This is a genomic window from bacterium (assembly GCA_013360195.1).
Lineage (GTDB): Bacteria > Electryoneota > RPQS01 > RPQS01 > RPQS01 > JABWCQ01.
Genome location: JABWCQ010000004.1, coordinates 115,343 through 173,013, shown reverse-complemented (window position 1 = coordinate 173,013; position 57,671 = coordinate 115,343). Strand labels below are relative to the sequence as shown.

The following is a 57,671-nucleotide window of genomic DNA, read 5'->3' as shown; positions in this document are numbered from 1 at the left end:
TCACAGTTTGGGTATCTTCCGGCATATCACGTCCCAAGGAGACAAATATGGCCTATCAGGCACTCGATTATTACAATTTAGATGAACTACTGACCGAAGAAGAGCGACTGACGCGGGACACCGTCCGCGAATTTGTGACAGACAATTTGATGCCGGTTATCGAACACTGCAACATGGAAGGCCGCTTCCCCAAAGAGCTGGTCAAGCCAGCGGCAGACCTTGGTTTGCTTGGTGCGCCTTATCCAGAAAAATATGGCTGCGCGAATCTCGGTCCTATCGCCTATGGATTGATTAACCAGGAGCTTGAGCGTGGAGACTCGGGGATTCGGTCTTTTGTATCGGTCCAAACCAGCTTAGTCATGTATCCGATATTTGCATTTGGAAGCGAGGCGCAGAAAGACTATTGGCTTCCGAAACTTTCTTCCGGTGAGAAAATCGGATGTTTCGGACTCACTGAGCCTGACTTCGGATCAAATCCGGGCGGCATGCTGACTCGTGCCGAAGACAAAGGCAGCTATTACCTGTTGAACGGCAGCAAGGCTTGGATTACCAACGGCACGATTTCGGACGTTGCGATCGTGTGGGCAAAGCTTGACGGAGTCGTGCGCGGCTTTATCGTAGAGACTGACCGAGCAGGATTCACCGCACCTGAAATAAAGAACAAATTCTCGCTCCGAGCCAGCGTGACTTCAGATCTCATTCTGCAAGATGTGCAAGTGCCGAAAGAGAACATACTGCCGGGAGTCACCGGCCTGAAGGGTCCTCTGTCCTGCCTGACTCAAGCGAGATACGGAATCGCATGGGGCGCCACGGGCGCCGCGATGGCCGTCTTTGATGAAGTCCTTAACTATTCAAAGTCGCGTATTCAATTTGACAAGCCGATTGCCAGTTTTCAGCTGGTTCAGAACAAGCTGGCGTGGATGGCGACAGAGATAACGAAGAGCCAGTTTCTCGTTTACCGACTTGGTCAGTTGAAAGCCTCAGGCAAACTGCGGCCGCAACACGTATCCATGGCAAAGCGAAACAACGTCGGCACGGCTCTGGAGATTGCCCGCGTCGGACGTGACATTCTCGGCGCCAACGGGATTTCAAATGAATACCAGACCTTCAGACACATGGCAAATCTCGAATCGGTTAACACGTATGAGGGAACATATGACATTCATACGTTAATTATCGGCGAGGACTTAACCGGAATTCCGGCGTACGCCTAATTCGAGATTGATTCACGGTCAAGGACTTTCATCACCTCAATGGCCATGTCGAACTTGTTGAACGGCGGCATGAGATAGCATCCTTGAACCATTTCCTTCGTGTCGAGAAGAAACTTCTGGGCGATTTCTACACCAACTTTGGCCCCCTCGGTACCGGCTGACTTCATGCGGTCGCGGATACCCTGGGGGACAAACATGTCAGGGATTTCGTTATGAATGAATTCAGCGTGCTTCGACGACCTCAGGGGCATAATGCCGACGAAGATCGGGATATTAGAGAACGCACTAATCCGGTTCAGAAACTCATCGAGAGTGTGCGGGTCAAAGAGCGGCTGAGTAAAGGCGAATTGCGCACCCGCATCGAGTTTTTGCTTGAATCTATCGTATTCGAGATCGAGATTCGGCGATGTCGGATTTACGGCAACGCCTAACAAAAAGTGAGTCGGCTCATCGAGGTCGCGGCCAGTCAGGTCGCGACCTTTGTTTAGTTGTGTCACCATTCGGGACAAGCCGATGGAATCCAATTCAAACACGCCTTTGGCGAACGGGTAGTCACCAACGCTTGTCGGATCGCCGGTCACAGCGAGTATGTTCAACACACCGAGAGTGTGTGCTCCCAGCAACTCGGACTGAAGGCCTATCGCGTTCCGGTCGCGGCAGGAGACATGAAGCAGCACATCCACACCGGCATCACGGCGAATCAGGTGCGCCATGGAAACGGCACTCATTCTTGCGCGTGCGAGAGGCGAATCAGCAACATTGATGAGGTCAACTCCCGCCGCTTTCAGCCGCTGTGCATGCCTGATAAAGGGGCCGGGGTCATAGCTTCGAGGAGGATCGATTTCAACCGAAATTTGAAACGTTTTACCGAGGTTCGCTCGAAACTCAGAAAACGGCAGTCCGCGGTGCGGCCCCTCCACCTTTCCGTCTTCATCGATATCAGCCCCGACGACAAACGGAGTTTTTCCCGGTTGACGTCCTTTCACAGCATCCGCAACGGCCTTGATGTGCTCCGGAGTAGTACCACAGCATCCTCCAATCAGTGCGACGCCTGCATCGGCGAACTTCACCGCGTACTCGGCGAAGTACTGCGGAGACGCAAGATATATGAAACGACCGCCGACAACACGGGCGTTTCCTGCGTTGGGCTGCGCACAAAGCGGAACCGTCGATCCGGACATGCGTTCGAGCACTTCGAGCATTGCTTGCGGCCCGACCGAACAGTTGGCCCCGACGACATCCGCGCCGTACTCAATCAGCGCGCGAACCACTTGCGCAGGCTTGTCACCAACGAGAGTTTTTCCGTCTTCCGTGAATGTCATCGTTGCGACAACGGGCAAATCGGAAAGTTCTCTCACGGCCGCAATGGCCTCGCGCATTTCGAGAAGGTTTGAAATCGTCTCGATGATGAAAAGATCAATACCGCCTTCAAGCAATCCTTCGACCTGCTCTTTGAAAGCAGATCTCGCTTGAGCGAGGGTTATGGGGCCGATGGGCTCCAAGACTCTGTCCAGCGGACCGATGGATCCTGCTACGTAAACGGAGTCGCCTGCCGCGCGGCGAGCATGCTCAGCTCCCAGCCTGTTCAGGAGTTTGGTTTTCTCGGCGAAACCGTGGTCGAGCAGGCGAAACGGATTGGCGCCAAAGGTATTTGTTTCGATTATCTGGGCGCCGGCAGCAATGTAGCTGCGATGCAGATCTTCGACTATTCGGGGATGAGTTTCATTCAGCTCGTCGAAACAGGTGCGATGAGAAAACCCTTGAGAATAGAGAGCGGTGCCGATGGCACCATCCACTATCATAACTTCCGATCGCAGACGATCCAGCACTTCCTGACTTCGACGTTGACTCAATCCTTGTCACCCTTAAACCAGCTTAAAAACTCTATCGAAAAAAACTTCTGTGAACACGAGTGTCAGACTACCATCCACCGCAACAATTGACTCGAAGCTCAGCGCAGCGTCAGGCCGCTGATTCCGGGCGCTCCTTTTCTTGAGATGCAAACATTATGGATACCGTCACTGCCGCAAGCGCGGCTCCTGCGAACGGACCAACCCAGTATACCCAGGCATTCATGTAATCACTTCCAAGTACTGCAGGTCCGAACCACCGCGCGGGATTCTGTGCAGCACCGCTCACCGGAGCGCCCATGAAGATGCCCATTGCGTAGGTCAGGCCAAGTGGTAAACCGACTCCGCCTGGACTGCGCGATTTAGATGCAGCGGCCAATGCGACAAGCACGAGAAAGAACGTAAGCACGGTTTCCGTTATCGCGGCCATTCCGGCAGTCGAGCTTTCACCGACGACAGGAATTCCGAAGTTGACAGATTCGAGCGCGAGAGGCGAATTTGCGGACATCATTAGTGATGAAGCAGCAACGGCACCGAGACATTGCGCCACAACATATCCGGCAAACTCAAACAACTTCATCTGACCCGATATCAAGAACCCAAAGCTAACAGCGGGGTTTAGATGTCCGCCACTCACTGGATGTGTAATTGTCGTCATAGCGGCAATCGCAAACCCGAAGGCTAACGCGATACCTGTAAGGCCGACGGCACCGTTCGTCAGGTGGTCGGAGACTATTGCGCCAACTCCGACAAAGACCACAGCGAAAGTTCCAACAAACTCAGCGAGAAGAGTTTTGTACTTCAAGAGGGTTCACCGGAGAATTCTGCAAGAGAGCCACGCTTGTCAATCACAATCCTGCCCTTGTCATCATACCTGACGGTCATCGCCTCGACATAGGGGTCATGTTCAAGTATGATAGTCCACGAACCACGGGCCGCCTTGTCCAGCCAGATTTGCTTGTCATTCAACGTTGTCAACGGGAATAGGTCATAACCCATGATGTACGCCTGTGGAACATGTGCGGCCATCGGAATCAAGTCCGAGGGAAAGAATACAGTGTTCCTTCCGTCAGTGATGCGAATCATCTGGAGCGCCGGAGTGTGTCCGGAAGTCGTGTCCAGAAAAAGCCCCGGAAACAGCTCAATATCGTTGTCAAGAAACTCAAGCAAGCCAGCTTCCCGCACAGGTTCATAGTTGGCGTCGATGTAACTTGCGCGATCACGGGGATTGCGAGTCAGACCATGCTGATACTGCACGCTCTGAACATAGTGACGCGCATTCGGAAACAGTGGCAGCGCAACACCGTCCTTGATAAAAGTTGACCCTCCAGCGTGGTCAAAATGCAGATGCGTATAAATCACGTGAGTGACTTGGGATGGCGACACTCCGTGAATCGAAAGCGCATCCACCAGGCTTCCGTGCGGAAACGTTATGTCAAAGATGTCTCTGAATTTTGCATCGTCCTTATCTCCGATGCCCGCATCAACAAGAACAACCCTTCCCATAGCTTTTATAAGCAACGCACGGCAGGTCATCTCAATCCGATTGCGTGAATCCGCAGGACACTGCTTCTCCCACAGCGGCTTAGGAACAACGCCGAACATTGCACCGCCGTCAAGTCGAAAGTCCCCGACGCGCAGCGGAATAATTTCGTAACCTGCTAACTTCATAATGATTTGAATTCAGGCCAAGGGTCGCCATTCCAAATTCTTCGAGGCGCGTCCAAGACCAATTGTTCCGCGACTGCGGAACCTACGATTGCGGACGCTTCCTGGCGTGCCGCGGCGAGGCAGAAGTTCTGCTTGTCATCGTCATGGGCGTCGCTTGTCAACACCTCAATGTGACCAGTCGCAAGCAACTCGCGAGCCTGCCGTTTCATCGGTAATCCGAACTGACCGGTCAAGGAGCCCGCATCCATCGTCAGTATGCAACCGATTTTTCTGAGCTCTGTCAGCTGTTCAGTGCTGCGGCATGCGAGAGGATAGCGCTCGTGGTGTGCAATGACCGGAGTGAATCCCCATCTGACGACTGACTTAGCAACATTTGCAATGATATCGTATGGAGTCTGTCTGGGGAATTCGATCAGAGTATACTTCCCTTTTCCGTTCAGGGTCGCAAATGGCTGCTTCAGGACCTCCAGCATATTCACACCAAACATGATTTCGGATCCTAAACCAAGCTCAACGGGCAAGTGTGACTTTGCTACTTCGCTGGTCAGCTCGTCCATTCTTGCCTGGAAAAGTGCGTTTGCCTGAGCATTCGATCGGTCGTTGGCATGCGGAGTACAAAGAACGTGGGTGATACCTTGACGAATCGCAGTCTCCAACATGCGAATGGACTGCCGCAGGCCCTTTGCTCCGTCGTCCACCTGCGGAAGCACATGGTTGTGAATATCGTACACGAGCTCTTACAAGTCCGTGTATTCTGGACCTCCGCCACCTTCCGGCGGTACCCATGTGATGATTTTGTACGGGTCCATGATGTCGCAGGTCTTGCAATGAACACAGTTGGAGGCGTTTATCTGCAATTTTACTCCTCCGCGCTCTTCGTCCGGAACCATTTCATACACGTTTGCCGGGCAGAAGAATTGGCAGGGATTCCCATACTCCTCACGACACCTGGTTCGGCAGATTTCCGTGTCCGCAACATGAAGGTGAACAGGTTGATCCTCTTCATGCAGAGTCTTGCTCAGGTAAACATCCGAAAGCTTGTCAAATGTCAGTACTCTGTCAAACTCCTTGGCGCGCAAGGCTAACACCTCGTCACGGTTCTTCAGGCCAAGTTCCTTGACCTTTTTCATGTGGGTGTGTGTCTCAGGCGAGAGCATTTTCGCCTTAAGTCCGCGACCGCCCGTGAAGAACTGAGCGCCGGCATGCACCATTCCAGTCAGCACCCCTGATTCAAAAGATTGATGGAAGTTGCGCACCTTCCAGAGCTCGTCTTTAATCCAACTCGCGTCAACCGCTTCCTTGTAGGTCTTCAGGACCGAGGCTGAGGTGTCGTCATTTTTCAAAGCGTGAAAGATGGTCCCGGCGGCCAGCATCCCCGATTTCATGGCGAGGTGAATTCCCTTCAACCTTTGAGCATTCAGAAACGCAGCGCTGTCGCCTGCGAGAAGCAGCCCGTCGGCGAACAGTTTGGGCATAGAAAACCAACCGCCCTCGGGAATCGTCTTTGCGCCGTAGCCCAAGAGTTTGCCGCCGCGCAGCATCTCTTTAATCCAAGGATGTTCTTTGAATTTCTGGAAATTGTAATGGGGATCTGTATACGGATTCTGATAGCCGAGATCCGTGACCAATCCTATCGAGATAAGATTTTCCCGCATCGAATAGATCCAACTGCCGCCGAAGAGATCGCCGAGCGGATAGCCAAGCGTATGATACACGATGCCGCGAGTTGACAACGACTTCGGCAGCTCCCAAATCTCCTTGACACCAAGCACGTAGGTTTGGGGCATTTCTCCATGGAGATTCAGGCGATTGCATACTTCCTTGGTAAGAGAGCCGCGCGTTCCTTCCGTCAAGACGGTCACCCTAGCTTCGATATTTGCGCCGGGTTCAAAAGAACGCTTTTGTTCGCCTTGCTTGTTCAGCCCCTTGTCACCGGTTTGTACGCCGACGACTCTTGTTCGGTCGTACAACATCTGCTGTCCGGGGGTCTCCGTCGCAATCAGGATTTCTTCTGATTCGCATTGCTCAGCAAGCCATTTCACGACGCGATTAATTGAGACAATCGGAAAACCATGATTATTCAGCGGAGGCGGAGTCCACGGGGCTTTGATCTTGCCGGTCTGAGTCAGATAGTAAACTGCTTCTTCTTCAACGAAACGCTCTACAGGAAAGCCACGCTCCCGCCAGTCGGGAAACAACTCCTGAATTGCTCGCGGGTCCATGACTGCGCCACTTAAGTTGTGTGCGCCAACTTCGCGAGACTTCTCAATGACCATGATTTCGACGTCGCCGGGACCGCCGCCTGAGGCGTTAGCGCGCTTTATCAACTGTTTCAAGTGATAAGCACACGACAGTCCGGCGGGACCTGCGCCGACAATCAAGACATCAACTGGAAGGGTTTCGCGAGTCATGGGGGTCAGATTTGCATTGCTAATTCAATCAATGTTTTCGTCGAGTTTCCGCTGGCAGTCATTTTTGGCGACAGCGACGTCGGGTATGCAGGGAAGGAGGTCGGAGCAATATCGAGGTGCGCCCAGGGAGTCTTGCCGACAAACTCCTTGAGGAACGCGGCCGCGAGCGAGGCCCCGCCCCAGCGATGTCCGGCGCTGTTCTTAAGCATCGCTGTGTCGCCTTTCATTTCATCAAGATACTCATCATAGAGCGGCATCGGCCACAAACGCTCAAAAGAACGCTCTGCAGCCTGCAAAACCTTTTGTTTTACCCGCTCGTCATTGGAGAACACGGCATCAGCGTGGTGTCCAAGCGCAACTTTGGCTGCACCTGTCAAAGTGGCGATATCCACCATCATATCTGGTTTGTATTTGTCTGCGATGTACGCGAGCGTATCCGCAAGCACCAAGCGGCCTTCGGCGTCCGTGTTGCCGATTTCGACGGTCTTGCCGTTGTAGGCCGTGTATATGTCTGAAGGACGATAGGCGTTACCGCTTATCGCGTTTTCACAAGTTCCAATGACTCCGAGAACGCGCTGCCTGGGTTTGAGGCGTGCAATACCGTGCATGGCCGCAAGCACCGAGGCTGCACCGCACATGTCGGATTTCATCTCCTCCATCATCGTGACTTTGATGTTCAGACCTCCGGAGTCGAAGACGAGGCCTTTGCCAACGAGAGCGAGTGATTTTTTTGCACCGCGCGGGTGATAGTCCATAATGATGACTCGAGGAGGCATTGTGCTCGCCTGGCCTACGGCAAGAATCAGATTCATGCCAAGACGCTTCAACTGCTCGCGCTCGAGGACAGTTACTTTGATACCGAAGCGAGTGAGTTTTTTTGCTTCCGATTTCAGGTAGTCCGTCGTCACGACGTTTGCCGGATGCGTTCCATACTCGCGTGCAAGCAACTGAGATTCGGCCAGTATTTGCGCAGCCGGAATAATCTTTTCGGCCGCATTCTTGCGGGACTGTGAATTGAAGTAAAGGCTTACGGTCAGGAGAGTATCCGTTGACCTGCTCTTCCTGGGCTTGTAGTGGTCGAAACTCCAGTTGCCAAGAATAATGCCATCAACAAGCGCCCGCGCAGTTGGGACGGCATCAAGGTCGTCATCGTACGCGGCAGTGCTGAATACAGCCAGCGATTTTACTCCACATGCTTTTGCAGCACGACTCACAGAACCGGCCGCCAGTCGCAGCCGATGCCAAGAGAATCCGGCCCGGGAACCCAGCCCTTGAAGAATCAAGAAAGGTGACTGACCGTTTTCTCCGTGGTGAACAAAGGTGTCCTTGTGCTTGCCTTCAAATCGAGCGGAGGCCAACAGGTGGATGATCAGGTTCGAAGTGCGCCGGTCGAGTCCGGCGAGCTTGGGCGATTTCAGTTCATCGTCAAAGAGACAGACTGCAATAGCGTCAGGCGATGCCTTCAGCGCGCCGGTTAGAGCTGAGAATTTCATTTTGGGCGCTCACTCTTATGTGAGATCAATTTCGTCACGCGATTTCTTCCATCCACCAAGACAACCTTGCAGCGATGTTTCGGCAGTTCTTCGTCAGAAATCTGGACGTAGGAGGCAATAATCACTTTGTCTCCGGCCTGACCAAGTCTTGCGGCTGCGCCATTCAATCCAATTTTGCCGGAACCGCGTTTCGCCGGTATCGCGTACGTATCGAGACGATTGCCATTGTTGATATTGTAGATGTGCACGCGTTCATACACAGCGATGCCTGCCGCGTCAAGCAAATCCCGATCGACGGCGCAGCTGCCTTCGTAATCGAGGCGAGTTTCCGTGAGAGTGGCGGAGTGAATCTTACCGCCCAGCATTTCGCGCAACATTTTGCTATCCTTGTTGACCTAAAACACGCAGACAAGCTGCGCGATACTCCTCAAGCAACCGACCGACCATTTCGGATACAGCCGGAATATCCCTGATCAATCCGGCACATGAGCCTGCTTCGAACTGACCTTCCTCCCAATTGCCCTCAAAGATTCCCATGCGTTCGCGTTTGGCGGCAAGCAACGTTCGAGTTTCCTCCTCAGTTGCTCCACGCTGTTCATACTCCACGCATTTGAGTGAGAAAGGCGACTTAATCATCCGTGTCGGTCCGACTTTTCGAAGCGAGAGCACAGTATCGGCTTCGCCAGCGTCTACGACCGCCTGCTTATAACGGTCATGCGATGATGACTCCATGGTGGCAGCGAAACGAGTCCCGATTTGAATGCCATCCGCTCCCAGCGCGAGCGCTGCGAGCATGCCGCGTCCGTCTGCTATTCCTCCAGCGGCAATAACAGGAATTTTCACAGCATCACGGACTTGCGGAATCAAGACAAAAGTGGTGATCTCGTCAATGCCGTTGTGTCCTCCAGCTTCCGTGCCTTCACAGACGACAATGTCAACGCCTCGTTCCTCGCACTTCTTCGCAAGTCGGGCAGTCGGCACGACGTGTGCAACGATGATTCCCGCAGATTTCAATGTTTCCGTGAAAAGAGACGGATTCCCTGCGGAAGTGAAGACGATCTTGACTTGCTCTTCGATGCAGACTTGCACAAGCGCCTGGGCATCACCTCTCATTAACGGGATGTTCACCGCGAACGGTGTTTTATCCTCAAGTGCATTTCGGCAGTCGGTGATATGCTCACGAAGCAAATCGGGTTTCATGGAGCCTGAACCAATCATTCCCAGACATCCCGACTTAGCAGCCGCGGCGCAAAGTTTCCAGCCCGACGTCCATACCATTCCTGCTTGAACAATCGGATACCTGACTCCAAAGAGAGTCTGCAATTTAGTCGACGGCCAGCGTAGTTCCTGACCCATTACTCAATTCCCGCCATAAGCACAAGCCGCACGGAACTGCTCCCGTACGGCTCGCCAAAGTTCCAGTTTATGAAGCGCGACACGCTTAGTGATGTTTTGCCTGTGCCAATAGATCTACGCGTGTGACTACCACCCCATCGAGTTCGCCGCGGAATTGTGAATGTGTTGTCAATGCCGAATCCTTGAGCAAATAGTCCCTGTCCAGATAAAACTCCGCACGACTATAACCGCCGAGATCTATGTAACCGGAATCCATGCGGATTGCGTCTTCCGGACAAGCTTCAACACAGAGCCCGCAGAAGCAGCAACGGAGCAAGTCGATTTCGAACGCTACCGGGTACTTTTCGATTCTGCCATCAAGCGCCTCGCCAGCGGTGATATAGATGCATTTGTCCGGGCAGGCGGTTTCGCACATCATACAGGCAACACAGCGAGGCGCTCCGTCCGGGCGCAACATCAGGCGATGCCGACCGCGCCAGCGAGGCGCAATCGGCCTGCGCTCTTCCGGATACTGGAATGTTACAAGCGGCCGCTTCACTTTTAGCCCGACGGCACGGCCTATGAAGCGCCCAAAGTTCTGGAAGAAGTGTTTTGACGTGATGAACATGCCGCGCCACAACTCCGGGTAGTACGTGTTTTGCCACGCACTCAATTTGACCTCACGGACTTGACGGACGGTAATCATATTACTTATTCAACCACAAGATTACTAGACCGGTAACAGCAATGTTAACGAGTGCGATCGGCATCATCTCTTTCCAAGATACGCGCATCAACTGATCATAGCGGAAACGCGGGAATGTCCAGCGAATCTGCATCTGAAGCCACATGAGAATGGCCAGCTTTGCACCAAAGGCAAGCATTCTGAGGATGACCACCGTCCATTCCCCCAGAGGGATGTACATTCCCCATGGGAAATGGAAGCCGGCCTGTCCAGCCTTTTCCACAGCATCAAATAGAAATGGAACATGGTAACCACCGAAGAACACGGCAGTCATGACACCCGCAAGGACAACGATTTCGGCAAACTCGCCGAGGAAGAACATCCCCCAGCGCATGCCGGAGTATTCCGTGGCAAAGCCGATAATTTCGGATTCACCTTCAGGCATGTCAAAGGGCGCTCGCTTGGTTTCGGCCATCGCGGCCGGAAGGAAGAGCAAAAAGGCGACAGGCTGAACAACAAGTCCCCATGTCGGAATCCAACCCCAAAGATATTGATTCTGCGCATTGACCATTGCCCCTGGCTCCATTGTACCAAAGGCAAGGATAGGACCAATCAATGACAATCCCAGAATAATCTCATATGAGATCATTTGAGCAGAAGCACGCATACCGCCGAGCAATGCATACTTGCTGTTTGAGGCCCAACCCGCCAACATGGCGCCATACACCGCGATCGACCCAAACGCAAGAATGTAAAGGATACCGATGTCAATATCCAAGATTTGCAACTTGAACTCACGGCCGAACATTTCGACGGGCGGACCGAAGGGAATCACGGCCATCGTCAGAAAGACCGGTCCCATGGCGAATATCGGTGCAAGAAAGTGCACAACTCGCAGACCTCGCGGCGGAACAAAGTCCTCTTTGAAAATCAGTTTTACAGCGTCAGCAAGCGAGTTTACGAGTCCGAGCAGTCTAATACCAAGTATAGATGCCCGATTGGCACCAATGCGGTCGGAGATGAGGGCACTCTGCTTGCGTTCGACCCACGTCAAGATGCCCGCACCGTTCAGAATGTTGACCAGCACGAAGGCAATTTTGCCGATGATAATACCCAGGTCTACAAGCATTGTGTCAGTAGGCTGTTAACGGAGTTGAAGTTTGAATACGCTTGTACGTCGGCTCCGGCGTGCCGTTAAGCATTCTTCCACCTGAACCGACAGACTCCCAATTGATTCCCTTGAAACTCTCAAAGTGCATGCCAATCGCATTAAACACGTCGCGAACGTCGGAAAAGTTCAATTCCACACCGGCGATTTCCCCGAACTTTTTCCAGACTTCCCATTCCGGAATTGCCAATCCGGCGGGATCGAAAGGTCTTGCAGTCTTCTGAACTCTACCTTGAAAGTTAGTGTAGGTCGCTTCGCGTTCCGCCCACATAGCTATGGGAACAACGTCATCCGCAACTTCAGTCAAACCGTTTTCGTGCGACGACAGATAAGCGATGTAACCTGTATTCCTTCTCAACTTGGCAAAGTCTTTTTCGGACATCGCCGTTGAAAGGTCATGACGGACGACAATAACTACTTCAAATTCTCCTTCGATCGCCGCCGCAATCAGGTCATCACCGCCCTGTCCTTCGCCGCCCCACGGTTTAACTTGAAGTTCGAGTGCGCCCCGACGATTGGGTGCCAAATCGGATTTCTTGAGGAGTTCATCCTCCTTGCCTTTGGCTTCGAATCCGAACGTTACATCGATGTTCTGGACTTTTAGTTTATCGATGAAAAGACGATTCAGGAGGAACAGATCTTCATTTGAGGAAGACGCCGAAGCAATAACGGCCACTGAGCCGGGACCTTGTTTCTCGATTGCGCTTTCAACACGCGCTGCGATTTTAGTGATGACTTCGTCCACAGAAAGCGCGTGCCCGTTCGACTGAGACTTTGTCTTTGGCGACAGCAACCGGTTCGCTTCATCCACGCTATGATAACCGTAGCGCCCTTGGTCGCACATCCACCACTCATTCACCAATCTGTTATAACGCGGCTTAAGTCGTTGAATTCGACGCTGCGGGTCCTTATACCGGCGGTCAGTTTCCCAGTCGACAAAGATATTGCATCCCCGCGAGCAGCCCGTGCAGATCGAGGCAGTTCGTTTCATGTACCAAACGCGTCGTTTGAACCTGAAGTCCTTGTCGGTCAAGGCGCCAACCGGGCAAACGTCCACTACATTGCCGGCATAGTCATTATCGAGGATTTTACCGGGAACATTCAAGAGTTCGGCATCCCTGCCATGGCCGAAAACGCCCAGTTCGCCGGTGCCAGTTATTTCTCGGCAGAAGCGAACACACCTCGTACAGAGCACACACCGTTCGCTGTCAAGCACGATGTTCGGCCCGACATCCATAACCTTGTGCTTGTGCTTCTTTTCCGCGAGGGGCATGCGGCTGTCATGAAGCCCGTGCTCCATGTAGTAATTCTGCAAATCGCACTCACCCGCATCGTCGCATATCGGGCAATCAAGCGGATGGTGCTGCAAATAGAACTCAAGAACGGACTGTCGCAGCTTGTGCACGACTTCGCTCCTGGTCGTTATCTTCATCCCGTCCGCGGCTTTGGTGTTGCAGGCAATTGCAATGCTCTTGCGCCCGCTGATCTCTACTTCTACCTGACACATACGACAAGAGCCTACCACGGTCAATCCGGCGTGGTAGCAATAGTGCGGAATCTCCACGTTGAGAAGCCGTGCAGCTTCTATCAGGTTCATTCCTGCCGGCGTTTCTACCGGCTTGCCGTCTATTTCAAGTAAAGGCACTTTGAATCAAGAATTAGTTTTTGCAGGCCGCTTCAAATTCGTGACGGAACTTCACGAGATAACTCTTGGTAGGCCAGGCAACCGCCGCGCCTAACGCGCAGATGGTTTTTCCGTCGATGTTGTCCGCCAATTCCCACATATCGTCGATGTCGCGTTTGCGAGCCGATCCATCCAAAAATCGCTTTGAGAGTCTCAGCAGCCAATCTGTTCCTTCGCGACAAGGCGTGCACTGACCGCAGCTTTCGTGTGCGTAGAAGCGCACCATCCAGTGCATCAATTTCGGAATGGAGACGGTTTCGTCTATCACCATGACCGCCGCCGATCCCAGCATCGAGCCGCGGGCGGCAACAGACTCGAAATCGAGCGGGAGATTTTCGCATTCTTCCGCAGTCAGAATGTGTGACGACGAACCACCGGGAATGACTGCCTTCAGTTTTCGCCCGTTCGGAATACCGCCGCCGTACTCATTGACCAAATCCATTAGCGGAGTACCCATTGGCAATTCATAAACGCCAGGTCTGCTAATATTTCCCGACAACGAATACAAGGCGGTGCCGCCATTCTTCGGCGAACCAAGTCCTGCGAATTTTTCAGCGCCAATCTCGAGAATTCGCGGCACAAAGGCCAGAGTCTCGACATTGTTCACAATGGTCGGTTGTCCCCATAATCCGATTGCCGCGGGATAAAACGGCGGCTTAAGTCGCGGCCAGCCTTTCTTTCCTTCAAGTGATTCAATCAGGCCGGTTTCCTCACCGCAAATGTACGCACCGGCTCCGTTGTGCATGTGGATTGAGCAGGACCATCCGCTATTGAGAATATTCTTTCCCGCAAAACCCTTTGCATAAGCCTGCTGGACAGCCTCGGCGACGACCCGCGTTGGATAGAAATACTCTCCCCGGATGTAAATATAAATCCGTTCGGCTTGCACCGCATACGCGCAAATCAGCGCGCCTTCGATTAAGAGATGCGGATCGCGTTCGAAAATGAGGCGATCCTTGCAGGTTCCCGGTTCGGATTCATCACCGTTAACGGTCACGTAACGCGGGAATTTGTCCTTAGGAATGAAGCCCCATTTCGTGCCCGCAGAAAATCCAGCTCCGCCATGACCGCGAAGACCGGATGCCTTCACGATTTCTGTCACTTCCTCCGGCTTCATCTTGACGGCGCGTTTCAACTGCTCGTAGGCACCGTGTTTCAATGCGACTTCAAGATTCGTCAGATTCTCAACATCGAAATTTCGCGACAGCAGGCGAGTTGACCCGTTTCCAATCATTTCGACTTCTCCCCTGCCACGTTCCCGAGCAGCGGCGTGGGATGATCCGGTTTCGGAGGATTGCCTGAACGCAAGCCTTCAATCACCTGTTCCACCCGCTCCGGAGTCAACCGGAAATACTGGTCTTCGTTGACGAGCATCATGGGTCCCCACGAGCAGCCACCGAGACACTCCACGCACTTCAGGGTGAACATGCCGTCCGAGGTCGTTTCACCCGGATGAATTCCGAGTTTCTTTTCAATCTGGTGCTGCAGTTGCTCGCCGCCCATCAAGCAACAAGAAATATTCTGACAGAATTGAATGATGTACTTGCCGGCGGGCTCGGCGCGCATCATCGAATAGAAGGTGATGACCTCGCGAACACGAACCTGCGTGACTCCAAGTGTATCCGCCACCCATTTCTCAGATTCGGGCGTAATCCATCCCAATTCGCGCTGCACTTCAAACAACAGCGGAATCAGAGCGGAGGCCCGCTTGTCTTCGGGATAGCGGAAGATTATCTCTTCGGCCTTCTTTTGCAAAGTCTCCGAAATCGGCATGTGCTTTATCTGTCCAACTCGCCGCCTATCATATTGACCGAACCGAATGTCGGTACAATATCGGCAATCATATAATTGTTAATAATCTCAGTCAGTCCCGCAACCATCGGGAAACATGGAGGCCGGCAACGCACTCGCCATGCGCGGTCATTGCATCCGTCCCTGGAATGCTCATCGGGGTGACTCACTATATAGTAACCCAACTCACCGTTGCCGCCTTCGACGGGGAAATACACCTCGCCTTCCGGGACTCGTATACCATGTCCGTACATGATCAGCTTGAAGTGATTCATCAAGCCTTCGATGTTGCCATAAGTGTCCTTCTTGTCCGGAAGAACGATGCGCTTGTTTTCGCAGTTTATTGGACCACCGGGAATCTTGGCCACGCACTGTTCAATAATCCTACAGCTCTGCTCCATCTCGGCCATGCGCACAAGATAGCGATCAAGATTGTCGCCCTTGCGTCCGACCGGCACTTCCCAATCCAACTGATCGTAAACCAGGTACGGAAAGTCCTTGCGCACATCGTAGGCAACACCGCTGCCGCGCAGACATGGTCCCGTCCAGCCCCAAGCAATTGCACGGTCAGCTGGCATGACGCCGACATTCTCCATTCTTTCGATAAAGATGCGATTGTTGGTCAAGAGAATATCGCACTCGCGGAGAATTTCCCGAATCTCTTTGACGACCCAGAGGCATTTGTCAAGCCATCCTTCTGGCAAGTCGTAAGGCATGCCGCCTACACGGGACGCCATTGTGGTCACGCGGGCACCGCAATACTCTTCAATAAGTTCCCACAGATACTCACGTCCCTTGATCATATAGAGGAACACGGTGAATCCACCCAGTTCCATTGCAGACGCGCCAACACAGGTCAGGTGGTCGCCGATGCGCGAAATTTCGGAAAGCAAGGTGCGAATATATTGACCGCGCGGCGGCAGCTCCACTCCCAGCAACTTTTCAACGGCCATGCAATAGCCGATGTTGTTGATTGCCGCGGATACGTAATTCAAGCGGTCAGTGTAAATAATCGCCTGATTCCACGTACTTTCTTCGCAAGACTTTTCAAAGGCGCGATGCAGATATCCGATTTCCACATCAGACTCGATAATCAACTCGCCTTCAAGCTTTGTCTGAATCCGGATAATCCCGTGCATGGCCGGATGCGCAGGACCGATATTCAGCAGCATCTCTTTCTGCTGAAACTCAGGCTCGTTTATAGGAACGGCCGTCTCAAGAGTTGGTAGTGTTTCGGTATGCGGCATGAACGCGATTAATTCTGTGGACCAATCAACGGCTGGCGTTTGGTCTTCGGATAGTCCTTGCGAAGAGGATGACCTTGAAACTCTTCATAGAGAAGAAGCCGCTTCATGTTGGAATGACCTTCAAACTTGATCCCGAACATGTCCCAGACTTCGCGTTCAAGCCAGTCAGCGATGGGATAAAGCTGAACTATGCTGGCAATATGGGGGTGAGATTCTTCGAGCTGCACCTTGACCCGCAAGCGAGCATGGCCGTCCACGTTTAACAGGTGATAGACAACTTCAAAGCGCGGGCGGCGCGGATGATAATCCACGGCAGTCAGGTCCACGAGCATATCGTAGCCGAAGGAGTCGCGCAGCAGTGTAATGATTTCGACTATCTGCTTGCTCTCGACGATCAACGTGCGGTCACCAAATCGGTCGTGCCAGTCGAGCACGGCGGTCGGGTGAGTTTTTTCAATCGCAATATGTTCGGGGAATTTACTCATTTCCACTCGTGCTTCTGATTCTGAATCAGGTCCTGCAGTTTGAGCAAGCCGTCGAGCACGGCTTCGGGACGTGGCGGGCAGCCGGCGATGTACACGTCCACCGGCACAATCGTGTCAATCCCTTGCACAGTGGCATAGTTGTCATACGGCCCGCCACAGCTCGCGCAAGCACCAAAACTCACCACCCACTTGGGGTCAGCTGTCTGATCATACACAGTGCGAAGGATCGGCGCAATCTTGTGACTGATGGTCCCGACGACCCAAATGACATCCGCCTGACGAGGCGAGAAGCGAGGAAATGCTGCGCCGAATCGGTCAATGTCGTAATGCGAACAGGCAGTGGACATGAATTCCATGCCGCAGCACGCCGTCACGAACGGATATTGGAATAGCGAATACTTTCGCGCCCAACCCAGCAATTTGTCGAACTTCGTTGTCATCACGTTTCCAGACAACGAACGCGACATATCCATCATGGGGCTTTGAATCAGTTCGCTCATCCTATTTCCACTCCAGCACGCGCTTTTTCACTGCATAGTAGAGGCCGACACCGAGAATGGCCAAGAATACATTCATTGAGATAAAGGCCACCATACCATTCTCCCTGAAGCTGACCGCCCAGGGATACAAAAAGGCCACCTCGATGTCGAAAACGACAAATAAGATGGCCACGAGGTAGTACTTAATGGGGAACGGTTGGGTGGCATCGGTCTTGGAAAGCCAGCCCGATTCAAAAGGCGCATTCTTAGTTTCGTTCGGACGTTTCGGTCCGAAAGCCACAGTCAGCCACACGAACAGCCCAACGACCGCCGCGACAGCGGCAAGTAAAACTAAGAAAACTACAAGGTTATTATTATGGAGGGCGTCCGGCATTGACAGTGCGGGAGGTGGCCGATGCTTGCTACGATTTTCACGAAGTTTGCCGAGATTACGTCAATCAGCCATTTAGTCCAATCAAAATAATCTAAAACTCTTAATTTCAGATACTTACAAAAAGTATCGGAAATCGTTTATCCTGTCTAATCGTGTGGTAAACTACGGAAAACTTTTGGCTTTGTCAACCGGATTTTTTGTGACCGAAGTAACGGGGTCTACTTAGTTCGCTCTAACACCAAGAGTCTGTTCTTGGGTGAGACAAGTTCTTCAAAGGATTTGCGAATTGTCGCATACTCGTCTACGGGAACGATGTCACTTTTGTAGCGGATACGTTGAGTCCATTCAATTCTGTCTTCGAGCTTTTTGGGGACCAGACCGAGTTCAAGATACGGATTGTCCACTAGAACTGCTGATGGCAGGTAGGAAACGGAATAACCTTTCGGTAGAGTCATTACGACAGTGGTTTCAGTTAGTCCTTCAATCGGAAGTTCCACTGGATAGGTGACCTCCGGCAGCGACGGATAGAATCCTGACACGGTGAATGTAAACGGAGTTACCGGCAAGTCTACGAGCATTAGGTCACCTTGCTTGACAGCAAATCCTTCACATGAGAAGTCCAAGCTCACGTGGATGGGCTGCGTGAGTAGGCCGGGGTCGGAAATGTCAGTTTGGATGACTTCACATCCCTGTCCAATGCGTGAGGCGGCGTGCTGAAAGTAGATTTCTTTCTCAAGCTGCTTCTGGTCACTAAACGTACTGCGGGCGATATTGGCGTAGTCGGCCACAGCTTCGGCATCCGCCCTGCCGTTCAGCGTACCGGTGGTATCCAGTGTAACTGACATCCTTGTACTTGCCCGCCGTTCGATATGTACCAGCTCTTTCGCCGGTTCAATGATAGGAGCCCCATGAATCAACTGACAAGACATACCTTGAGTCCGGTTGTAGCCGATTTCGTAGGGTGCCGAGAAACGGGGAATCGGGTCAAAGAATACTGTATCTTCCTGAAACGGAACAGCGAGGATCATATGATTAAACTGATCGAGAACCGGAAGTGAACTGAATGGTGCGTTGCTCGATTGCATCAGCACGGGATATGACTCGATACCGTATTGGCCGAGTAGTGCCGACAACAACGTCAATTTGTCGCGCACGTCTCCGTAGCGATTTGCCCAGACTTTATCCGCGTCACTTGGCTGATACCCGACGACACCCAGGGCAAGCGGGACAGTTCTGATGTTTTGCTGAACCCAGAACGCGATATTTTGTGCCAATGGTTTGGGACTCAAGCCGGCATAGTTCGTCAATTGCGAAAACTCGAGACCGGCAAAGCGCGATTTTTCCACCGACTTCCAGAACTTCTCGCCAACGTACAATCCGAGCTCGCTCCAATCCCTGAAGGACGTATATACTAACCGGGGTACAAGGTGTGCCGACGAAACCATATTCGGTTCTGACTTCAGCTGCTCCAGAGCTTTGAATTCCCAGCGAATCCTGCGTCGGCCTGAGTCAATCGTCGTAACCGGAAGATATCCGGAGTTTTGCATCTCGTAAGAGATGACATGTGAAGTATCGCAGTTGATCTCGAATATTTGACTGATTACAGGTTCGAAACCGCCAAAGGTCACGATTCCGCTGTGGAAATCATCTTGCCATGGGTCGCGGCCAGGCTTTGGCACGACTTTGTACTTCCAGTAGATAACGGCACCGACAGCGAGACCGGGAAAGCTGACATTCTGCTGCTTCAACTGCGAGTAAGCGCTTGCCCATTGTACTTCAGGAGCGCTCGTAATCGTGAAGGCGTCCTGTTCAGGTTCAATCCACGTGCCATCCGCCTGACGAGTGTAGACGGCTTCGAAAATCACGGTGTCGCGGTCGGCATCAAACCGGATAGAACGATCACCCTGTTCGTCCTTCGCGCGATCGTCAACGAGCTTTATACACTGTTCCACAAATCCTTGCGCAGCGCCGGCCGAATCGATTTCAAGAATTCGATGATCCAGCAGTACCACTACCGAGGCATCCGGATAGTCCTCTGAACTGATGGACGATGATGCCAATGTCTCCAGCCATTCGGGAACAGATATCGAATAGGAATTGTGAGCGGTGAGCAACAGAAAAACGACAAGAGCAAACTGCCTTGACATACTCAGGTCCAAACGTATTTTGAGAATAAGAAGTTAGTAAGTGCGGAGGCGGTACTGATGCAGTGCGCGCCCGGCCATCGTACCAACAAGTGTGGGCAACACAGCGATGGCCATTGCGAGTGACAACTCAATCGGGAAGAGACCGTTTGCTTCAGGGTAGTAGTAGAGCTCAAGAATAGTGCGAAGCAAAGCTGCAAGGGGAATTCCGTAACCCAAGAGGATTACCCATCGCCACAACCGGTCGCTGTACAAGTAGCCAAGTACGATTGCCGAAACGAGAAGCAAGGCAGAGGAATACAGAATACCATCTTGTCCCGGCAGCTTAATGAAGATGATCGATGAAATGGAACCGACGGTTAATGCAAGAAGTCGTGCAATTCGCGGTGTTTCCGGCCCGCTAACTCGCAATCTGCCACGAAGGAGCTTTCTCCCCACCGCACCGGCATACGAGCCGATAGCCGCGGGAATTGCCAGTGTCGCGCCAAGTTGGAGCCGGAGAAGAATATCTGAGACCGTCTCAATACCGCCAAGTAAAGAGCCAGCCAACGTGTAGCCTGACGCGAGGAGAGCGGGGAATATCCAAGGGTGCCGGGAGTCCAAAAGACCAAGTATCACTCCGCTGGCGACGATGCCCAGAGACCATGCAATAGTTCCAGCCTGGTCTGTGAGCATGAAAGGTACGATTGTTCCTATGACTGTTCCAACGATTGCAAGAAACCACCATAGAATCCGGCGGTTCTTGATTTCGTCCTGCTCGCGGGTCTGCAACGTTCTGTCTTGCGTGTTTTGAATGTCCATGCCCGTTACAGACAGCAAGAATCCCGCCCAGAAAAACAATCTAAGATTTGGCCGTTAGAACGATTTTTCCGCGTTCAAGGGCCTCAAGTTGGTTTACCATTTCCAACAGGTTTGGATACCGCGACAACGGTATATCCAGCGCCCTCAGTTCCAACGATTGCTTGATTGTGACTTTGCGACCCTGATCTGTGCAATTCCGAGAAAGCCTGAATTCCTTATCCGAAAGATCAATGCTTTCGGGCAAACTCCGAACTTTGAATCCCTTCGGGAACTCAACCGTTTCACGCATTTGAACGGCAAAAGTGGATTCAAGTCTCAGTGGATACCTGCGCTGGGTCAATTCTGAGCCACCCATCAACCAACCAGACAGGAAATCAAGCTTGCGTCCTTGCGCAATCGAATTCAACAGCCAATATGGTCCGGCCTTAATTGCATACTCTTCAGCACTAACCTGCAGCACAATATGCAGCGGCGTATCAAGATTCGTGAGTTCAGAGATTTTCAGTCCATCCAACCGGGCGGTCGGGGCCAAGCCCTGTACAAAGCCCTGAAACATGATATCCCGCTCCTGAGGAGATATCGATTGAAGGTAGTTTCGGAGAGCCAAGTCGGGAATACCGTGAGACTCAATTGTCACCTCCGAAAACATGCCCCCATTATCCATTATTGTCGTTGCCGCCGAGACCTGATACAAGTTCTTCGACGGATCTTCCACGGGCGTCCAGTCAAGGTCTTCGCCAGACTGTGTGCACACCAGCACCGCCCTGTCCTGCTCGTTTGCTGCAAGGTACTCTGTTGTCTTTTCAACCGTGGGATCAAGATAGAATAGACTGTCACCTTCGGTCACAGATACAATAGCGTGATTGAATTGATCAGCCGGAACATCGCCATCAATCTTCCATGTCGGGTTCATTAAGACTATGTTCGACTCAATTCCAGCTTCTCGAAGCATGGTAACCATTAGCGCGGCTTTGTCGCGGCACACTCCATACTTGTTTCTGTACGTAACGGCGGCCGATTCGGGCTTGTAACCTGCTTTTCTGCCGCTCAGTGCCGTATCTACATAACGAATATGATTCGATACAAACTGGAATATTGCCTTAATCGCGGCGTCACGACTCTTTCCCTTCGTAAGGGCCTTCACTTCCGCCCGAATGCTGGAGTCCGCGATCATCTCGGGTTCCGCAAGCTCGTGATACCACCGAGACCAGGTTTTCCAATCCGGTATTGTGGTTACCAACAGCTGACGTGCAACTTCCGGGAAAGGCGGCATTCCCGGCTCGGGTACGACCTGCTGTACATCTTGTATCGTCCAGGTGTGAATAGAGCGGCCGTTTCGATCAACCTTCACGTGAGAGACGCCCTCACCGCGGACTTTCCAATTGAGCTTCATTGAGTCTGGAATGGAAATCTCGACGAATTTCTGTTGAAGAGGGTCGGTATGCTCGAAATATTCAGATAGATTGAAATGGCCGTCAATTGGGGGTTCACGCGTAACTTCCTTATAAACAATCTCAATTTCCGCGCCTTTTTCCAGAGCGGGAAAAGTGATGATCTTCTCTCGCACGTTCTGAAGGTAGAACTTCCCGTAGGCAGGAAGCGGGACATCCTTGATTGCAGAAGTCTCTACATTGATTATCTGACCGTCCGGGAGGTGAACTCGAGCCGCGATGACTTCAACTGTGTCATAGCCGAGATTATACACCGTTTCGTCCTGGGCATACTGTCGGACCGCGCGGTCGGACAGAAGTGCAACCCGGTATCGTCTTAAGGTCTCGCCGGTTCCGTCTGGATTGACGAAGACACTCGTGCAGTCGTACTTGACGACAGCATTTGCACCGTCAAAAAGCAAATTTGGCGGTGCTTTCGGTGATTCTTGGGCGATGACGGCAGATGCCACGAGCAGATACAGTACGCGCAGAAGTATCATGGTCATAATGGGCTTGCTGGAATGCATAACACGAAAATATGCTTTATTCACCATAATTGCAAGGTCGCAAAAGGCAAAGGCCCCATCACGATTGACGGGGCCCTGCAATCTCATTGTCTTTCGGACTACTTAAGCAGCATCAGCTTCTTTGTGGAAGTGAAGTTACCGGCGTTAAGACTGTAGAAATAGGTTCCCGACGGGAGGTTTTCGGCATTCCATTCAATACTATGCTGGCCGGCTGAAACCATACCATTGACAAGGCTCGCCACCTCGCGCCCCGACAGATCATAGATCCGCAATTGGACCAGACTTGCCTCAGGAACGCTGAACGAAATCGAGGTGGTCGGATTGAACGGATTGGGGTATGCATCAGCAAGGCTGTACTCCAAGACTGCTCCGGATACCGATCCGAACCTCGCAGAGGCGATACTCTGGTGAACGGTTCTCGTGCCATTGACATCGATGTCAATCAGCCGGTAGTCATATGTCGATCCGGCCACGCCGTTGCGATCTGCGAATTGGTAAGTTGCCCCGGTGGCACTGTTCTGGGCAGGGATTTGGGCAATCAGCTCAAACTGGTCTGAACCAGTCAGACAACGCTCAACTTCCCAGCGCTCGGCATTGGACTCGGACGCTGTACTCCACTGAAGATCCACGCCGTCTATTGTCGTGTACGCGTCAAAGGACGCCAGTTCGACAGACAGCCACTTGTCGCCGGGGAACTCGAACGGGAAGCAGATTTCAACCGGATCAAGAGAAAGCACAAGCCACTGATTCTCGTCAAATGTCGCTTCGTCACAACCAGTCAAGCCGACTGGCCAAGACGACTTTGTGCAAAGTCGCACATAAACCGGCTGCGGATTCTCAACCGGCTGCCTGACGTCGATTGTTATGCAGCCGTTTGCATCGGTGTAAACCGTCATGAGTTCGGGATCATTTGCACCGATTTGAACCAGCAGATTCAACTTGATGTTCTCGGAACATGTGTCATTGACCAGACCAGCTAACTCACCGCGATCTACACAGAATGTCAAAGTCACGGTCGCGGTATCACCTTCGATAAACGGTCCTTCGCAAGTGTCGGTAAGCGAGTCACCAGGAAGCATGACGTTTTTTCCGATGGCCTCCAGGACTCTTGAGTTGGCCCAATCGTTCCGCGGGACATTTGATCCATAAACCGTGTTTACGAAAGGATAGACCGGAGTGTCGTTGAAGGCGGGATAACCGCGACCAGTGTCAAAACAGAAGTGCGGCAAGCCGTCATTGTCCCCGCCATCCCGAATGCTCGAAAGTTTCCAAAGAGCGATCTGAAGGGCATCATCTTCGAAGGTGGAAGTCGGGAAATTCCAGGCCATGAGATAGGCCATTGCAGTGAGCTGGGTCTTCCGGCAAGAGTCATCGGTAACGACCGCGGGAAAAATGTCGATTCCGTAGTTTGACGTCTCAACCGGGTGGTAAAGGTCAACGCACCAAGCATAGAGAGGATCGGCAAATTCGCAAGTACTTGCGAAACACATTTGACCGTAGTTGTTTCCCGTTGAGCCTCCGGGCCAGTAAATCACGCCCCTACCCCCCTGGCCGCCGGTGCCTGACCAACGCAAACCTGTGTAGTCAATCATACAATCGCCGCAATCATCATCAAGTGCGACCGGTCCGCGGTTGGGCATTGTGATATCGGCCTCAGCCGGGTTCATTGACCACGCTGGTGAGCCAGATAGCAACATTGCCGCAGCAATTACAATCACTCCGGGAAGTAAAACACATTTCATATAAGTCGTCATCGTCTGGTTTCCCTCATGTAACATATTGTTATCATACATCTAAGAATCTTCTTGGTCGTGAGAATGCCGGTTATTCTGTGCGCCTGTCGGAGAGTTTTCGCTTGACAATGCAAGACTTGCTCCGTATATTGCCCGTCTTTCGGGGCAGTAGCTCAGCTGGGAGAGCACCACGTTCGCAACGTGGGGGTCGGCGGTTCGATCCCGCTCTGCTCCACTCTGGTTTTGTTTCCCCTTATTCTCGGCAGATAACGCCGGGCCCCGTTCGAGAGGTGGCCGCCCAAACCCGCCAGGACCGGAAGGTAGCAACGGTAAGTGGTTCATCTTTGTGAGCGGAAAGCCTGGCTTTACCTGCCGAGTCTTTTTTCTCGCCGCACATATTTCGGGCATTCTGACTGACAGAATTTACGTTGTTTAGTCTTGAAGTGACAGAAAGAGTTGTAGTTTCAGTGCAGAATTCATTGAATATTACGTGAGAAATGTGCTATGTTTCGCTTGACTCTTATGGTAAGTATAGTATCTCGGAAAGTAGTTATTATACCTGCCTTTACAAGGAGATGTGGGTAACTAAGATTAGATTCTTGCGTTGACACGAAACTTGGGAAATCAATGACAAAGAGTGAGTCCTCTGTAATTGTCGGAGTTCTGATTGGGATTGACCTTTTCATCACGGCACTTAACATCTTTCCGACAGGAAACATCGGAGTAGATCACTTTTTCAGTCTCGCGCTTGAAAGCAATTTTACGACTTGGTACAGCAGCGCAAAGTTGTTGGGTGGCGCCTTTCTTTGTTGGTCAATAGTGCGCGCCGGAATAAGTTCAAAGTGGTCAATTCAAGTATTGGGTATATTGCTTCTTTGTATCTCTATGTCGGAAACGGCCATGTTCCATGAACGGACTGCAGCAGCTATTCATACAATCAGGACCGGCGAGGTATGGACGCACGGCGGCGGCGGCGCATGGGTCATCTATCTTTCGCCGTTAGTCATCGTTTCACTCGTGTTTTTTGTTCGTGCGCTGTTGCTGCTTCGCCGGGAGTATCGTCGTGGAAGCGTTTGGCTCATGTCGGGCCTTGGCACATGGATGGTAGTACTGGCTGCCGAAACGACACCTTTATGGGGAGGCGACTTGGGGCCGGAGTTTCTCGAGTCTGCCGTGATCGTAGAGGAATCCTGCGAAATGATAGGGGCAACATTCATACTCTACGGACTGTTGACGTATTTGGCTGCAGCGGTTTGTGAATCCGCCCCAAGCGGGAGGCAAATTCATGAATGACGCGACAGTTAAGTTGTAAGTTTATATTTATCAAAATACTGTGCGTGAACATTTGTGTAAATTCTCAGTCCAAACCGTTGACATTACGGCAAAAAAGGGCTAACTTCCTGTTTGCGTGCACATCCCGTCAATTGATGACCACCGAAATCAAGCATCCCGTTTTCTCACCGATTTTTCATGAGCTATCAAGTCCTTGCCCGTCGATGGAGACCTCAGCGTTTCGCTGATGTCGTCGGCCAAGAGCATATCACCAGAACTTTGCAGAACGCCATTGCGCAAGGCCGCCTCGCGCACGGCTTCCTGTTTACCGGTCCTCGTGGTGTGGGCAAGACGTCCACAGCAAGGATTCTTGCGCGGGCAATAAACTGTGAAAAGGCTCATCAATTCAACCCTGTTGAGCCCTGCAACGAGTGCGAAACCTGCAAGGCGCTGCTTGAAGATCGTGAGCTTGACGTCGTCGAAATCGATGGAGCGTCATACAATAAGGTAGATGATATCCGGCGCGTGAATGAAGCAGCGCGATTAGCGCCTGCCGCGGGTCAGAAAAAGGTCTTCATAATCGACGAAGTCCATATGTTGACAACGCCGGCGTTCAACGCGTTTTTGAAGACACTCGAAGAACCGCCGTCACACGTGATTTTCATCCTCGCCACTACGGACGTACATAAAGTGCCAAGCACCGTGCGTTCGAGAGTTCAGAGGTTTGATTTTCGCCCTCTTTCACCAGTAGAGATATCACGGCACTTAGGCAAGATTGCCGCCGCAGAAGGTTGGAATGCCGAAGAAGAGGCATTGTTCCAAATTGCCCACGCTGCCGACGGCTCGCTCCGGGACGCAGAGGGATTACTTGATCAAGTCGTTTCTTTTTGCGCAAACAAAGTTACTCTTGAAGAGACGAGAAAGATCTTAGGCACACTCTCATCAGTTGTGCTGGAACAGGCGACGATACTCGTCGCGAATCAGGACATAAGCGCCTTGCCGCAGTACTTTGACTTGTTAGCACGGCAAGGTACGGATTATAGCCTTTTGTTAAGAGAGCTGCAAAGTTATTGGACGGATGCAGTGTTCGTCCTGCAGGGCTTACCGGTACCCGGAAGGTCTCAGGATGAATGTGCCGCGATGAAGACTGTCATTGGAAGTTTAACTGTTGAAGATCTGTTCCGCCTGATTCGGCTGGCGGCAACTCTTGAAGACGATATAAAGTGGTCAGTCTCGCCGCGAACTCGCTTCGAAGTCTCGATGCTCAGATGGGTCACTCTTGATCGGGCAGTTTCCATCAAGGAACTGCTTGAGCAGTTCAAGTCAGGTCAAGTTGCGACCCAAACTGCACAAAGGCCCATCACACAAGCAACGAACCCAAGCGCGACCTCCGCAGTCGTTCGACCATCGACGGTTCAATCCGAGCGACCATTGGAGCAGAAGTCTTCCCAGGCTGCTGCCGCGACAAAATCAGTGCCGGGTTCCGAGCAGGCACAGACCACATCGATGAAGACCCGAACGGCTCCGCTTGACCTTGAAGAACTTCGAGCGACTTGGCCAGCGGTCTGTGACGCACTTGAAAAGATTAGCAGCGCGGCCTCGGCATTTGCACACAATGATTGGGAGATTGTATCCCTGTCAGGACAGACGCTGACTGTCAGACCCAAGCTGCCAGGCAAGTTTCATATGGAGTCACTGAAGACACACTCCGCGTCACTCGAAAAGGCGGTCTTGTCGGTGACGGGTGCAACAGTAAAAATCAGTCCGGCGATGGCTGTGGAACCACAGCAGGAGAAGGAAGTCACAGGTTCCTCCAAGAAGTCTGACACAAATGGCGCAAAAGCTCCCGGAGATCTCTTTTCAAGTGTGATGTCGCAATTCGGCGGCGAAGACATAACCCCCAAGATGGATAAGCCAGGGAAATAGCATGTCGCAGATGTCGCCGACACTAGAACGGCTTGTTGACCAAATCGCCAAGCTTCCGGGACTCGGCAAGAAATCAGCCCTTCGTTTGGCAATGCACATTCTGAAACAATCAGAGCCTGAAGCTCGCGCGTTAGCAGATGCAATAATCCAAGTGAAACTGAAATTGCATTTATGCAGACGATGCGGCAATCTGACTGAACTGGAGATATGCACGATCTGTTCGGACCCCAAGCGTGATGCGGGATTGCTTTGCATTGTGGAATCACCGCAAGACATTTTAAGGTTGGAGCGAGCCACGGGGTATCGAGGGGTGTATCACGTGCTTGGCGGAGTGCTGAGTCCATTGGACGGAGTCGGGCCGGATGCACTTAGAATAACAGACCTTTGGGCGCGCACGTCGACTGAGATGTTTCGCGAAGTTGTGCTGGCATTGAGCCCGACCGCGGACGGCGATGCAACATCTTTGTATTTGCTTCGCGAGTTCAAGAGTAGAAACATCGCCGCGTCAAGACTTGCGCGAGGCGTGCCAATCGGCGCGGAGCTTGAGCATGTTGATGAAGTCACACTCGCCCGTGCAATGGAAGAACGGACAAGACTGGATAATTGATTCATGATTCCAGGATTCAATCTTGCCAATCAACTGACTCTCTCCCGACTCGCGTTGGGGCCGCTCTTTCTCATCGCCTATCTTGGCGAGTTCAAGTATTCAATCGAGTTCGCACTTGCCGTTGCGGTACTCATTGAAGCAACTGATGTGGCCGACGGCATCGCCGCCCGATCAAAGCAACAGGTATCGGACGTGGGAAAACTTCTCGACCCTATGAGCGATACGATTGCGAGAATTTCCTATTTTATTGGATTTCTTGTGATGGGTTTTGCGGCCGCATGGATGGTAGCCATAATTGTTTATCGTGATGTGGTTGTGGCTTACCTGCGGGTGTTTTCTGCCTTAACGGGTACTGCAATGGGCAGAAGGACAAGCGGAAAGTGGAAAGGAATTCTGCAGGGAGCTGTTTCCTTGACTATACTTACCCTGCATTGGATTCACCTGCGCCTCGCTCCGGTGCCTTACTTTGAACGGATTGTGTGGTGGATATTGGCGGGTGTCACAGTTTACACGGTCTTTACGTTGGTCGAATACCTGCATGGAAACCGGGAACTGCTCAAAGAGATTCGGCACCGAGGTCGCCCGATCTGATACATGACGCGACTTGAGATTATGGTTACAACCGTGCTGTGGACCGGATATTCGCCGATCGCACCGGCGACGATTGCATCCGCACTGGTCTGCTTTGTGCTATGGTTCTTTCCGTCGCTTCTCTCACCGTGGATGGGAATCGGACTGGCAATTCTCGCGTTGAGCGGAGTCTGGTTGTCCAACCGGTTCATCGAAAGTTATGAGGTTTCACCGCCGGGCAAGTTCGCGGCAGTACGGCGAAAGAACCCAAAGAAAGACGATCCTGATCCCGTAGTTTTTGATGAACTCGTCGGTCAATGGATTGCTCTCTTGGCCGCTCCGCACACAATAATCGGATTCTCATCGGCGTTCTTCCTGTTCCGGTTCTTTGACATCTTCAAAATTCTTGGCGCGAATCAACTGCAGAGATTGCCGCGAGGCTGGGGTGTCATGATGGATGATGTCTTAGCCGGCCTCTATGCGGCACTCGTGCTGTATGGTTTGAATCATTGGCAGCCTAATCTCTTGACTGCATTCTAATGGAAAGCAAACCAAAAAGCGAACTCATCACCGTCGGAGACGAGCTGCTCCTTGGCAGAACAGTCAACAGCAATGCCGCTTTTTTGGGGCAGCGATTAGCAGAGTGCGGAATTCCGGTCAAGTGGTCATCGTGCGTAGCAGACGATTTATCTGAAATCCAAGCCGCTATCAGTCTCGCCATGAATCGCGCGGACGTGATAATTCTCTCCGGCGGACTTGGCCCAACACCGGACGATCTGACACGCGATGCGATTGGTCAGCTATTCGGGTTGCCTTTGACAGAGTCTGCGGAACAGAGATCACATGTTGAGGAAATTTTCCGCAAGCTGGGGCGCGAAGTGCCAGTTCATTCTATGAACCAGACTCTGGTATTGGGTGGAACAATCCGCCTGGACAATCCATTAGGCACGGCAGCGGGGATATTTCTGGAGAGAAAAGGCCGACTCATTTTTGCCGTTCCGGGGGTTCCGCCGGAAATGGAGAAAATGTTTGACGAGCAGATTGCACCTATTATCGAGCGCCGGTTCTCAACTTCCAAGTATTTTGCAAAGACTCTTAGGCTTGCCGGAATTGGCGAATCGCAGCTGCTTGAAAAGCTTGGAAATCTCGATTTGCTGTCAAGGCGCGTTGTATTAGCATATCTCCCGCACCAGGGGCTACTTGACCTGCGACTCACTTCAACAGCAACTGATGAATTAGAAGCCGAGGCGGATATCGCCTTCGCGGAACATTTTATCCGTGAACGTGTTGCAGATCATATATACGCAACCGGTCGCGATACCCTTGCACAAGTAATTGGGGACATACTTGTAAATCGAGCACAATGGTTGACCACAGCTGAGAGCTGTACCGGCGGTTTGCTCTCTTCTATGATTACCGACACGCCGGGTGCATCGAGGTGGTTCTCGCGAGGATACGTCACTTATTCGAACAATTCCAAGGAAGCTCTGCTTGGTGTTGGCGAGAACACACTAAGTACGCATGGGGCAGTTTCCGAGCAGACAGTCAGAGAAATGGCGGAAGGGGCGCTGCGGAATGCGGGTGCCGACTGGGCTGTGAGTCTTTCCGGGATTGCAGGACCGGACGGGGGAACTGCGGAGAAGCCAGTTGGCACGGTGTGGATTGGCATATCCGGCAACAAGGAGACGATTGCTCGCAAGATTCTTGTTGGCAGCAGAAGCAGAGAATTGGTTAAAACCAGGGCGGCGCATCATGCGCTTTATCTTCTCTATCGGCAAATTGTGTCAGCCGGTTAAACTGTGAGACTGTTCATTGCCATAATGCTACCTGAGGAATGGCAGAGTATTCTGCGGGAACCTCAATTGAAAATCGGATGGCTGGGACGTGGAGTGAAGTGGGTGGAACCGGAAAATCTCCATTTAACGCTCAAATTTCTCGGTGAAACACCGGGTGAATTAGTTCCGCAGGTTGAGAGTGAAATCGGCCAAATCTGTGACTCGCTGACCCCGTTCCAGATTGCGATTCAGGGTACAGGCTGTTTTCCGAACAAGCAAAGGCCTCGCGCATATTGGGCGGGACTTACATCGTCAAGGTCGCTCGAAACGCTGCATTCAGGCCTTGAAGACTGCATGAGTCGCCTTGGGTTTGAACCTGATGACAAGAAGTTCGTGCCGCATCTTACGGTTGCCAGGATAAAGGAACCAATAGGCAAGGAACGAATGACGCAGGCGTTCTTGAACTTTGACCTTAGGAGCGCGCCATACAGCGTCGAGCGAGTCAGCCTTGTGCAGAGTGTCTTGCGGCAGGAAGGTCCGTTGTACAATGTGCTTCGAAGTTTTCCACTAAAAAATAATATGCAATAAACGAGACTGGGAATATTCGTGCCTAAGCAAATTATCACCACAGAAATTGAAGCGCCGATGTCACAGGTGTGGTCAGCGCTGACGGTGCCGAAGGAAGTCGAATTCTGGGCGCCAAACGTTCGTGACTTGCGAATTGAACCAAACGGTTCCTTTGCAAAGGATTCGCGGAGAATATTCAATTTGGATCTTGCCGGCAAAGATGTCACTCTCGAGACAACGATTACTCATTACGTTCCGAATGAGATGTTTGCCGAATCCGTGACAGGGGGAACAGCCGGTGTCCATGACAAAGCGGAGCATGTCAAGGTAATCTTTCGTTTGATTGAACTTGCAGAGAAGCGCTGCGCTCTTAACTTCACGATCGATTACGAGATGAAGGGCTTTATGAACAAGATGCTGGAAAAGGTGATAATGGGGGCGCTGCTGTCCCAATACAAACTCTGGTTTGAAAGGCTGAAGACTTACGCCGAAACGGGCAGGCCGGTATAAATTTAATCCCAGCGGGTGAACTATGAGCAAACCTCTTGATACGGAAAAGCAAAAGAATCTTGATCTGACGCTTGCGCAGATTGACAAGCAGTATGGCAAGGGCTCCATCATGCGGCTTGGGGACAATGGTCCCACACAGCGCATGGACGTGATATCCACCGGTTCACTGTCGCTCGATGCGGCACTGGGCATCGGTGGCGTACCGCGCGGCAGAGTTATTGAAGTGTATGGACCAGAGTCATCAGGCAAAACAACACTTGCGCTGACGATAATCGCAGAAGCCCAGAAGAAAGGCGGAAAAGCTGCAATTATTGACGCTGAGCATGCGCTGGATCCAAACTATGCACGTGCGCTTGGTGTGGATATCGACGACTTACTTGTTTCGCAGCCGGATACCGGTGAACAGGCACTGGATATCGCTGAAATGCTGATTCGTTCGGGTGCGCTTGATGTGATCGTTGTTGACTCTGTTGCGGCACTGGTTCCAAAGGCGGAAATTGAAGGAGAAATGGGCGATTCACTTCCTGGTTTACAGGCGCGTCTGATGAGCCAGGCCATGCGCAAGCTAACCGCTGTAGTTGCGCGTTCTCGAACTTCACTGATTTTCATCAATCAGCTTCGAATGAAAATAGGCGTCATGTTCGGAAATCCCGAGACGACGACCGGAGGTAACGCGCTGAAGTTCTACAGCTCCATTCGGATGGAGATTCGAAGAATGGCGTCAATCAAGGACGGCGAGACGATTGTCGGGAACCGAACCAAGGTAAAGGTTGTAAAGAATAAGGTAGCTCCACCCTTCCGAGAGGCGGAGTTTGACATTATTTACGGTCAGGGAATTGAGAAAGTCGGCGACATGCTCGACTTGGCCGCTACTCTGGAAATCGTCAGTAAATCCGGCACGTGGTACTCATTCAAGGACGAACGTCTCGGTCAAGGCCGGGAAAGAGTGATTACCGCGTTGAAGGAGCAACCTGACTTGCTCAAAACAATTGAGTCCGAAGTTCGCCGCGAAATGGGATTTGTTACTGCTGAAATTGAACCGCAACCAGCTCAAGAATCTGAAAATTCCAAACCTCGATCCAAGAAGGCATAGCATTTGTCTATTCCTGGTCGCTCTGACAATTTTAAGCTGGCCAAGCGGAGCGCGAGCATACCACTTAGCTCTGACAACGGGGTATGCAAATTCAGGCACGCCTGAGACCGGCCCAGGTGTTGAACGAGGCGGTTTGTTCACAAGCGGTTCCGGATACACTGCACATGTGAGATTTGAATCTGTGCGCAGAAGCATCACGTGGGGACCGTCGTTCCTCTTCTGGAATAATTTGACCGGAAACTCGACGAATGACACGCGGACGAACTATTTTCAACTCGAAATTGGCGGCCGAGCTTCATATCGAATGACGCTTGAGCCGGATTTGTATACGGGAGTGGGTGTTGGTTATTCGTTTGCACAGGGTGCGTATCGAAATCGATTTTTTGACGGGTACGAGTATACTTTTGATGGTGACTTTCCGACTGCATCGGTCCATCTTGGGTTTAAGTCAGACGCATCAGAGAACGGGATCGGTGTCGTAGGAGAATTGTCTTATCATTGGGGCCTTGATGAGCCGAATGGCCGCAACACCATTGGACCAGCCAAGGCATATCTTGTTCAAATTGGCGTGTTTTTCGATTCAGATAACATGATGGGCCGATGAAAAGCGATACGAAGATAACACCGAAAGAGGATGTTCTGCCGTATGCTGTCAAGTTGCTTGCGTCTCGGTCATATTCAACTCGAAGACTTCGAAGTAAGTTGCGTGAAAAAGGGTATGTGGCCGAGCAAATCGACGAAGCCATTGCGAAGTTGACTGAGAGGAAGCTGCTTGACGATCGAAGGTTCGCCGAGGGATTTGTCAGAACACGTGTTGAGTCTCATCCGAGAGGCAGAACTGCGCTGGTCAGAGATCTTGTGACGCGAGGGGTTTCAGGCTCAGTCGCAAATCAAGCAGTCAATGAACAGCTGTCGGCCGAACAGGAACTGGATCTTGCAAAGGACTTGATTCGACGTAAGTCACGGCAATATGATAGTCTCGAACCGGAGACAAGGCGACGTCGACTGGTCGCGCTGCTTGCCAGGCGGGGATTTCGCCCAGATACGATTCATCAAGCGTTGTCAATTTCAAATAGCGAACCAAGCACCGAGGAAGCATATTGAGTATTGATCGCATTTCTTGACTTGCCGAAACATGGGATTGCACAAAAATGCGACTGATATTCGCCTTATCTGTTTTGTTTTCGGGTTTAGCCTCTGCCGGAGAGATTGCAAGACCGTCGTATGCAGAAATTCAAGTGGGATTGGCCACATCGCTGGCATACACGACATTTAGAGATGTCGAAAGTGATCGGGTCGCACCGGGATCACTTGGCACAACACTGATGTTCAGCGGATACTTTCCGTTGAACAATTCCTTCATTCTTAGTCCGACTTTTGCATTATTGTCCACGGATGGTGAAGTCAGTGATGATCCCTCCCATCCGTCAGTATTTGATATTCGATTTCACCAAAGGGAGTTCGGCGCGGATGCGCTAATCTGTCCGGGCGACTTAAGTCGTTTGATGGCAGGCTTGGGCGCGTCTTTAGCCTGGTGGACGGCTGCTGAGGACAATGCGCGGGTTTCAGGAGATCCGGACGATCCTGTTTATGAGCGTGGGCGCACAATCGAAGGTAAGTCACTAATGGCGCGAGGCGTTTTACACCTTGCGTTGAGAAATCCCCAAGTCTCAGGAGCATCCATAAAGTTTGTCGCAGCCTGGCCGCTCGCAGAGTTGTTGCGACTCAATAATACCGCCGCGACAGGCTATGTAGGCCTGCAATGCGGCTTTTCTATGATCCTAAATTAGCCAACTGGACATTACAACACATACATGACCGCTGCAGAAATTCGTCAGCAATTCCTTGAGTTTTTTCGTGAACGAAATCACTTGATCGTTCCGTCCGCACCTGTCGTTCCGCAGGACGATTCGACATTGCTCTTCACCAATGCCGGTATGAATCAATTCAAGCCTTACTTCCTTGGGCAGGCAAAACCGGAATCTCCACGCATTGCCGACACACAAAAGTGCATAAGAGTCTCAGGGAAGCATAATGACCTCGAAGAAGTCGGAGTGTCTCCTTACCACCATACGTTCTTTGAGATGCTTGGGAATTGGAGTTTCGGAGACTATTTCAAACGCGAATCTATAAAGTGGGGATGGGAATTGATGACAGAAGTCTTCAATTTGCCCAAGGACAAATTGTATGCGACCGTATATGAAACAGATGATGAAGCTGAGGAAATCTGGAAGTCTGAAACAGACATAGTTCCATCTCATGTCTTGCGATTCGGGAAGAAGGACAACTGGTGGTCGATGGGCGACACGGGACCCTGCGGACCCTGCACGGAGATTCACATTGACCGTGGTCCGGACTTTGATGACGACCCGGCTGCATTTGTCAATACGGGCTCAAGGCGGTACATTGAACTCTGGAACCATGTCTTCATTCAGTTTGACTCACAGCCGGACGGAAAGTTGGTCCAACTTCCTGCCAAGCATGTTGATACCGGCGCGGGATTGGAGCGGCTAGCGACAGTTCTTGGGGGTTATAAATCGAACTACGACACGGATCTTTTTCAACCGATTATCAAAGCAATCGTCGATCGGTCAGGCAAGCCATATTCAAATGACGAGTCCGGTATTCCTCATAGAGTAATCGCCGATCACCTGCGCTGTCTGACATTTGCAATCGGCGATGGCGCCATGCCCGGTAATGAAGGCAGAGGCTACGTGCTGCGTCGAATTCTTCGCCGAGGCGCCAGATTCGGCCGAAAACTTGAATTGCATGAACCATTCCTGTTCACGCTTGTTCCTGTGCTCGTTGATACCATGGGAAAGATTTTTCCTGAGATAAAAGATCGGCATGCACACATTGCTCGTGTAATTGAGGCTGAGGAATCGCACTTCGGGAAGACATTGGACCGCGGTTTGGAGCAGTTTGATTCCGTTGTTTCTGGATTATTGAAGAGCGGACAGAAGGAGATTCCGGGCGAAGAAGTATTCAAACTGTATGATACGTTTGGTTTCCCTCTTGACTTGACTCAATTGCTTGCACGCGAAAACGGGTTGATTGTGGATGAATCAGGCTTTCAACAGTCCATGGAACAGCAACGTGCGCGCGCCCGATCAGCTGGCGCCTTTCGAGCAGGCAAGGAAGAGTTCGTTGTTGACGGAGAATTGCCCGAAACGAGTTTTCGCGGTTACTCAACTCTGTCCGCGGCGACCAAGTTATTGCCGCTCTCTCTAGACGAAGAGACTGGTCGTCTGATTTTCACTCCCCTTGAATCACCGTTTTACGTTGAGTCGGGCGGTCAAGTTGCCGATACGGGAACAGTAGAGATTCATTGCGGTGACGAGATTACTATTGCCGAAATAACGAACGTCGTGCGACGAGATAAGGCCATTCTGCACTCAGCTGTCCTGTCGGGAGTGTCACCTGATCTGCGCGAGGCGGTTCATAATAAGACTTGGTTAACAGGATATTTGACTGTCTCGAGGGAACGCAGGCTTCCGACAGAGTACAATCATACCTCCACTCATTTGCTGCATGCGGCTTTACGATCGACCTTTGGCGATCACGTTCATCAAGCAGGTTCGTATGTCGGTCCTGATTACCTTAGATTTGACTATACGCACTTCAATAAGCCGACGCATGAGGAACTCTTCAACATCGAACGGCAAGTGAATGACTGGATTCGTGGAAACTTTGCCGTGACACCTCAAGTTCTGCCGCTGAAGAAGGCCCAATCTCTCGGGGCAATGGCACTGTTTGGTGAAAAGTACGGCGACGAAGTCCGCATGGTGGAAATTTCGGATGACGACATAGTTGTATCCCGGGAACTTTGCGGTGGTTGCCATGTGAGGCGAACTGGTGATATCGGTTCCTTTGTCATCAAAGCAGAAACGTCTGCAGCCGCCGGCGTCCGTAGAATCGAAGCGCTTACAGGGGAGGCTGCTTGGCATTATCTTGCCGAACAAAGGGCTAAAGTAGAAGAGTTCGTGGAGATACTAGGCAGCGCTGGCAGCGATCCTGCCGAAAAGCTTAAACTGGCGTTAGAGGAGAAACGCAAGCTTGTGAAGGAGCTTGAGCTGTTACGCGGGCAGGTCGCCGGCTCTGCAATGCAGTCGCTGGTCGCTAACGCCAAGAGTGTCGACGGCTTCCGCATCGTCGCTGAAAAAGTGAATGCTCAAAACTTGGATCAGCTTAAAGACATGGGCGATGCATTACGTGAACAGCTTGGCAGCGGAATTGGTATTCTAGCCATGGTCTCAGAAGACAAACCAACTATAGTTGTCGTAGTCACTCCTGACTTGGTAAAGAAAGGCTGGGACGCAGTGCCAATTGTAAAGGAACTTGCAAAGCCCTTGCGGGGTGGTGGCGGCGGCAAGCCGCATTTGGCTACTGCAGGCGGAAAGGACGCGAGTGCACTTGGAGCCGTTCTCGCCGAAAGTGCGGAAGTGGTATTGCGATTTGAACCCGTAAAGGCAGCAGAATGAACCGGCAAGAATTTAAGTCCAAAGGAAGCGATCAGCTAATAGTCGGAGCTGTTGAGAAACTGCATCGCGCGGTGCAAGATGCCGCAACGATGCACAGTCAGCTTTCGATGCATTGTTTTGCTGATCTTACCGCGATTGCGGAAGCTTCAGCGACGAGTCTTCGGAATGGCGGCAGACTATTTTTCTGCGGCAATGGAGGTTCCGCCGCGGAGTGTCAGCATCTGGCTACAGAATTCGTAGTAAGACTTTCGTCTCACCGAGAACGGCAAGCCCTCGCGGCAATCGCATTGACCACAGATACTTCATTGCTTACCGCTTGTTCCAATGACTATGGGTTTGACAACGTTTTCGCCAGACAGCTGGAGGCTCTCGCGAGAGCCGGAGACGTTGTGTTCCTACTCTCGACATCCGGCCGCTCCCAAAACTTGATCGGAGCTGCGCAAGTTTGTGCAGGCATAGGTGCTAAAGTTGTCGGATTTCTGGGAAGCGCTTCCACACCGCTCGACAAATATCTTGATTTCGCCCTAAGAATCCCCTCTACTTCAGGCCAGCGAGTTCAGGAAGCACATCTACTTTGCGGACACATGATGGTTGAGTTGATTGAAGATCTCCTGCTTTACGACGGTGACGAAACTACGCGGCCGGCAAGATGACTTTTCTTAATTCAGCACTTCTTGCCGCACTTTCCCTTGGATTGATTCCGATTCTGATCCATTTGTTGAATCGGCAGCGATTCAAGCAGGTGGAATTCCCCACACTCAGATTTCTGCAGGAAATGCAGCGGCAGAAAATGCGACGGGTAAAGGTTCGACAGTGGATTTTACTTGCACTGCGCACACTTGCCGTAGTTGCACTTGTGCTTGCGATGGCCAGGCCGGTTCTGAAATCCGAAGCGGGAATAATCGGCGGCGGTGAGGCACGCGCCAGCGTCATCTTGGTCCTTGACCGCACGGCTTCCATGAGTACGGAATCCGAGGGCGGGACAAGGTTCCGTGAGCTTCAGGTACGAGCTCAAGAAATCGTGAAGTCACTTGGCTCAAACGACGAAATTCAACTTGTTTGGGCTGATGCTACACCAACGGTCTACCCTGATTCTCCAACTCAGCATCGTGCTTTGATCGGTGAAGCGATTGAAGCTGCAACCACCTCAGAAGCTGGCGGCTCACTGATTGATGCTGTCGGCATGGCAAGATCGCTGCTTGGCAAGTCTCAGAATCTGCTCAAAGAAGTGTATGTACTTTCCGATTTCAGCGCGAGCGCCTGGCCGGATGAGTTGCCTCAGGTACCAATTTTACCGGATGATGTCAGACTGTACGTGCTGCCAGTCGGTTCGGCACAGGGTGCAAATATCGGGGTTACTTCATCAGAAATCATATCCCGCCTTATTGTTCCGGGAAGGTCAGTTGAACTCGGGTTTGAATTGACAAACAGCAGTGACAGCGACGTAAAGGATCGAATTGTAAGCGTGTATCTTGATGGCAAGAGGGTCGCTCAGACCAGAATTTCGCTTGGGGCCGGCGAGACGAGAGAAGAACGAATCAGATTTGTTCCTGAAAGTGTCGGCGAATTGTCGGGATACGTAAGGCTGGAAGATACGGATACTTTTGCCGGAGATGACATTCGGCGTTTCGTATTGCGTGTACCGGGGCGCCTGAATGTGGCTGTAGCCGGTTCTGACGGTCCGAGTCGAAGGTTGACGGCGTTGGCTTTGGATCCCACAAGTCGAGGGGAATCGTTTATACACGTTTTAGAGCTTTCAGCTCTTCAATTGGAAGCCGAAGACTGGAATGTTTTTGACGCACTTTTTATTGTCGACGCGCCACAATTTTCGGGCGCGTTCGCGGAACGTGCGCGTGCATATCTTCACTCCGGAAGGGGAATATTCATTGCGGGCGGACCAAATTTTGACGCTCGATCACATTCGGCGTGGATGCAGAGCATTGGCTTGCCTGCTGCAAGCGGAGTTGAGCAGCTCGGAGAATCCGGAATAAAGTGGTCAAAGGTGGATCTTGATCATCCACTCTTTGAAGGGGTGTTTCAAGATAAGCCGGTCGATGTATCCCCTGAGTTCAAGCAAAGGTTTGAACTGACCCGTGGCACATCCGGAGCTGCAAGCATAATCGAGAGCTCCGATGGTAAGGCCTTTCTCGTCGAAGCAACCCAAGGCCGCGGCCGCGCGCTCTTCCTTAACAGCTCGCCAGACCCTGACTGGTCTACCCTTTATCGGACAGGAATCTTTTCGCCATTAATGACAGGCAGCGCAGCATACTTAGCTGGCACCGGCGGTGCGGGCATGGATTACACGCTAACTGTTGGAAAGCCGGCTGAAATCATTCTTAGAAATTCAGATCAACTCCAATACGATTTGGTCAAGGATGCATTGAGTACTCGTTTGACTGCTGTTCCTGTTACAGGCGGTCAATTAGTCAAGTTCCCTGCCTTGGAAAGCACCGGAGAATATCTCTTGAAGCAGGAAGGCCGGACGGTAAAGGCAATCGTTGTCAATATACCTGAAGAGGAATCAGAAGTTCAGGCCGTAGCAAATGAGGAAATGTTTGCATTGCTTGGCGGACAAATCTCGGAGTTGTCAAGACTTCAAAGTATTGAAAGCACGATTCGGGAAGGCCGATATGGAAGGGAACTCTGGAAGCTGTTTCTTTATCTTGCTCTGGGATTGTTAGTTACAGAGATGCTCATTGCGCGTACACCAAAGAAAGACAGCTTGGCACCCGAACTCGCCTGACACAGATATTCAGAATTACAAGAAAGAGAGGCTCTCGTTATGAGAGCCTCTCTTTTTGGATGTCGCTGGCTTAGTGGGCAATTTGGATCAGAATTGGCGAAGAGTCGCCTGCGCTCAAGAGATATGTCCCGCTTGCAATTTGTTCAGGCACCGCCCATACGCCGCGTGGCCCGCTGAGAGCAGCCTCGGCGACGAGTCGTCCAAGTATATCATACATCTGAAGTTTCACAGGCATCGTGTTAGGCAATCTATATTCAATCATTCCGTGCATTGAACTTGGCGAAAGCTGAACTTCTGAGGGGCTCTCGGGCTGCTCTCCTATTACGGATAGACCTCGCCAAGATGCGTCGAAAAAGACATCTCCGTCTTCACCGACGATTCGACCTGTCCAAACAGCTGCAAAGCCTTCTTGATCACGTGTTGCATGAAAGCCGTCATCTACAATAAAGTCATCATTCCCGCACACTTCAGTTTCGGGCTGCCAGTTCCACGGTTCATCAAGCGATGCCGTCCGCGTGTATATCTGACCAGTTTGCAATTGAACCTGTAATCGCCCGTAAAACAATCCAATGATCTCATCAGAAATAACAACCGACGGCTTCACATCATCGAAGGCGTGATTTGTTAACTGTAGCGGTTGCGACCACGAAACACCGTTGTCGGGAGAATATGTGGAATAGATGTCGTTTGCAATGGAGGAACTGTTTCTTCTTTGATAGGTCAGAACAAGCGTTTCTTCAAAACCGGAGATGTCCGGCGCTACCTGGGAATAGGAACTTGTATCGGGCGTTATACGACTCGACCACGATTGACCAATGTCATCTGAATAATAAAGCGCCACCTGGGGACCAGTCGAACCGGGTCTGTCAAATGACATCGCCGCCCACAGTCGTTCTGCGTCACCCGTCCATGTGTAAGCCCCTGACACAGACGCATTCGAATCTTGAATAGCGAAGGCCGAGTCTATTGTCCCCAAATGAGACAATGAGAATGCCTGATCTTCCGATAGAAAATAATCAAGCAAAGTGGCATTCTGCGAGTTTCGATATAGGACAAGTCCATGAAGATAGCTCTCATCCTGATCAAAATCGGAATCTACAAACAGCCGCGCTTTCAGAATAGTTGTCTGACTCGGGAGTACGGCAATTCCCCAATTGTCTTCCCAGTTGCTTTCCGAATGACTAATCCGACGCAAGTGTCCGTCTGAGCTAAATATAAATGTATACTGAGAATCAGCCGCAACCCAAAACTGAGTCAGGTTTTCATCACTATGAAGATCGGCGAAAGCCTGCCAGGCCTCGCCGCGCAAACTTGACAGGCGAGTGCGAATTCGCTGACTGTCCGTTAGACAGAATGCACGGAATTGGCCATTTGGGATAGGGACAATCTGCGGCGAAAACTCTGCCGCATTCGTTCCAAAGACAACGGCATCCTGGCTCCAGTCAAGCTGTGCAAGCGCGTCACCAGCGGTCAATACCAACCAAAAACTACAGATCAGCCCAGTATTGAAGAATTTGAATTGCATTTGAGGCAGCACCTTTCCTCGTGTTATCACCGGCGACCCAGAAATGCAACCATTTGCCATCCTGGGGATCGACTCTGATGCGACCAACCCGGACATCCTGTTCTCCTGCAATCTGAGCCGGTGTTGAATAGTATGCTCCGTCGGACTTCAATCCATTGAAATTCTCGAATGCAGAATTTGCCTCCTCAAGATTAGTATGTCTGTCTAGTTCGACACTAACTGCAGCACAATGGCCGATTTCTACGGGCACTCTTACCGCAGTGGCGGAAACGTGCAGGTCCGGCAAGCGGAGAATCTTGCGGATCTCGTTACTTATTTTTGACTCTTCGCCAGTGTAATTCGTTGGCTCAAAACCACCGATCTCCGGGAAAAGGTTGCCGGAAATTCTGTGCGGAAAGACTGACCTTGAATCCGGACTGCCTTGCATTTGCGCCCTGAGTTCATCGCACGCCGCACTCCCGGCACCACTAACGCTTTGGTAAGTCGAAATTATCACTTTCCTAAGATTGTAGCTTCTTGTCAAGGGCGCAAGAGACATAAGGACCACTGATGCCGAGCAATTTGGATTCGCCACAAGCCTGCAATTCGATTGAATCGCATCAGAGTTGATTTCCGGAATCACCAGTGGTACGTTCTCTTCCATTCTGTGAGCGCTGGAGTGATCTATTACCCTGATTCCCCGGGCTATCAATTTGGGCGCTAGTTCCCTCGAAAGTTCCGATGATAAAGCCATGATGGCAAACTCTGCCTCCAAGTCATCAGAGATCGCTTGGACTGGATATTCTTTATCGCCGACGCGCACCTGCCTGCCGGTTGATCCAGATGACGCAAACAAGGACAGCTTGAAAATCGGTATATTCCACTCTTCAAGAATTTTCAGAGTCGTCTGTCCGACCATTCCGGTTGCGCCGATAAGTGCGAGATTCACTGGTTTCAACCGATTACCTCTATGCCGCTTCCAGCCTCTACCTCTCCAACAACAGCGTAAAAAAGTTCTTTTGCCTTAAGCATCGAGGTCGCTTCGTCAATGACTGAAGCCGGAATTGCAAGCAACAGTCCACCCGAGGTTTGAGCGTCGAAGAGCAACCACTGCAAATCCTGGGACACGTTCTTGAACGTAACATAATCCCCGAGGTATAGCCGATTCATTTTAGTGCCGCCAGGTACTTTTGACTGTCTTGCGTTTGGCCACGCAGCGTCAATTACTGGAATCGATGCCGCATCTATTCTCATCTTCACTTTGGAACCTCGAGCCATTTCGGCAGCATGACCAAGAAAACCATTCCCCGTGACGTCAGTCGCGGACTTGATTTCAAGATTCGACAATGTATATGCAATGTCGCGATTCAAGAGTTTCATCCATTTCACGGCTTCCGCTGCGTCTTCTGCGGTCAATTCTTCGTTCTTGAGCGCAGTAGTAACAATACCGGTACCAAGGGGCTTGGTCAAGACTAGCATGTCGCCGGCTCTTGCCCCTTTGTTGTTCCAGATGCGATTAGGATCAACAATTCCGCTGACAACCAATCCGTATTTCGGTTCGATGTCATCAATCGTATGACCGCCGGCAATTATGATGCCTGCCTCAAGTGCTTTCTCTGCTCCACCTCGAAGAACTTCCCGCCAGATTTCCGCCGGCAACTTCTTGGGAAAAGCACAGATGTTAAGAGCAAAGAGGGGTCTGCCGTTCATCGCGTAGACGTCGGACAAGGCATTCGCGGCTGCAATCGCACCATAGTCATATGGGTCGTCCACCACCGGCGTGAAGAAGTCCAGAGTCTGCACAAGAACTTCACCCGAAGGAAGACGATAAGCAGTCGCATCATCACGATAGTCAAATCCCACAAGCAGGTTATCATCCTTGCGCGTGGGAAGACCGTCAAGCATTAGATCCAGCACCGCCGGATCCATTTTAGAGGCTCAGCCGGCGCAGCGCACCAGATGGGTCAACTTCGTCAACTCGTCCTTGGTGTATGACATAATTCAGGGTTCGATTGCCTGGAGAGGCGATTGAAGGTGCGGATACAACCTTTTGTAGGCTGCAATATGCTGTAAAATGTGCTTTACGTAAAGCCGCGTTTCACGATACGGAATTCGCTCGACAAACATGTCCGGTGGAAGATCGCCGAACTCTGACTTCCATCGTTTCGCCGCATTGATACCTGCATTGTAAGCGCATAGCGTAAGAATAGTATCGCCATTAAGGTCGTCCAATAAGTCAGCAAGATGGGCAATCCCGATCTCAAGATTTCTTGGACCGTCAAGTAGATCACTTTCCCTCAAGTCTTGTCCAAGCCGTTTGGCCTGTTCTCTTGCTGTTGCCGGCATAAGCTGCATCAAGCCTACTGCACCAGCCGGACTGACAATCTGGTCGTCAAAATGGCTTTCCTGGCAGATAACGCCAAGCGCAAGATATGGTTCAACGTGATATCTATTGCAAAAATCCAAGATCAGAGGTTCATAGTCAACGGGATACCAAAGATTGAAGAAGTCTGCAGGTCGTTCTCCGGCTGAGGCTGCCTCGTCACGAAACTCCTTGATCGTCCACCTCCATGCTTGAAACCGCTCATTGTTCTTCCAGTAGGACAACGGCCGCCACCAAGCAACATCTGCCCTCTTGCCGCACTCTGCTTCAACGTTCGGCCATTCCCGCAACGCCATTTCCCACAGGCCAAGCGCGGCCAGCATCGCAAATGCTCTCGTATGCTTACCACCGGTGGTCACAAGTTCGTCCAGACTCAAAGGACGAAAATCTCTCTTCAATGGTTCAGGCCGTCGCTCAGTATGACAGCCGAGCTGTGCATAGTATGAAAAGGGATAGCGACGATGGAGTTCTGCGCAAAGACTGTCACTTCGATCGACGTGACCGGAATTCTGATATGCCTGTGCTGACCAATAAAGTCCGATTACGGAATAGCCTGAGCGTGGGTAGTCGCGCGTGAGTTGCTCGAAATCTCTTGCCGCCGCTTCAAAACGGCCAGCGAGCATGCGCGCCCAGCCTCTGTTCCAAAGCGCATCATCTGATCCTTCTCCACCTGAAGTCGAAGCAAACCACTTGTCAAAGGCCTCTGTGGCTTCATTTGGACGATCACGATCTATATGCAGCAACCCGATCAGTCGCCAGCTTTCTCCAATGTGTTTCCGATCAGTGCCAGTTCGAGCAAGCTCTTCCGCCGTCTGAATTGCCAGATCATCTTGATCCGTAAGGTATGCTGAGCGCACCATTGAGAACAGCATTTCGTCACGGTATTTGGAAGAAGGAAACTGCTTAAGATGCTGATCTGCCAACCGCAGTGCATCAGAATGTCGTCGCAGCGCGACTGAAATCCGGACTTGGCGTGCGATAAGGAGTTCGTCTTGGAACGAGAATCGGCCGCGCTGCCGAATCCCGGCTAACTTGTCCAGTGCTTCTGCCTTGAGGCCACTTCTTTCCAGGCACTCGATTTCGTTCCATACATCCTCCCAGTGACGCTCGGGAGCTGTGAAGCCATATCGTTTTTCATAGTTATCCAGACTGGTTCTGGCCTGCTTTCCAAGATCGGAACCAGGTGAAAGTAGATACGCAGACCAAAGCGTCTGCCAAGCCTCACCATGTTTGCCCGACCTTGACCACAAGGATGCAATTTGAACTTGTATTTGCTGTCGGAGTTCTTCCGAAGCACCAATTCTTAGTGCTATATTATCAATAGTTTGAAGTGAATCGATGGACTCCTGAAACGTTGAATCAGAAACCAACGTCTGTATTGCAAACTCTTGATAAAACTTTATTTGTGAATTAAGAAGGTTGCGTATATAGATACCGGCCAAGTGCGGTTGGCCGAGTTCAAGCAGTGCCTTTGCTCGAAGCCAGTTTGCGTGATCGGCGAGTTCAGAAGGTACCCCTCTATCAAGTATCGATGGTACCTCTGCAAAAGACGAATCCGCATAAGTTGAGAAAGCACGAAGCAAGTTTGCCAATCCTTGCCAGTGGGCAGATTGCGGCAAGGAATCGCTGTCCAGCACGCGATAAGCTCGGTCCCTCTCAGATTCGTTGAGTAACGACCAGAAAGCGGAAGCTCGTGCGGAATCCAAGGCAAAGCCGAGCTTGTCCGTCGCGCCTTTGACGGGAAAAACTGCTCCCAAAAATATTATTGCAGTTAGAATCCTTTGCATGTCGAAAAGTAATCAATTGCTGCTGCAAAAACAACGTTCTTTCTGTATGGGCAGTTGGGAAGACCTATTTCTTGCGGAGTTCGGCTTGAATTTGGAGTGCACAATGCGTATTTTGACGAGTTAAGTCAACGCCCGCCATACTTCCCCTTTCTCCATCTGGTTTCATATGCATTTCCTAGCGATACTCGCTGTAAGTTTATTTTTGTCAATACCTTATGCAACAGGACAGGTGATCTCCGTGCGAGATATACAGTTCACGGAATCGCCTGACGGTGCGTCACCTCTCGTGGGCCAAACAGTCGAAGTTGCAGGTCTAGTCTCAGGCTATGGGTTTGGGAGCTCCGGACTGCAGTATTTCATCTCGGATCCCGGCGGTGGCCTCTGGAGTGGTGTGCTTGTATTTGACACACAGCCGCGCAACATCGAAATTGGCGATTCCGTAGTTGTCCGAGCCACAGTGGCAGAATCTGGAGGCCAAACACGCCTAAACAGCCCCGAACTACTTGGTGCTCATCAAAGTTCCACGGGGATTTCTCCCTACGCAACAGTTTCCGGCAGCGTTTCCGAGCCGCTGGAAGGAGTTTTCACTGAGCTTTCCCTGCCCGTGGTCACTGAAATCGTTACGGGAGGATTCATTGTCAATGATGGGAGTGGCCCGCTCCGTGTTCGAGACGGCTTTGAATTCCTCTATGAGCCTTTTATCGGCGATACGCTCGAGTTCCTGCGCGGCATTGTATCATTCACCTCAAACGAATTTGCGCTAAACCCGCGAGGTGACTTCGACTTTGGCTTCTCTTCAAATCGACCGCCCCTGATAAGTGATGTTGGTTTTTCGCCTGAGCGTCCTACGGGTGTGGATCCTGTAACTGTAACAGCGCTGATAAGTGATGATCAAAATAACGTTACCGAAGCGCTCGTTTTCTACCGATTTGGTGACTCAGGCGACTTCGCCGCAGTTACGATGCACGATGATGGCGAGCATGGCGACGACGCAGCCGGTGATGGCCGGTGGGGTGGAATATTGCCTGCCGGGCCTGAACGAATAGAGTGCCATTTCTACATCTCGGCTCGAGACGGTGATGGAGCACAGGCCCTCTCCCCTGACGGCGCTCCTGCCACGACCTACAGCTATCTTATTCGCTCGATTAATTTGACAATTTTCGACATACAGTATGTAGGAAGTCCTACCGGTGGTGATTCGCCCTTGAACGGTCAGATTGTAACGGTAACCGGCATAGTCACAGGGACAAATTTTGACGGTGGCAGCTTCTTTATGAATGACCCGGGTGGTGGCCCGTGGTCAGGTGTTCTTGTTTTCAACCCACCTTCCACTCCTGCCGAAGGTGATTGCGTTCGGGTCACGGCACGTGTTCAAGAGTACTTTGAACTAACAGAGTTATCAAGTGTATCCTCTGTGGTCGTGCTTGGTCAAGGTGTGGTTGCACCGCCGGACACGATACATGCCAGCATGCTGCCCGATTCATCAGAGGCCTACGAAGGCGGGTTTGTATATATCGGGCCATGTGTCGTGACGAATACTGAGGACTTCGGTGATTTCGCGCAGTGGACAGTGCGTGACGCGACCGGCGAAGGTATCATTCTGGGTGATTTCGGTTTAGATTATACTCCCGCTGAAGGAGATAGTTTCCAATTCATACAAGGTTGTGTTTCGTTTAACAGCAATCCCGGCCACATGATTGCTCCACGCCGGAATGAAGATATGGGAATAATCGACCGGCGTGCACCGCAGCTACTGACCGCAGAGGCTGTAACGGAGCACCGGGTTAATTTGAGATTCAATGAGCGGCTCAGCCCTTCTGTTGCCGAAAATCTTGATAGATTCGAAATCATTGAAGTAACTAATCCCGACTTTCCTGAATTGCACATTGAATCAGCGCAACTGTTCAATGACGGTCGAACGGTTCAAATTGAGACACTTGAATCGCTACCGTCAACAGCGGCCTATCAGGTTGAGGTAACGGACATTTCAGACTTGGCGGGCAATGTTCTCAGCCACGCAACTCTTGGATTCGGTGGGTATAGTGCTACTGAAGTTACCGAGATTGCCGATATCTACAATGACTTTAGGGCCTATGAAGGGTTACCTACGACTTTACGCGGAGTTGTCAACTTTGTGCAGGACGTTACGACGTCATCCGGTTCGCGCAGAATTTCGGCTTATATACAGGACGGCAGCGGGCGCGGATTCAATCTGTCACAAACAGGAGCGGCTTCCACTTTTCCGGGTATTCAGCGCGGCAATTTGATCGAGATAACCGGTGTTGTGAATGAATTTTCCGGCTCAATTCAAATGGGTGAGTTCGCCGCAGGACCGAATTCTGCAGATATTCGTGTTCTTGCCGAAAACCAACCGCTATACCCTCCAATCGAAATCAGGACAGGCGACTTGCGCACGCAAGCAGAAATTGTCCGGGTTTCAGATCCAACTCTGAGCGGCTCCGGGACCTGGTGCCGCACAATCGGAACAGTCTATCAAGTGGATGAAAATGTCGGAGGAGGAACAAACATTTTCATTGACGATGGTTCCGGGAATTTGACAATTCGTGTGTGGGACTCTATGAACTTGGACAGCATTGAGCTAAACGATGGTTGGATTCCGCTTGGCGAATTAGTCGGCAAGAGAGTATCCATTGCCGGCCCTTCATCGACCTTTAACGGCGATTTTCAAATGCTCGCCGGATACACAGAGGATTTTGAGGACCCCAGCATAGGTGGCGCTCCTTCAGGTGACCTTGTACTGGAAGTACCGAACCGCGCTTTTGCACCGGATATCGGCCAGAAGTTTCCAATCTACATGGATGCACCGCCAGCTGGTGCCGTCCGATTACGGCTCTTCAATTTGCGCGGTCAGCTCGTTCACACGTTTGTCGACAAGCGCGCCGGCGGTCCCCAATCGCTCGAATGGGACGGTCGGAACGATCTTAATGAACTGTTACCTCTTGGGACCTATATACTTCACCTTGAATCCATTGTTAATGGCAAGACAGAGTCCCTCTCAAAACCAGTCGTAGTAGGGACACGCTTGTGAAAAATACACTTTCTACTTTACTGCTCGTTGTCAGCGTGTTGGCAACCAGCGCCTTCGCTCAGTTAGTATCAAATCCTCATCTTCCGACACCGGCAGCACAAGGAATGGGAGGTGCATACTCAGCAGGAGCGCGCGGCAGCGATGCCGTTCTTTGGAACCCTGCAGGACTGGGGCTAAGTCAGGGCACAGGCGGGAGATTTGCGTATCACCAACCGTACTCAGCAAGCTTTCTTTCCCATATATCGGTATCGGGATTTTCAGTTCTGCCAAAGAAGGCTGGAGCAATCGGTTTTGCGGTTCAAAACCTCGCCACACGACTTAACGGTGAGACAGTTTCCTCAGAATCTGAAATTTCTTTGGCGCATGGCCTATTGCTGCAAGAGGATATTTACTCTGCTTTCAGTATTGGTTATGCTGTTAAGTTCATCTCTTGGAGCCTTGGAGAGTCTGTGGACGGACCCTCAGGTTCCTACGATCTTGGCAGCGCCATGGCCGTTGGAATTGATGTCGGCGCTACTGCGAAAGTATGGGACAGATTTGTTCTCGCGAGCGCATTTCACAACATCAATCATCCACAAATGGGTTCCGGTTTGAAGCGGGACTTGCCCCGATCAATGTCTTATGGAGTGCAATACGAACCGTATTACGGCGTCAAGACCTCCTTTGACATCGAACGACGCCTTGAAGCCGGGACAGTCTTTAAGGCCGGCTCTGATCTTCAAGTGGCAAAGCCGTTTCATTTGCGAGTCGGCGTCATGACAAATCCGAACGTCTTCACCGCCGGATTTGGCTTATTTTACCGCGACATTACAGTTGACTACGCGTTTCTTTACCATCCGGTACTTTCACCGTCACATACTTTCAGCGTCGGGTTCGATGTTCCACAAGGTCTGGGACAGTTATGGAGTGCGGGCAACCAATGATTCCGATTTTTCGCCTGGCCGCAACCGTCCTGCTATTCGGCTCATTGTCCTGGGGCCAAAGTTTGCTTGATCTCAATTCCGCGACTCGCGCCGAGGTCGATGCCTTGCCGATTTCCCCAGAACAGGCGGACGCAATATGGGAACGGCTTGTCTATGAAGGACCCTTCAAACATGTTTATGAACTTGACGAGTTACCTGAGATTGACGCCGAGACACTGCGATCTCTTCGCACATTGGTTCGAGTGAATCCACCACGTCCGGGTGATGACCGATTGGATAAGATTGAAGATGCCTATTACAGAATTGAGAATCTCGGTACTGAAGAAGGCACAAACGTCGGTCTAGTCGACGAATGGATCGATCGCATGCTTGAACCAATGGATGTGAACAAAGCAACTTTGGACGAGCTGATGGATTTGCAGAATGTGTCTCCGGCAGATGCTGTCGCGATTTACAACCAGGTGAAACTACAAGGGGGAATAAGAGGGACCCGCGATCTGCGAGCCGTTCCCGGACTTTCCTCCTGGGGATACCGAAACGCACGAAATTACTTGTCCTATGACCCAAGAATAACGCGCAACGAGTTTCATGGCGCCTATACATTCAGGGCCTACGATACGCCGTTTTTTGCTGATGAGGAATTGGCGATTGACCCCACCCTGCTAGTTGACCCGACACCTGACGTCAGTCATAAATTGCGAGTCAATTACTCTCAGGATTACAAGGCTGGATTGCTGTGGCATCGGAGTCTCGGTGAGCAGACACATTACTGGGACTTTGCAGGCGCGAATCTTCCGCAGTTCAAATGGTTTGCCGGCTTAGAGAAACGGAATACAGGACCTGTCAGATTCGATCGTATCTACTTGGGTAACTACCAAGTCTCCTTGGGCCAAGGCGTTGCAATGGAAAGCGGAGATTACTTTAATCCGCGTTATTCCGGCTTTGGCTTTGACAAGCGTTTGACCGGAATCGCACCGGATTTGTCTCGTTCAAGAGAATTCACCCTTAAAGGCTTTGCCGTTGAAGCATCCTGGGGCAAATGGAAGACTATTGCATTCGGATCTTCCCAAATGAAGGATGCAATTGTAAACCCCGACGGCTCCATGAACAGGCTTATCACGCTGGTGCCAAGAGATGATCGGGATATCTATCCGTCAATGCAAAAACTCGCAAACGGAGACTCTGTATATGTTCCCGCCTTCGATGGAAAACAATCCATGTTGGATGCCGTTAGAGAGGTTGCGTTCGGTGGTGAAGTAGCCTACCGGCCGTTCGTCGGTTCATCCCTTGGTATTATTGCCACCGAATTCGCTTACGATCGCCCAATTCATCCGTATATTGGCAAAGCTTATCAGTTTGATGCCGTTACGAGAGCCGGAACAGATACGGTTGTCAATGTCTATTCGGTAATTGACCCGCAGGAGAGAGACGAAATTGCCGACAATGTGATGAATGCCGAGATTAGGAATGGATATCATTCGGATGTTAATGGCGGACTTTGGTCCCAAGCGAGAGGTATTCGCAGGACTTTTGGAATCGACTTGATGCAAGTCGTCAATAACTATACTTTTCAAATAGAGTATGCCGAGCTTGAAACAAGCGGCGGAGTGCTAAAACTCGGGGATGATCCCCATGGGCTTGTCGCCTCGGCGCATGCACAGTGGAATTCCCTGACACTACTTGGTGTTTATCGCGATTACTCAATACGTTATGACAATCCTTATGCACGCGGATTCGCAAATTATGCCCGCTATAATGGCACGACATATGAGGATGAATTCTATCTGGCAACGGAGACTTTTGCTCAGTTGGAACGAAACTCCGCCGCACCTCAAGCCGAACAGGGCGTGTATTTTGAAGGCAGATACCAAGTCTCACGACCGTTGCTTTTTGTGGGCGAGATAGACAATTGGACGCGTGTCGCCGATCAAGCGGATTACTATCGTTGGGTTGGGAAGTTCACTTATCGTCCGGTTTGGCCGATTCAGCTCAGGATCAGGCAAAAGCTGCAAGGCAGGTGGAACAGCAATCCAACTCAACCGGCTGGATTTCAGACGTATGAGAATCGGATTCATCTTGAATATCGGCTCTCGCGGTTTGACGAACTTGAAGTAATGTATTCCAGTGGCTACACGAAATTTACTCCAAGGCCTCGATTGGTAGGGGAACCAGACCCGACAGGTGAGAGCCCCTTGGATGCTCAGGGTGCCTCACCGCAAGAGGCTGTTGGTGTTGAGCTAACCCACAATTTTTCACCGTCACTGAAGTTCAAGACCGCCTGGCTAATGTATGATGGTTTTCTATGGAATTTTGAAGACACAGAGTTTGTGGTGGTTGATGGCAAGTCTACCAGATGGTGGGTTTCGTTGACTAACAGGTTCTCGAACGCATTAACGGCACGCGTGAAGTTTACAGGTGACAGCCCGGTCACCCGGACTTTTGTGCAGGCGCGTGATGGCAACTCTTATCCGGACCCTGTTGAAGGTCGAACCTTTGCCGGCGACAACGTTGTGCGCCGATCATGGTCATTTCGTGTGCAGTTGGACTACTTGTTTTGAGTTCGTTGCCGCTACCAAAGAAAAGCCTTGGCCAGTGCTTTCTGACGGATAAGTCGTACGCGCGGGAGATAGTTGCTGCGCTACAAATTGAAGCCGGTGATACAGTCGTTGAGATTGGACCAGGTCGGGGCGTACTGACCGAATTTCTTGTAGAAACCCCTGCCCGAGTTGTCGCAGTTGAGATTGACAACAGACTCCAATCCGTATTGCGTGAGAAGTTTCAGCAGTTCCCGAATTTCACGCTGATACATTCGGACTTCTTGGATTTCGACATCCGAAGACTGTCCGACGCAGGAAGTCTAAAGGTTGTGGGAAACTTACCTTATCACTTGTCAAGCGGAATTGTATACAGGCTTCTCGAACATAATCGCATAGCACGATCAAATCCTGATCTTCCATGGTTTTCTGCAGGTGTGCTGATGATGCAGCGAGAGGTTGCTGAGCGAGTGGTCGCACCTGCCGGAAGCCGTACTTACGGAAAGCTCTCTGTTTTTGTGCAAGTGGAAGCCGAGGCTTCGCTTTATTCAATTGTTCCTGCTGTTGCCTTCAGACCAACTCCGCAAGTCGATGGCGGAGTGGTGCAGATGCAGTTTTTTCGTTCTCCACATAAGTATCCGAAAGACTATCCGCTGTTTGAACGGGTCGTTCGGTTTACGTTTTCACAACGTCGCAAAATGATGAAGTCAACATTGTCGCAGCTATCAGGCATTCATCCTGCCTGGCAGAGTATTGAATTTGACTTCACCCGCAGACCTGAGACTCTCACAGTTGAAGAGTGGTGTGATCTTTGTAATGACATCAATTATCAACTCATGAGGAAGTGATTGTGACCGACATTCGAAAGGATACAGCAATCGTTTTGCGGACTGTTCCCTATAGCGAGACTTCCCTCATTTTGACGCTTTTTTCGGCAAGGCATGGCCGAGTTTCTTTAATAGCAAAAGGCGCTCGCAGACGACACAAGAACGGATCGGCACTTGCTATTGAACCAGGTTATGAACTTGAAGTCGTCTGGTCAGCCAAGAGCTCAAGGGAAGTGCAACTCGCCCGGGAATTGGCCCTAGTGAACTCCCATTGGGGAATGCGCAAGTCACTTGAGTCCATGGTTCTCTGCAGTGCCGTCATTGAATTGCTCCTCCAAACCACGAGTGAAGACGATCCTCATCCTGAATTGTACAAAGCGGCCGAGATTTGCCTGCAACAGTTCGAGGCATCGCGGTCCCCAAATTGGACTACTTTTTGGAAGTTCTATCTCGTGCTGCTTAATCAGCTTGGCTTTGCAGTCAATGATCGCGTCATCGAGTCAGGTGTTCCTTTTTCGCTTTCAGTGGAGTCCACAGCTGTCCTAAAGAAGGTTAGTAGCTCGGGGTTCGATGTTGCATCCCGGATTAGAACATCGATTCGCGCTGAATCAGAAATTTTTCATTGGCTGACCAAGTATGCGTCAGAACACCTCCCGGTTGTCGTTCATTCACGATCCATCAGCGCTCTCAAATGGGTCCGCCCGTCATAACTAGAACAAATATAAGAATAAGAGATGTCATCGAATGTAATGGATAAAGTCGTAAGCCTCTGTAAGAGGCGCGGCTTTGTATTTCAATCATCAGAAATCTACGGCGGCCTAGGTTCAATTTGGGACTACGGTCCTTTAGGCATTGCTCTTAAGAATAACATCGCCAACTACTGGTGGCGCGAAATGACGCAGTTGCACGACAATATTGTCGGAGTGGACGCTGCTATACTGATGCATCCTCAGGTCTGGAAAGCATCTGGCCATGTAGACGGTTTCGTTGATCCGCTCGTTGACTGCAAGCAATGCAAGGCGCGATTCAAGGCTCAAGACCTTATTAAGCAATGGCGTGCGAAGAACAAACTTGCCGCAATTGCGGATGGTGAGATTGAGGAGGGCGGCGAGGGAAACCTTGATCAATTGGCAAAGGTCCGGTGGGGAGAAGCCACGTGTCCGTCATGCGGAACATCTGGAAGTCTTACTTCGCCGCGACAATTCAACCTCATGCTGAAGACTTTTCTTGGTCCAGTTGAGGAGAGCGCAGCTGTGGTATACTTGAGACCGGAAACTGCTCAGGGAATTTATGTCAACTATCAAAATGTCCTGAATACTGCAAGGGTAAAACTCCCTTTTGGAATTGCGCAGATTGGCAAGGCCTTTCGAAACGAAATCACGCCTGGTAATTTCATTTTCCGGACCCGTGAGTTTGAGCAAATGGAGATGCAGTATTTCGTCCGGCCTGAAGAGGCAAATGAGTGGCTTCTTTTATGGCGTGACAAGCGATTTGAGTATTATCGAAAACTCGGTGTAAGGCCGGAAAAACTCAGATTGCATCAGCATACCCCCCGCGAACTTGCACACTATGCAGCAGATGCATATGACATCGAATATGAATTCCCGTTCGGTTGGCAAGAGCTCGAGGGAATCCACAACAGAACGGATTTCGACTTGAAACGGCACTCGGAGTATTCAGGGAAAGATCTTAGTTACTTGAACGAAGATACGAAAGAGCGTTTTGTTCCTTACATTATTGAAACGTCTTCTGGTTTGAATCGTACTCTCCTCACCTGTCTCGTTGACGGCTATTATGAAGACACGCAGGATGGTGAACCGAGAACAGTATTGCGATTGTCTCCTGCAATTGCACCTTTCAAGCTTGGGATTTTCTCGCTTGTCAAAAAGGACGGGCTGACAGAAATCGCCGATCAACTTGCCTCTGACTTGCGCAAAACCGGCGCCGTATTTGTTGATCACTCAGGCTCCATAGGGCGTCGGTACCGTCGTATGGATGAGGTTGGCACACCCTGGGGTGTGACAGTCGACTATCAAACCAAGGAAGATGAAACCGTCACCTTGAGAGACAGGGACACACTTGTGCAATTTCGAATCAAGATGAATGAATTGCCAACGTGGCTTGCATCAAAATTGGCTGCCGTGTAAGAGGTCGGCGTTATCTTCATGAGCACTCATGTGTGCTGCAAAACGAAAATGATTCTGGAGTGCCACAATGTTGAATGACGAAATGTGCCGTCACGGCAAATTCTTGTTTCGTTATCGAAGTTATATCCCTTTAATTCTGGTTCCACTTGGGATACTTCAGCTATCCACGTACAAAGCTTATGTAGGTGGCATGCATGACTATGATCAGATTTGGGATTTTGCATGTTTAGGACTTGCGTTCATAGGATCTGCCGTACGATTTATCACAATTGGATATGCGCAATCCGGGACCTCCGGCAGAAACACGGCAGACGGTCAAGTGGCCGATGCACTGAATACTAAGGGCATGTATTCACTTGTTCGCCATCCCCTTTATGTGGGAAACATCATTATGTATGCGGCTGCGCTTCTATTCACGAAGTCCTTATGGTTCGCACTCGCTGGCAGCTTGGCACTGGTACTTTATTATGAGCGAATTATCGCCACTGAAGAACAGTACCTTCGTTCCAAATTCGGAGTAGCTTTGGAGGAATGGTCACGGAAGACGCCGTGCCTTATTCCAAGACTGCGTGGTTGGGTCAGGCCAACACTTAGATTCTCTTTCCGGGCTGGAGTTCGAAGTGAATTCTATTCCATTGTCGCCATTATTGCAGTACTGTATGTTATGGATTCAGTTGAGCACTATTTCGTCGAAGGCAGAATTAGAGCCGATAAAGAGTGGAATATCTTGCTCGTTTTTGCAGTTGCTTCTTTCATTGTGTTTAGATACCTTCGCAAGCATACGTCGATTCTCGATGCCAAGCATGAGAGAATTGAGACGGCATAGCTGTCCCGGCCTTACCTAAACAAAAACCCGGCTTAAGCCGGGTTTTTCGTATCATTCAACAAGTTCACTAAACGTTTGGTACCACGTCGACGGTTACTGTAGCGACAACTTCGCGATGCAGTTTGACGGGTATGTTGAATTCACCCAGATGTTTAATTGGCTCATTCAACTGAATCTTGCGACGGTCTATTTCGAAGCCTCGCTCTTTGATAAGTTCGGCAATGTCTGACGAGGTGACGGCTCCAAACATCCTATCCTCTTCTCCCACTTGTACAGCCTTGAGCAGCCGCAAGCCGTTGATCTGAGCATAAACGTCGCCAGCCTTACGGCGTTCCTTGAGGTCGCGCATCTGTAACGTTTTCCGCTCTTGATCCAGTCGAGCGAGATTGGACTTATTTGCAGCGAAGGCTATGCCACGCGGTATCAGAAAATTACGTGCGTAACCGGGCTTGACGGTCACCAAGTCTCCAACCTTACCGAGTGATTCAAAGTCTGTGCGAAGTATGATCTGCATCTCTGTTGGTTATGGTTTGTTCAAAATGAAACTACGGTAGGTGAAGTGAGCGTGTTCCTGATCGTCCTCTGGGGCAGGATGATGCTGTTCGTCGTCCTCAACGGAGTCCGCATGTGAATGCACGTCACTTTCAGCGCCATGTTCGCGCCGATTCAGGAATTGAATACGGCGAGCTTTTATTTCCACCCAAGTCCGTGTCGTTCCGTCTTCATTGGCAAAGCTGCGGCTCTGCAATTCACCCTCGACCAGCACTGCGCTTCCACGGTGCAGGTTTTCCTTGCAGCTTTCAGCAAGCTTGTACCAAGCCACTATTCCAATGAAGCAGACATCTTCCTTAATCCGACCACTCGAATCCTTGAACTTCCGATTTGACGCGATAGTGAAATTCGCTACTGGCACGTCGGAAGTAGTCTTCCGAAAGCTTGGGTCCTTTATCAGGTTGCCCGCGATGATGACACAATTGATATCCGGCATCTTATAGTCCGCCATACGTTCTCCCTCGTTATCCCACCAAGCGCGAATTATACGAACCGTCCTCCCTGAAGACGGTCGTTGAAATTGGTCCTACGCGGTCTGATCCTCACCAGTTTCGTCCTCCAACTCGATAACCTCTTCAATCGCGTCAATCTCTTCGACAGGCACGACTTCTGTTATCTCAGCTGGCGCTGCAACTTCCTTGGATACACCAAGAGAAGCAACTGACTCCGCATCAAAGTCCGGAACTCGCTCGGGCTCCACAACTGTCACAAGTGATCTCATCAACGACGTTGTCAGGTGCAGAACACGATCCAGTTCGTGCGTTGCTTCCGGGGCTATATCATACACAGTTAGAATATAGAGCCCATACTGGCGATGGCGAATCTCATAGGCCAATCGGCGCTTTCCCCACCGTTCCCACCGTCTGAACTTTCCGCCTTGACCGACTACCGTGTCATGGATTCTACGGATATCGGCTTCAACCTGATCGGGCTCGATATTCGGATCAAAAATCAGAACTAACTCGTACGTTTTCATTTGCTAATTTTTCCCTTTGGACTTGACGGCCTGCACAAGAACAGGCAGGGTTACTTATTCTTTATCCTTGTCGTCAA

General features: G+C 51.1%; 53 protein-coding genes, 1 tRNA gene and 1 other RNA gene (2 of these 55 running past the window's edge). 25 read left to right on the top strand and 30 right to left on the bottom strand.

Annotated features, from left to right (window positions below; translation table 11 throughout):
* Positions 1-25, bottom strand: partial view of a polyphenol oxidase family protein gene (locus HUU59_05115; GenBank protein NUO18808.1) — the 5' end (the start) only. The gene continues 749 nt to the left of window position 1, outside the view; 25 of the gene's 774 nt are visible here — the first part of the coding sequence; the start codon lies at positions 23-25; its stop codon lies off the left edge, out of view.
* A 22-nt stretch (positions 26-47) separates the two neighbouring features.
* Here HUU59_05115 and HUU59_05110 point away from each other — a divergent pair, with 22 nt between their 5' ends.
* Positions 48-1,214, top strand: coding sequence for an acyl-CoA dehydrogenase family protein (locus tag HUU59_05110; GenBank protein NUO18807.1), 1,167 nt, complete (start codon positions 48-50; stop codon positions 1,212-1,214).
* Here the strand turns inward: HUU59_05110 and HUU59_05105 are convergent.
* The 21 genes from HUU59_05105 to HUU59_05005 form a co-directional block, all read right to left on the bottom strand.
* The gene (locus HUU59_05105; GenBank protein ID NUO18806.1) at positions 1,211-3,067 is read right to left on the bottom strand and encodes a bifunctional homocysteine S-methyltransferase/methylenetetrahydrofolate reductase; all 1,857 of its coding nucleotides are present in this window, start codon (positions 3,065-3,067) and stop codon (positions 1,211-1,213) included. The genes HUU59_05110 and HUU59_05105 overlap by 4 nt on opposite strands.
* Positions 3,068-3,176: 109 nt before the next feature.
* Entirely contained in the window at positions 3,177-3,869 is a 693-nt protein-coding gene (locus HUU59_05100) for an aquaporin (protein ID NUO18805.1), read from the bottom strand.
* Positions 3,866-4,735 (bottom strand): MBL fold metallo-hydrolase, encoded by an 870-nt coding sequence (locus tag HUU59_05095; protein ID NUO18804.1) that lies wholly within the window; start codon positions 4,733-4,735, stop codon positions 3,866-3,868. The genes HUU59_05100 and HUU59_05095 overlap by 4 nt, the downstream gene beginning before the upstream one ends.
* The gene (locus tag HUU59_05090; protein NUO18803.1) at positions 4,732-5,466 is read right to left on the bottom strand and encodes a hypothetical protein; all 735 of its coding nucleotides are present in this window, start codon (positions 5,464-5,466) and stop codon (positions 4,732-4,734) included. The genes HUU59_05095 and HUU59_05090 overlap by 4 nt, the downstream gene beginning before the upstream one ends.
* Positions 5,467-5,472: 6 nt before the next feature.
* A complete protein-coding gene (locus tag HUU59_05085; protein ID NUO18802.1) occupies positions 5,473-7,146 on the bottom strand; it encodes an electron transfer flavoprotein-ubiquinone oxidoreductase in 1,674 nt (557 codons plus the stop codon).
* Between the two features lie 5 nt (positions 7,147-7,151).
* Positions 7,152-8,639, bottom strand: a complete 1,488-nt coding sequence (locus tag HUU59_05080) for a leucyl aminopeptidase (protein NUO18801.1) — start codon at positions 8,637-8,639, stop codon at positions 7,152-7,154.
* Positions 8,636-9,016, bottom strand: coding sequence for an aspartate 1-decarboxylase (locus HUU59_05075; protein NUO18800.1), 381 nt, complete (start codon positions 9,014-9,016; stop codon positions 8,636-8,638). The genes HUU59_05080 and HUU59_05075 overlap by 4 nt, the downstream gene beginning before the upstream one ends.
* Before the next feature lie 4 nt (positions 9,017-9,020).
* On the bottom strand, positions 9,021-9,995 hold the full coding sequence (locus HUU59_05070; protein NUO18799.1) for a DUF561 domain-containing protein: 975 nt from the start codon (positions 9,993-9,995) through the stop codon (positions 9,021-9,023).
* A gap of 85 nt (positions 9,996-10,080) precedes the next feature.
* Positions 10,081-10,680 (bottom strand): NADH-quinone oxidoreductase subunit I, encoded by a 600-nt coding sequence (locus HUU59_05065; protein NUO18798.1) that lies wholly within the window; start codon positions 10,678-10,680, stop codon positions 10,081-10,083.
* A 1-nt stretch (position 10,681) separates the two neighbouring features.
* Positions 10,682-11,788, bottom strand: a complete 1,107-nt coding sequence (locus HUU59_05060; GenBank protein ID NUO18797.1) for an NADH-quinone oxidoreductase subunit H — start codon at positions 11,786-11,788, stop codon at positions 10,682-10,684.
* A 4-nt stretch (positions 11,789-11,792) separates the two neighbouring features.
* Entirely contained in the window at positions 11,793-13,472 is a 1,680-nt protein-coding gene (locus tag HUU59_05055) for a (2Fe-2S)-binding protein (protein ID NUO18796.1), read from the bottom strand.
* Between the two features lie 13 nt (positions 13,473-13,485).
* Positions 13,486-14,745, bottom strand: coding sequence for an NADH-quinone oxidoreductase subunit NuoF (nuoF, locus tag HUU59_05050; protein NUO18795.1), 1,260 nt, complete (start codon positions 14,743-14,745; stop codon positions 13,486-13,488).
* Positions 14,742-15,284: an NADH-quinone oxidoreductase subunit NuoE gene (gene nuoE / locus HUU59_05045; GenBank protein NUO18794.1), complete on the bottom strand. Its 543-nt coding sequence runs from the start codon at positions 15,282-15,284 to the stop codon at positions 14,742-14,744. The genes nuoF and nuoE overlap by 4 nt, the downstream gene beginning before the upstream one ends.
* Before the next feature lie 5 nt (positions 15,285-15,289).
* Positions 15,290-16,549 (bottom strand): NADH-quinone oxidoreductase subunit D, encoded by a 1,260-nt coding sequence (locus tag HUU59_05040; protein NUO18793.1) that lies wholly within the window; start codon positions 16,547-16,549, stop codon positions 15,290-15,292.
* An 8-nt stretch (positions 16,550-16,557) separates the two neighbouring features.
* Positions 16,558-17,034: an NADH-quinone oxidoreductase subunit C gene (locus HUU59_05035; protein ID NUO18792.1), complete on the bottom strand. Its 477-nt coding sequence runs from the start codon at positions 17,032-17,034 to the stop codon at positions 16,558-16,560.
* Entirely contained in the window at positions 17,031-17,501 is a 471-nt protein-coding gene (gene nuoB / locus HUU59_05030) for an NADH-quinone oxidoreductase subunit NuoB (GenBank protein ID NUO18791.1), read from the bottom strand. Before nuoB ends, HUU59_05035 begins: the two co-directional genes overlap by 4 nt.
* A gap of 34 nt (positions 17,502-17,535) precedes the next feature.
* Positions 17,536-17,907, bottom strand: coding sequence for an NADH-quinone oxidoreductase subunit A (locus HUU59_05025; protein NUO18790.1), 372 nt, complete (start codon positions 17,905-17,907; stop codon positions 17,536-17,538).
* 218 nt (positions 17,908-18,125) lie between these two features.
* A complete protein-coding gene (locus HUU59_05020; protein ID NUO18789.1) occupies positions 18,126-20,054 on the bottom strand; it encodes a DUF3857 domain-containing protein in 1,929 nt (642 codons plus the stop codon).
* A 33-nt stretch (positions 20,055-20,087) separates the two neighbouring features.
* Positions 20,088-20,870 (bottom strand): hypothetical protein, encoded by a 783-nt coding sequence (locus HUU59_05015; protein NUO18788.1) that lies wholly within the window; start codon positions 20,868-20,870, stop codon positions 20,088-20,090.
* A 22-nt stretch (positions 20,871-20,892) separates the two neighbouring features.
* On the bottom strand, positions 20,893-22,788 hold the full coding sequence (locus HUU59_05010) for a DUF3857 domain-containing protein (protein ID NUO18787.1): 1,896 nt from the start codon (positions 22,786-22,788) through the stop codon (positions 20,893-20,895).
* A gap of 119 nt (positions 22,789-22,907) precedes the next feature.
* Positions 22,908-24,563, bottom strand: coding sequence for a T9SS type A sorting domain-containing protein (locus tag HUU59_05005; protein ID NUO18786.1), 1,656 nt, complete (start codon positions 24,561-24,563; stop codon positions 22,908-22,910).
* Positions 24,564-24,704: 141 nt separating this feature from the next.
* Here HUU59_05005 and HUU59_05000 point away from each other — a divergent pair.
* The 17 genes from HUU59_05000 (at position 24,705) to HUU59_04920 (ending at position 40,086) form a co-directional block, all read left to right on the top strand.
* A tRNA-Ala gene (locus tag HUU59_05000) sits at positions 24,705-24,777 on the top strand.
* Positions 24,778-24,812: 35 nt separating this feature from the next.
* Positions 24,813-24,910, top strand: an RNA gene (gene ffs, locus HUU59_04995) — signal recognition particle sRNA small type.
* 259 nt (positions 24,911-25,169) lie between these two features.
* Positions 25,170-25,835, top strand: coding sequence for a hypothetical protein (locus tag HUU59_04990; GenBank protein NUO18785.1), 666 nt, complete (start codon positions 25,170-25,172; stop codon positions 25,833-25,835).
* Between the two features lie 177 nt (positions 25,836-26,012).
* Positions 26,013-27,740 carry a DNA polymerase III subunit gamma/tau gene (gene dnaX, locus HUU59_04985; GenBank protein ID NUO18784.1) on the top strand — a complete coding sequence of 576 codons (1,728 nt, stop codon included), beginning with the start codon at positions 26,013-26,015 and terminating at the stop codon, positions 27,738-27,740.
* A gap of 1 nt (position 27,741) precedes the next feature.
* Positions 27,742-28,347 carry a recombination protein RecR gene (gene recR, locus HUU59_04980; GenBank protein ID NUO18783.1) on the top strand — a complete coding sequence of 202 codons (606 nt, stop codon included), beginning with the start codon at positions 27,742-27,744 and terminating at the stop codon, positions 28,345-28,347.
* Positions 28,348-28,350: 3 nt separating this feature from the next.
* Entirely contained in the window at positions 28,351-28,938 is a 588-nt protein-coding gene (locus HUU59_04975) for a CDP-alcohol phosphatidyltransferase family protein (protein NUO18782.1), read from the top strand.
* 3 nt (positions 28,939-28,941) lie between these two features.
* On the top strand, positions 28,942-29,457 hold the full coding sequence (locus HUU59_04970) for a phosphatidylglycerophosphatase A (protein NUO18781.1): 516 nt from the start codon (positions 28,942-28,944) through the stop codon (positions 29,455-29,457).
* Positions 29,457-30,713, top strand: a complete 1,257-nt coding sequence (locus HUU59_04965) for a competence/damage-inducible protein A (protein ID NUO18780.1) — start codon at positions 29,457-29,459, stop codon at positions 30,711-30,713. The genes HUU59_04970 and HUU59_04965 overlap by 1 nt, the downstream gene beginning before the upstream one ends.
* Positions 30,714-30,716: 3 nt before the next feature.
* Positions 30,717-31,280, top strand: a complete 564-nt coding sequence (gene thpR, locus HUU59_04960; protein NUO18779.1) for an RNA 2',3'-cyclic phosphodiesterase — start codon at positions 30,717-30,719, stop codon at positions 31,278-31,280.
* An 18-nt stretch (positions 31,281-31,298) separates the two neighbouring features.
* Complete coding sequence (locus HUU59_04955) at positions 31,299-31,769, top strand: SRPBCC family protein (protein NUO18778.1); 471 nt, start codon at positions 31,299-31,301, stop codon at positions 31,767-31,769.
* A gap of 22 nt (positions 31,770-31,791) precedes the next feature.
* Positions 31,792-32,862 carry a recombinase RecA gene (recA, locus tag HUU59_04950; GenBank protein NUO18777.1) on the top strand — a complete coding sequence of 357 codons (1,071 nt, stop codon included), beginning with the start codon at positions 31,792-31,794 and terminating at the stop codon, positions 32,860-32,862.
* A 181-nt stretch (positions 32,863-33,043) separates the two neighbouring features.
* A complete protein-coding gene (locus HUU59_04945; protein ID NUO18776.1) occupies positions 33,044-33,466 on the top strand; it encodes a hypothetical protein in 423 nt (140 codons plus the stop codon).
* Entirely contained in the window at positions 33,463-33,966 is a 504-nt protein-coding gene (locus HUU59_04940) for a regulatory protein RecX (GenBank protein NUO18775.1), read from the top strand. Before HUU59_04945 ends, HUU59_04940 begins: the two co-directional genes overlap by 4 nt.
* 47 nt (positions 33,967-34,013) lie before the next feature.
* Positions 34,014-34,652: a hypothetical protein gene (locus HUU59_04935; protein ID NUO18774.1), complete on the top strand. Its 639-nt coding sequence runs from the start codon at positions 34,014-34,016 to the stop codon at positions 34,650-34,652.
* A 24-nt stretch (positions 34,653-34,676) separates the two neighbouring features.
* On the top strand, positions 34,677-37,343 hold the full coding sequence (alaS, locus tag HUU59_04930) for an alanine--tRNA ligase (GenBank protein NUO18773.1): 2,667 nt from the start codon (positions 34,677-34,679) through the stop codon (positions 37,341-37,343).
* Complete coding sequence (locus HUU59_04925; GenBank protein NUO18772.1) at positions 37,340-37,996, top strand: SIS domain-containing protein; 657 nt, start codon at positions 37,340-37,342, stop codon at positions 37,994-37,996. The genes alaS and HUU59_04925 overlap by 4 nt, the downstream gene beginning before the upstream one ends.
* Positions 37,993-40,086, top strand: a complete 2,094-nt coding sequence (locus HUU59_04920) for a BatA domain-containing protein (GenBank protein ID NUO18771.1) — start codon at positions 37,993-37,995, stop codon at positions 40,084-40,086. The genes HUU59_04925 and HUU59_04920 overlap by 4 nt, the downstream gene beginning before the upstream one ends.
* 70 nt (positions 40,087-40,156) lie before the next feature.
* On the opposite strand, the gene HUU59_04915 is transcribed toward HUU59_04920, so the two are convergent.
* The 4 genes from HUU59_04915 to HUU59_04900 form a co-directional block, all read right to left on the bottom strand.
* On the bottom strand, positions 40,157-41,566 hold the full coding sequence (locus HUU59_04915; protein ID NUO18770.1) for an exo-alpha-sialidase: 1,410 nt from the start codon (positions 41,564-41,566) through the stop codon (positions 40,157-40,159).
* Between the two features lie 7 nt (positions 41,567-41,573).
* Positions 41,574-42,539 (bottom strand): aspartate-semialdehyde dehydrogenase, encoded by a 966-nt coding sequence (locus HUU59_04910; protein NUO18769.1) that lies wholly within the window; start codon positions 42,537-42,539, stop codon positions 41,574-41,576.
* Positions 42,540-42,544: 5 nt separating this feature from the next.
* Positions 42,545-43,507, bottom strand: coding sequence for a selenide, water dikinase SelD (gene selD / locus HUU59_04905; GenBank protein ID NUO18768.1), 963 nt, complete (start codon positions 43,505-43,507; stop codon positions 42,545-42,547).
* 84 nt (positions 43,508-43,591) lie between these two features.
* A complete protein-coding gene (locus HUU59_04900; GenBank protein ID NUO18767.1) occupies positions 43,592-45,730 on the bottom strand; it encodes a transglycosylase SLT domain-containing protein in 2,139 nt (712 codons plus the stop codon).
* Positions 45,731-45,998: 268 nt separating this feature from the next.
* Between HUU59_04900 and HUU59_04895 the strand changes: the two genes are divergently transcribed.
* From HUU59_04895 to HUU59_04865, 7 genes are all read left to right on the top strand, one after another.
* Positions 45,999-48,809: a hypothetical protein gene (locus HUU59_04895; GenBank protein ID NUO18766.1), complete on the top strand. Its 2,811-nt coding sequence runs from the start codon at positions 45,999-46,001 to the stop codon at positions 48,807-48,809.
* On the top strand, positions 48,806-49,732 hold the full coding sequence (locus HUU59_04890) for a hypothetical protein (protein NUO18765.1): 927 nt from the start codon (positions 48,806-48,808) through the stop codon (positions 49,730-49,732). The genes HUU59_04895 and HUU59_04890 overlap by 4 nt, the downstream gene beginning before the upstream one ends.
* Entirely contained in the window at positions 49,729-52,290 is a 2,562-nt protein-coding gene (locus HUU59_04885) for a hypothetical protein (protein ID NUO18764.1), read from the top strand. Before HUU59_04890 ends, HUU59_04885 begins: the two co-directional genes overlap by 4 nt.
* Positions 52,287-53,114, top strand: a complete 828-nt coding sequence (rsmA, locus tag HUU59_04880) for a ribosomal RNA small subunit methyltransferase A (GenBank protein ID NUO18763.1) — start codon at positions 52,287-52,289, stop codon at positions 53,112-53,114. The genes HUU59_04885 and rsmA overlap by 4 nt, the downstream gene beginning before the upstream one ends.
* A 2-nt stretch (positions 53,115-53,116) precedes the next feature.
* A complete protein-coding gene (gene recO / locus HUU59_04875) occupies positions 53,117-53,803 on the top strand; it encodes a DNA repair protein RecO (protein NUO18762.1) in 687 nt (228 codons plus the stop codon).
* A 24-nt stretch (positions 53,804-53,827) separates the two neighbouring features.
* On the top strand, positions 53,828-55,240 hold the full coding sequence (locus tag HUU59_04870; protein NUO18761.1) for a glycine--tRNA ligase: 1,413 nt from the start codon (positions 53,828-53,830) through the stop codon (positions 55,238-55,240).
* Positions 55,241-55,430: 190 nt separating this feature from the next.
* Entirely contained in the window at positions 55,431-56,066 is a 636-nt protein-coding gene (locus tag HUU59_04865) for a hypothetical protein (GenBank protein NUO18760.1), read from the top strand.
* A gap of 67 nt (positions 56,067-56,133) precedes the next feature.
* Here HUU59_04865 and HUU59_04860 read toward each other — a convergent pair whose 3' ends face one another.
* From HUU59_04860 to HUU59_04845, 4 genes are all read right to left on the bottom strand, one after another.
* A complete protein-coding gene (locus HUU59_04860) occupies positions 56,134-56,580 on the bottom strand; it encodes a 50S ribosomal protein L9 (protein ID NUO18759.1) in 447 nt (148 codons plus the stop codon).
* Positions 56,581-56,589: 9 nt separating this feature from the next.
* The gene (locus tag HUU59_04855; protein NUO18758.1) at positions 56,590-57,069 is read right to left on the bottom strand and encodes a single-stranded DNA-binding protein; all 480 of its coding nucleotides are present in this window, start codon (positions 57,067-57,069) and stop codon (positions 56,590-56,592) included.
* Positions 57,070-57,144: 75 nt separating this feature from the next.
* Complete coding sequence (rpsF, locus tag HUU59_04850) at positions 57,145-57,594, bottom strand: 30S ribosomal protein S6 (protein NUO18757.1); 450 nt, start codon at positions 57,592-57,594, stop codon at positions 57,145-57,147.
* Between the two features lie 54 nt (positions 57,595-57,648).
* A protein-coding gene (locus tag HUU59_04845) for an aminoacyl-tRNA hydrolase (GenBank protein ID NUO18756.1) crosses the window boundary here: on the bottom strand, positions 57,649-57,671 show its end. 562 nt of this gene lie beyond the right edge of the window; 23 of the gene's 585 nt are visible here — the last part of the coding sequence; its start codon lies beyond the right edge, outside the window; the stop codon is at positions 57,649-57,651.

Coding starts and splice junctions, on each gene's coding strand:
- HUU59_05110 (NUO18807.1), top strand. CDS start 48: ATGGCCTATCAGGCACTCGATTATTACAATTTAGATGAACTACTGACC.
- HUU59_05035 (NUO18792.1), bottom strand. CDS start 17,034: ATGAGTAAATTCCCCGAACATATTGCGATTGAAAAAACTCACCCGACC.
- HUU59_05065 (NUO18798.1), bottom strand. CDS start 10,680: ATGATTACCGTCCGTCAAGTCCGTGAGGTCAAATTGAGTGCGTGGCAA.
- HUU59_04855 (NUO18758.1), bottom strand. CDS start 57,069: ATGGCGGACTATAAGATGCCGGATATCAATTGTGTCATCATCGCGGGC.
- nuoF (NUO18795.1), bottom strand. CDS start 14,745: ATGATTGGAAACGGGTCAACTCGCCTGCTGTCGCGAAATTTCGATGTT.
- nuoE (NUO18794.1), bottom strand. CDS start 15,284: ATGCCGATTTCGGAGACTTTGCAAAAGAAGGCCGAAGAGATAATCTTC.
- HUU59_04965 (NUO18780.1), top strand. CDS start 29,457: ATGGAAAGCAAACCAAAAAGCGAACTCATCACCGTCGGAGACGAGCTG.
- rpsF (NUO18757.1), bottom strand. CDS start 57,594: ATGAAAACGTACGAGTTAGTTCTGATTTTTGATCCGAATATCGAGCCC.
- HUU59_04865 (NUO18760.1), top strand. CDS start 55,431: ATGCATGACTATGATCAGATTTGGGATTTTGCATGTTTAGGACTTGCG.
- HUU59_05060 (NUO18797.1), bottom strand. CDS start 11,788: ATGCTTGTAGACCTGGGTATTATCATCGGCAAAATTGCCTTCGTGCTG.
- nuoB (NUO18791.1), bottom strand. CDS start 17,501: ATGTCGCGTTCGTTGTCTGGAAACGTGATGACAACGAAGTTCGACAAA.
- recA (NUO18777.1), top strand. CDS start 31,792: ATGAGCAAACCTCTTGATACGGAAAAGCAAAAGAATCTTGATCTGACG.
- HUU59_04935 (NUO18774.1), top strand. CDS start 34,014: ATGCGACTGATATTCGCCTTATCTGTTTTGTTTTCGGGTTTAGCCTCT.
- alaS (NUO18773.1), top strand. CDS start 34,677: ATGACCGCTGCAGAAATTCGTCAGCAATTCCTTGAGTTTTTTCGTGAA.
- HUU59_05070 (NUO18799.1), bottom strand. CDS start 9,995: ATGGGTCAGGAACTACGCTGGCCGTCGACTAAATTGCAGACTCTCTTT.
- HUU59_05080 (NUO18801.1), bottom strand. CDS start 8,639: ATGAAATTCTCAGCTCTAACCGGCGCGCTGAAGGCATCGCCTGACGCT.
- HUU59_04940 (NUO18775.1), top strand. CDS start 33,463: ATGAAAAGCGATACGAAGATAACACCGAAAGAGGATGTTCTGCCGTAT.
- recR (NUO18783.1), top strand. CDS start 27,742: ATGTCGCAGATGTCGCCGACACTAGAACGGCTTGTTGACCAAATCGCC.
- HUU59_04885 (NUO18764.1), top strand. CDS start 49,729: ATGATTCCGATTTTTCGCCTGGCCGCAACCGTCCTGCTATTCGGCTCA.
- HUU59_04925 (NUO18772.1), top strand. CDS start 37,340: ATGAACCGGCAAGAATTTAAGTCCAAAGGAAGCGATCAGCTAATAGTC.
- HUU59_05095 (NUO18804.1), bottom strand. CDS start 4,735: ATGAAGTTAGCAGGTTACGAAATTATTCCGCTGCGCGTCGGGGACTTT.
- HUU59_04920 (NUO18771.1), top strand. CDS start 37,993: ATGACTTTTCTTAATTCAGCACTTCTTGCCGCACTTTCCCTTGGATTG.
- HUU59_05020 (NUO18789.1), bottom strand. CDS start 20,054: ATGTCAAGGCAGTTTGCTCTTGTCGTTTTTCTGTTGCTCACCGCTCAC.
- HUU59_05075 (NUO18800.1), bottom strand. CDS start 9,016: ATGTTGCGCGAAATGCTGGGCGGTAAGATTCACTCCGCCACTCTCACG.
- HUU59_04870 (NUO18761.1), top strand. CDS start 53,828: ATGTCATCGAATGTAATGGATAAAGTCGTAAGCCTCTGTAAGAGGCGC.
- HUU59_05025 (NUO18790.1), bottom strand. CDS start 17,907: ATGCCGGACGCCCTCCATAATAATAACCTTGTAGTTTTCTTAGTTTTA.
- HUU59_05085 (NUO18802.1), bottom strand. CDS start 7,146: ATGACTCGCGAAACCCTTCCAGTTGATGTCTTGATTGTCGGCGCAGGT.
- HUU59_04970 (NUO18781.1), top strand. CDS start 28,942: ATGACGCGACTTGAGATTATGGTTACAACCGTGCTGTGGACCGGATAT.
- dnaX (NUO18784.1), top strand. CDS start 26,013: ATGAGCTATCAAGTCCTTGCCCGTCGATGGAGACCTCAGCGTTTCGCT.
- HUU59_05005 (NUO18786.1), bottom strand. CDS start 24,563: ATGACGACTTATATGAAATGTGTTTTACTTCCCGGAGTGATTGTAATT.
- HUU59_04975 (NUO18782.1), top strand. CDS start 28,351: ATGATTCCAGGATTCAATCTTGCCAATCAACTGACTCTCTCCCGACTC.
- HUU59_05010 (NUO18787.1), bottom strand. CDS start 22,788: ATGACCATGATACTTCTGCGCGTACTGTATCTGCTCGTGGCATCTGCC.
- HUU59_05040 (NUO18793.1), bottom strand. CDS start 16,549: ATGCCGCATACCGAAACACTACCAACTCTTGAGACGGCCGTTCCTATA.
- HUU59_04990 (NUO18785.1), top strand. CDS start 25,170: ATGACAAAGAGTGAGTCCTCTGTAATTGTCGGAGTTCTGATTGGGATT.
- HUU59_04860 (NUO18759.1), bottom strand. CDS start 56,580: ATGCAGATCATACTTCGCACAGACTTTGAATCACTCGGTAAGGTTGGA.